Origin of the sequence: Bacillus sp. T17B1 (genome assembly GCF_026796395.1) — a bacterium.
GTDB classification, from domain to species: domain Bacteria; phylum Bacillota; class Bacilli; order Bacillales; family Bacillaceae; genus Bacillus; species Bacillus spizizenii_A.
On the sequence record NZ_JALAYA010000018.1, the window covers coordinates 1 to 57671 of the forward strand.

Here is a 57671-nt window from a genome sequence, read left to right on the forward strand (position 1 = left end):
CAAGTCTAATGTCGGATAACAATCATCCTTTTTCAAACTTGAAGGTGTTTTTTATTTGTCTCATCTTATGGGGTCAGTCCCAACCACACTGTTCTTCGGTTAAATCCCTTCAGAAAAAAGGTAACCGCAACCGGGCTGAGCAATGTGATATATAAACCTGTACCCGGAAACATGAAACCGAACGAAAAGCCAACTGCAATATCAATCAGGCAAAACAAGATGCCATATTTCTCTACTCTTAATAAAAGATGATTTGCTAAGAACACACCCGTAGCGCCAACGATGAATAAATACTCAAACCAACGGTCATCTTTTACAAGAAAAAAGTAAACTGAACAGCTTACCATTAAGGTGAAAATCCTGGTAAATATAAGAGCCTTCACGCTCATCACTCCCGTTACCCAATTCCCTTCTTATCATACCTGCCTCAGGGCATTTTTGACAGGAGTTTCTGGAAATTAAAAAATCCCTCTGCCGTTTTTTCGGCAAAGGGAGTACAGTCAAATCACAAATAGAATATGGGCCCCGGAAACAGGATCTTTCACACGGAAGCTGTTTTCCGTTTCTTCAATCGAATATCCGGCATGTTTGACTCGGTCTGCCACTCGAACCAGTTCCTCTTGATGAGGCAGGGCAACCGTGTAATAGTCTAGTCCGCTGGCATTTGTCGGTTTTGGCGGCGCGTATCTTCCCGCCCAAATGTTTAAGCCGATATGATGGTGGTATCCCCCGGCTGAAACGAAGAGAGCGGACATGCCCGCATAGTTTCCGACAATGTCAAAGCCCAGCACATCTGTATAAAACGCTTTTGCTTCGTTCAAATCACTGACATGCAGATGAATGTGCCCGATAATTGTATCGTTCGGAAGTGCTGTTTTCCGCTCATCTCCGGCTTCTTCCATAAGGCCCTCGATGTCCACCGCAGTTGTCGTCATGGCGTAGTTTCCTTCTTGATCACGCTGCCACGTGCTGCGGGGGCGGTCAGCGTACATTTCAATGCCGTTTCCATCAGGATCAGACAGATAGAGCGCTTCACTCACAGCATGATCCCCATGTCCGATGGCAATGCCGTGTTCAATCAGACGGGCCAGCGCGATACCAAGTTCCTTTCTGTTCGGAAGAAGAATCGCAAAGTGATATAAACCCGACACAGACCGTTCAGGCAAGACAACGGCGCTTGGATTCTCTTCAAGAATAAGAAGTACACGTTTCCCGTCAGCGGTTAATTCAGCTTGGCGATCCGTCTTTTGTACGACTTGTAAGCCGATGACGTTACAGTAGAACTGAAGGGAACGCTCCAGACTGCGGATTGTGAGTTTAACATAGCCAATTCTTGTATCCTCATGAATGCTGGTCATGCTGTATGCCTCTTTTCTTATGCTGATACGTTTTCGCTCTTTTTTGCTTTAAACACAAGTGGGTCCAGCGCCAAGAAACGGCTTCCGGAAAGTGCCAGGTGGATTGATGTTAAAAGCAAAAGGTAATCAAATTCTGCATTGCCCATGAAAGGTGCTTTCAGCTTGACTGTAATGATGGCCCCGATCAGCGTGAGAGCAAACAGAACACTGACAATACGTGTAGCCAATCCGAAGAAGACAAGCACTCCGCCTACCAATTCAATCGTTGCGATGACATATGCCATAAAACTTGGAAGGCCTAGGCTGCCAAAAAATTGGATGGTGCCCTCCATTCCCTGAAACTTTGATAAACCATGAACAAAAAAGATAATACCTGTCATAACTCTTAAAAGTAATGTGCCAATTTCAAATGATTTATTCATTTTATCCTCCTTGAAAATATTATTACTTACTTAATGTAAGTTAGTATATATACATAACTTGTTTACGTCAAGTAATTTTGTTACATTTTACGAAAATGAAATAAAATTACTATAAAACTGTAACAAAAAAGACCTTTGTGCGGGACAAAGGTCTATTTCTCAAATTGGCTTTCATATAAGTCACTGTAAAATCCTTTTTGCCGGATCAGCTCGTCATGGCTGCCTTTTTCAATCATTTCGCCGTCTTTTAGCACCACAATTTGGTCCGCTCTTTGAATGGTGTTCAGCCTGTGGGCAATGATGACGCTTGTTCTTCCCTCCATTAAACGGGCAAGCGCTTCTTGAATGTTAACTTCTGTGACGGTATCGATGTTGCTTGTCGCTTCATCCAAGATGAGAAGAACCGGATCAGCAAGCACAGCCCGCGCTATGGAAATCAATTGTTTCTGCCCTTGGCTGATACCTGATCCGTTTTGCGTGAGCACTGTGTCGTACCCTTTTGGCAGCCTTTCAATAAAGCTGTGGGCATTCGCTGTTTTTGCCGCGGCTTCGACTTCCTGATCAGAAGCATCAAGCCTGCCGTAGCGAATATTTTCTCTGATTGTTCCCTGAAATAAGAAAGAATCTTGAAGGACAAACCCCATGTTTTTTCTCAGGCTGGCTCTGGTAAGGGTTTTAATATCTGTACCGTCGATTAAAATCGTTCCCTCATCAGGCTCATAAAAACGGGCAAGCAGGTTAGTGACAGTTGTTTTCCCCGCTCCCGTCGGTCCGACAAACGCGATGGACTGCCCGGCAGGCACGGTAAACTGTAAATGTTTTAATGTCGGCTGACCCTCGTCGTAACCGAAGGACACATCCCGGAATTCAATACTGCCTGTTTGGATCGGCTGATGTACGGCGTTCTTCTCATCCTCGCGCTCCTCTTTTTCATCAAGCACGTTAAACACCCGTTCAGCACCGGCAATCGCAGACAGCATCGTATTAAACTGGTTGGCCAGATCGTTTAAAGGGCGTGTGAATTGTCTTGAATACTCGGCAAAGACAACGATGGAGCCAATGGAGATCCAGCCTTTCAGCGCGAAAAAACCGCCGATTGCGGCAATCATCGTAAAGCTTAAGTTATTCAAAGCATTCATGACTTTCGGGATAAAACCAGAAATCGTCTGTGCCCAAAAGCCCGAGGTCTTGAGCGCAGCGTTTTTTTCTAGAAATTCGGCAGTAATCTGATTCTCTCGCGAATATGCTTTGATGACCTTTGCACCGGAAACTGATTCCTCAATATATCCATTCAGTTCACCAAGGTTTTTCTGCTGTTCTTTAAACAGCTTTCCCGTCCGGTTGGTGATCCATTTCAGGCTCGCTGCCATCACCGGAATAATGGTCAGCGTAATCAATGTAAGGAGAGGGCTCATGTACAGCATGACCGCAATCGTCCCGACAAAGGTGATGACACTTGACAAAATTTGAATAACTGACGTGTTTAAGGTAGAACTTACATTTTCGATGTCATTCGTCACCCGGCTCATCAGCTCACCGTGCCGCTGTTTATCAAAAAACGGAATCGGCAGCTCGTGCAGATGGGTGAACAACTCGCTTCTCATTCTGAAAACAGTGCCTTGAGAGATCGTAATCATCCAATAGTTTTGAAACCAGAGCGACAGGGACTGAATGATATAGATAGCGAGCAGAAGAAGCAAAACGGGAATCAGGCCGCTGACCGTTTTCCCAACAATAAAATGGTCGATGGCCTTTCCGATCACAAATGGGCCAAGAAGCCCGAATATCGCGCTGATGACAACCATCATCATGACAAGGATAAGAAGTCCTTTTCGTTCAGCCAAGTACGACCAGATTCGCTTCAGTGTGCCTTTTGCATCCTTTGCTTTCGCCCGCTTTTTCGCGCCTTTCTTTTTGTCGATTGGCAGTTTGGGATATTGGAAAGGCTTGCGGATGTCCTTTAACATGACTCGCTCCCCTCCCTTCCGAATTGCGATTCGTAAATGCGCTTGTATAAGTGAGATTCAGAAAGCAGTTCACTGTGCGTGCCTTTTTCAATCAGTTTGCCATCCTCAAGCAGCAAAATCTCATCAGCTTTCATTGCCGTCGTAACTTTTTGCGTAATAATCAAAGTTGTGCACTCATATGTGCTGATCGCATTAAGCAGCTTCGCCTCCGTTTGCAGGTCGAGTGCGCTTGTGCTGTCATCCAAAAGAAGGATCGCCGGCTTTCGGATCAGTGCCCGCGCTATGGAGATCCGCTGCTTCTGGCCGCCGGACAGGTTGACGCCTCTTTGTCCCAACACGGTATCATACCCATTTGGGAGCTTCATAATCGTTTCATGAATTTGCGCATGTTTGGCCGCTTCCATTATTTCATCAAGTGAAGCATTTTCTTTGCCCCAAGCGATATTATCTTTAATTGTGCCAGAAAACAGGAGCACTTCCTGCGGTACATATCCAATTTGCTTGCGAAGCCCCTCTGCCGGAAAATCATGAATCGGCTTTTCATCTATGTAAATGCTTCCTGAATCTGGCTGATAAAGCCGCGGAATGAGCTGAAAGAGCGTGGACTTGCCCGATCCTGTCGCACCGAGAATCGCGATCGTTTCCCTCGGCTTTGCGGAAAATGAAACATTCCGCAGCGCTTCTCTGTCCATTTCAGGATATCGGAAGGATACATGCTGAAACTCAATCCTTCCCGACAAACGATCAGATATGATCCCTTCCTCCCGCTCATCGCCTTCCGTTTCAAACACCTCGCCGATTCTATCACCTGAAGCCTTTGCCCGGGTGAAAATCATAATCAAAAACGGAAACATCGAAAGTGCCCCCGTTATTCGTGTTGCGTAGTTAATAATCGCAACAACATCACCGACTTGAGTGCTTCCGTTCGTGATACTGTAGGCCCCTGACCACAAAATCAAAAGGATGCAGAGGTTCATCATCAGCATCAGCACAGGCATCGTGAATTCTACAAGCTGAAAGGCTGAAACTGTTTTGTCCATCAGTCTCGTATTGGCTTTAATAAATCTTTTGACCTCGTGGCTGCCGCGAAGCAGCGCTTTAATCAGCTTGATCGCGGTTAAGTTTTCCTGCATGACGGTGTTCACCTGATCCAGCCGTTTCTGCACTGAGCGGAACAGCGCCCCGCCTTTCTTTAATACCCAAAGTAAAAACAAGATGAGGATCGGAATGGTCACAAGCAGAAAAAAGCCGAGCTTCACGTTAACGGCAAGCGACAGCACAATGCCGCCTACAATCATTAACGGAGCCCGCAGCATGAACCGCAAACTCATAAAAATCATGTTTTGAACCTGAGTGACATCGTTTGTCAGCCTTGTGATATACGAAGAGGACGAAAACTGTCCAAATGTAGAATAGGAGAAGGACTGGATTTTTTGAAAAAGCCCTTTTCTCGTATCGTAGGAAAAGCTTTGGCTGACATGGGCGGCATAAAAGGAATTCAGCATTCCCGCCGCAAACGATAACACGGTCAGTCCGACCATGACCGCGCCCCATGTCCACACATGCCGCAGGTCTTGTTTTAAAATCCCATCGTCAATGATTTTCGCGATTAATAAAGGCTGAATCAGCTCAACCGCAAGCTCCGTCAACATGAGAATCAGCGCAATTCCCACCAGCAATGAGTATGGTTTTAAAAACGATAAAGCCTTTTGCATGTAAAAGCCTCCAAACCCCTTTTTACTCGATTATCTCTTTCTTTACTTTACTATGACGGTCTTTTTGACGGCAAACGAAAACCCTCCCGAAAAGGAGGGCCGGCATTATTGATTTAATATTTTCTCCACACGCTCCCGCATCTGCGGCACGCTCAATCCGATAATCACCTGAAACGCTTTTCCGTTCCTGACGACGCCGTGGACGCCAAGAGCACGGAATACGCTGTCGGGTTCAACCTTTGTTTCATCCTTGACACTGACTCTGAGGCGGGTGGCGCAGTTTGTCACTTCTGTGATGTTGTCTTTTCCGCCCAGTGCTTCAATATACAAAACGGCGGTGTCATCTGCCGTTTCAGCGGCGGCGGCCGTTTCGTCCCTCTTGTTTTTTCTGTCTCTGTATTCCTGTTTCGAATACAGCTTTGTTTCCTGCTGATCATCCTTTTCCCGTCCCGGTGTAGCGATATTGAATTTGAGGATTAAAAATCGGAAGACGAAAAAATAAATAGCTGTAAAAGAGAGCCCAATCAGAACTTGATACACATAGATCATACCGTGGCTGCCAAAGAGCGGAATCCAGTTCAAGGTCACTGCTTCGATCAACCCGCCTCCCATATTTCCGACGACACCGGCCATATACATGACTGTCGACATTGTTGCGGCAAGCACGGCGTGAACCGCAAATAGAAAAGGAGAAATAAATAAGAAAGTGAACTCAATTGGCTCAGTAATACCCGCGACAATCGCCGTCAGCGTGACAGGAATCAGCAGCCCGGCGACCAGTTTTTTCTTTTCCTTTTTGGCTGTGACATAAAACGCCAGGGCGATCCCCGGAATGCCGAAGATTTTCGAGTTCCCATGAAGTGCGAATCCGCCTTGCGGGAAAAGCTCCTTCAGCGGCTTGGCGCTTTGCGAATATTCTCCGAGATGCTGTGCCCAATACGTGACGATCCCGCCTTCTGCTACTGCAGGCCCATAAATAAACGGCGTGTAAATAAAGTGATGAAGGCCGGTCGGAATCAAAATCCGTTCCAAAAATGTGTAAATCCAGACGCCCACCGCCCCGGAAGCAACCAAGAAGCTTTGAAGTGAGCCGATTCCCGTCTGAACCATCGGCCAAATGTAAGAGACGGCCAAGGCGATCGGGATCATAATGAAGAAGGAAATCATCACGATATACGTTGAGCCTTGAAAGATGCCGAGAAAATCGGGCAGTTTTTTATCAAAATAGCGGTTATGCAAAAAGACGACAATTGAGGAAATAAAGATGGCTCCGATAATGTTGGTATCAAGTGTTTTGATGCCCGCGATCATCGTTAACCCGCTCGTTCCGCCCACCTCTTGGTTCATGTCGACGCCGAATGCGCCACCCCAAACCGTCAAGATCGAGCTGACAAAGTAATTGAACGTCAGATAAACCGTAAGCGCTTCCAAACAGGCGCGCGCCTGAGCTTTCTTCGCCAAAGCAACCGGGATGCCAATGGCGAATAAGAGCGGCATTTGATTAAATACAGTCCAGCCGCCCTGTTCAATGATATACCAGCACTGATACCAAAACCCATCAGGGTCGGCAAGCGGGCCCATGAGGGTTTTATTTTTAAAAAGCGTACTGACACCGACGATAATGCCGGCAAACGCGAATAAAAGAACAGGTACAAACATCGCGCTTCCAAAGCGCTGAATTTTTTGCATCATACCATAACCCCCTGCTACTCAATGTCATTTTTTTCTGCCTCTTTGTAATCAACATATGCGCGGAACAATGCTTCGCCAACGAGAAAAAATGGTGCAAAAGCGACAATTTCCGTTTTATCGCTTAATGTCACAGGTTTGCTTGCCGCATAAAGATTATGCGGCGTCAGTTGGGCGAGGACATTGTTTTTTAAATTTGTAATGGAAATAAAGGGAATACCCTTTGCAGAAAGCATTCTTGCCTGAGGAATCAGCTCCGGTGTTTCTCCGGAAAGAGAAATGATGATAAACAGATCGTTTACTTTAAAATCATCGCGCATCAGGTTAAATTCATTTCTGTCTTCAATCAAAATGAGATATCGATGGCGAGGAATAAACATTCTTTGCAAATCACGGGCGCATATCTTTTGCGCATTTCCTGATCCATACACGAAAATGCGGTCCGCTTCATCAATCAGCTGGCACATCTCCGTCATATCCTTTGACCTTAAGAATTTCAGATTTGATTCAATATCGTCAAGCAGCTTTTGAAAACTCATACTCTCGCCTTCTTCCGGCTGATCTTCCCACTTTAAAAAGACGCGAAACTCACTGTATCCGCTGAAGCCTAGCTTTTGGGCGAGCCGCAAGATCGAGGAACGCGAGACACTGCAAGCTTTGGCCAGCGCGTCAATTCCAAGATGATAGCACGTGTGCTTGTGATTCAATATATATTTTAAAATATGAAAATCGTTGTCATTTAATTTGCCGTAGTACTGATTAATCAATTCATCGAGCTTCATATCAGATCCCCCCATTTTCTTTCTATTATATACAATAACAGATTCGAAAACGGGGGGTATTTCAGTTACGAAATGCGGGTTGGGCTTTGATCAAGCTCAGGCCAGAAGTCTTTGTTGGCCTCAATCAAATCCTCAAGAATGAGCCTTGCCACACGCGCGTTCGGTACTGTTTTTGACAGGATCAGCGCCTGCCAGAGCTTTTGAAACGATTTCTCCGCCCACGCTTCAACAGTCAGTTTCTCAACGGATACCTGCTGCTCCATCAGTCCTTTTTGGAATTGCGGAATGGTGCCAACGGTGATCGGTTCAGGCCCATTTGAGCCGACGATACACGGCACTTCGACCATCGCAGTCGGGTCAAAGTTCGCAATCGCGCCGTTATTTTCAACAATCAACAGCATTCGTTCACCAGTGTTGTAAGCAATCGCCCGGGCCAGATCTACGATATATGAAGCATGATCATCGATTTTAATTTCGCTGTTTTTTGAAGACTGCTCGCGTGTGATCATGTCACATTGGCTGAAAATAAAGGCTTCTCGCCCTTCCATCACTTCATTTGCACGCGTATGATTCGGATTTGATTTTTTCACCATGTCATCCGGAAACAAATAATATTGCAAATACGTATTCGGCAGTGTGTCAGGATCTGCTGTCTGCACGTCACGCGCCTTGGCGAACGTGTCATTCCAGCTCGCCTCCACTGCTTCAGCCTCCGTCTTCGGAATGTACCCGTATTGAGATACATGCTCCTTCAGCTTCGGCATCAAATCGTTGCCCTCTTGATCCTGAATCGATGTCCACCAGCCGAAATGATTTAATCCGTAATAACGGACCTTCATTTCTTTTCTTGAAGACAGGCCGAGAATTTGCGCCATCCGGTCTTCGATTCCAACCGGCATATCACAGATATTGAGAATTTTTGAATTCGGTCTGAGTCGTCTCGTTGCTTCGGCTACGATCGCCGCCGGGTTGGAATAATTGAGCATCCACGCATCTGGCGAATATTTTTCCATGTAATCTAATATTTCAAGCACACCGCCAATTGAACGCATGCCATATGCGATTCCGCCCGGCCCGCACGTCTCCTGGCCGACAACTCCGTACTTTAACGGAATTTGTTCATCCAGCGCACGCATGGCGTACTTCCCTACCCTGATGTGCGCCATGACAAAGTCGACATCTGTAAAAGCTTCTTCTGGGTCAGTCGTCGCGGTAAATTCAATGTCCGGCGCTTTCTCTCTGATAAAAACGTCACAAGCGCCTGCTATGCGATCCTGTCTTTCCTTATCATTATCATACAGCTTCAGCTTTCTGATTGGAAACTCCTCCAAATGGTCCAAGAGCATCAGAACGATCCCTGGAGTGAAAGTGCTCCCTCCGCCCGCTATTACGATTGAGAATGATTTTTCCTTCATATGACGACCTCCTTGATAACGTTTACATTTCATTTATATCATGGAAGAGCCCGTCCTGTAACACGTTTGGCGCACTTAGGGCATTTGATCAACTTTAGTGTTTTTTCCCAAAGAGCGGGAAATTTCTCGAACTACAGCGAATCCGCAAAATAGATAAAAACAACCATTAAAATAGACCTACATACACTTAACATTCCTTTTAATCAAAAGGCCAAAATAGCAAAGAGATTATTATATAATCTCTTTGCTATTTATCCACTACATTCCATCATGTAACATTAAGAAAGTCTCCCTTCTTATGGTTCCTAGCAGTTCAAAAGAATTACATATTATATGACAATGAGGTGTTTACAGTTGTTTGGTGAAATGTTGGGATTATCCTTTGTAAAAACACAACTAAGTTTAAAAAAGGATAATTTAGAAGATCTCAAAACTTGCAAAACCAACTTGACAAATATCCAGCAAGAATTCTTGGAATCAAAAGATAAAATAACTGAGCCATCTCTGTCTTCGGCCACATGGCAGGGAAGTTTGGCAGATAAATTCGAACTTATTCGAGACGAGATAATCACAGATTATAAAGATTTAAAAGACAAACAATTAGATGAAATTATAAGTAAAATCGAAGACGAAATTAATACGTTAAATAATGATATAGATGGGTTAAAAAATCAGATTATTTCTATTGAAAAAGAAATAGAAAAACAAAAAAATAAAAATTCACACTGATAAAGGGAGAGTTTGTATGGGCAATGAGATAAAATTTGATTTTCCTGAAATTGAAAGAGCAATTTCAAAATTAAAAAATACCACTGAGGTTCTTAAAGTATCTACTCCAACTAATTTAACGGACCACAATAGTCTTGATGTCACAAAGAAACTAAATACGTTGAATAACAAGTTAAATAAACTGGCTGAGAAGTATGCTTCTTCCTTAAACAAACAAATCTTACAAACAGAACAATTAGTTAAGTCTATGCAAGAAAAAGATGAAGAACTTTCCAAATCAATAACTAATAAATAATGTAAAGAAGGAAGGAACGTTGCGTGAAAACTCTTGATGTACAATCATTTCTCAACTCTGTAGACAAGACCTTAAAACAATTAGATAAGCAAGCTGAGAAATTAACAGATGTAATTAAAAGTACACAAGGTATTGCATCGTCTAGAAAATGAACTTTATGCTGCAGAAGGTATTGGTTTAGGGATAAAATTTGGAGCAGAAAAAGATGACTAGGAGGTATATAAATGAGTGAAAAAAATGGGTTTTTACCAAAAAAAATTAATGAAGCACTATTAATAGGTTCTATTTTTCCAGTTCCTTTCGGTATCTTTAGTTTATTCATGCTATATTGGTTAATTGATAGTGAAACCCCTCAGGAAGTAATATATTTAATTACTTTTATTATTGCAGTATTCACTTTTCTTATACCTTTATGCTTACATATTTTCAGAAAAAAATTCTGGTTAAAAAAACATCCACACCTGCTTAAGAAAAAAAATTAATAAAGAAAGAGTGAGAAATTAATGTCTAATACATTGCTGCCTATCGGTAGTGTGGTGAAAATTTTAAATGTACGAAAAACTGTAATGATTTATGGGAGAAATCAGCTTCAAACTTCTTCACAAAAAAAGTACGATTATGTTTCAGTTCCTTATCCAGAAGGTAATATCAATGAAAATTATAATTTGTTCTTCAATCACGATATGATAGAAGAAGTTCTTTTTGAGGGATATCAAACACAAGAAGAAAAAGCTTTTCAAGAAACTTTTAAAGGCTAATAAAAGGGACTATTTAATAGTACGATTTTGGAAAAAGTATAAAAAACCATTCATTTTACTATTTTATCTGTTTTTCATGATTTGTATGACATTAATTACTTTTATGCTTCCTGGCATCCAAATCGGTATAAGGATCGTTTTACTTTTTTTATTGTATTTGATCACTACTGTAACAATCTATACAGGTTATAAAGTTACCAATAAGATGCTTTTAAAAGAACAAGGAGATAGACAATGAAAAACACTTGGAATACATATAAGAAAAAAATCTTTTTAATTCTCTATTTGCTTCCTATGATTGGCATGACACTCGGGATCTCAGCAGTCCCCGACATGACATTAAAACAAAAATTGATTTTACTGGTAATTATGTATGTGATGAGTGGCTTGTTTATATTCTTTGTTTATTTAGCAATAAATAAGATTATAAAATCTATTTATAAAGATTAGTAAAAAACGCCACTTCATTTTGCAACTTGTTTAGAGCCTATTTTAGGCTCTTTTTTTATATACGGTTACCTCATAACACCAGTCTTTCCCGTGTAGTAATTCCTAATGTTAAGTTAGATCTCCCTCCTACAGATTCATTTTTTTACCTTTTTTGTAATCATAAAGTCTCACTAGCTATGAAAATCAAGTGAATATACGTCCTTCCAATTATTATGAAAAGGTTCTTTTGTACGATTCGGATACATGCCGAATTATTTATAATCATTTATATAAAACATCCATTTGTGCGTGAAATTAGAAAAGGCAGGGGACAAAAGTTGGACTCATATAAAGTTATTGAGCTGGCAAACAAGTACAGTGCGGTCGCGGAACAGGTCAGAAGCTCCAAAATGCTGCTTGAATTCCGAATATCTGCACTGGGGGATGCTTGGCAGGGAGAAGCAAGAAATTCGTTCAACCAGGATTTCGAGGAAACGAAAGCCTCCTACGATCGATTCGAACAGGAGCTGCTTGAAACTAGCCTGGAGCTGAAGGCAGCCGCCGTCAAAATAGAAGAACGAAAAGCTGAAATTGCCAGAATGGAAGAACTGGAACGGAAAGCAAGAGAGGAAAGACATAAACGCGGGAGGTGAACGGTGTGTCAGGAAACATTGCAGTTGATCCGGATAAGCTCGAACAGCTGGCAAATGATGTAGTCACAGAATTAACTGATATGGAAAATAAATACAAGGAACTACATGTGGAGCTGGGGCAGATGATTTTACAGTGCGATCCCCGCTACAGCAGCTGTTTTTCCGGAGTCGGCGATGCGTGGAGTTCAGGAAAAGCGCTCGTCACCAAGCTGAGTGACAATGAGATCTTTATCAGAAAAACGAGCGACAAATTTGTGGAACAAGATGATATTTTACGAAAGCTTTATCATGCTTACGACAAATACGGAACGATGACAAGCTTGACCGCTCTTATGCTGACACAGGGGAAATACTATGGATTAGGGCTTACGAAATTCGTGAAGCAGCCCAGCGGTTTGCATACCGCCCAGCACTCAAAACTTCTATTAGGTATTTCCAGAGCCGTTGACAGCTCACGTTATCAAAAAGCGGCCAGCGTGCTTTTGAATCCTAAATATTTGTTTAAAAAGACAAACCGGCCATTTTCAGATTTGGTCCATAAAAAGTTTACAAAGTACTTCCCTCAGGATACAGTGGATTTTTCAAATAGCGTCAGAAGCTACACAAGAGGATTTCTTAATGAAGCCGGCGTACGTTCAACTTTGAAGGATGTCGGAAAAACGGGATTAAAATTCGCTAAAGGAAATGCCATTACCGCCACACTGATCACCGGTGCGACCGAAACGTTCGGAGCGGGCTTGAAAATTGCTGAAAATTACGCGAAATACCAAGACAAACCCGAAGTTCTCAAGCGTGAAAACGCCAAGGCCGTCGGGAATGCTGTGAATAACACTATTTTCATCGCAGGAGGAGCTACGGCAGGCGCTGTCGTCGGCGGTGCCCTTGGAAGTGTGTTAGGCCCTGTTGGTACAGTAGTCGGAGGCACAATCGGATCAGCCGTAGGAGGTTTTGTTGGGGAAAAAATCGCAAAATTCACATCAGGCTTTGCTGAAAAAGCGGCGATAAAGCTGAAAGAACCGATTCACGCTGTCGTCGATACAGCCAAGAAAGGGCTGGAATCAGCCGGCAAAGTCGTCAAATCAGTGAATGATGGCATAGATGCGGCGAATAAAACGATACATAAAGGGATAGACAGCGCGAAAAAAGGAATGGAAAAAGCAAAGAAAACAGCAGACTCGCTGATACACGGCGCAACCCATTTCCTCAAAGGGAAACTTTCATTTGGATAGGAGAATAAACAATGAAGCAGTTTACGATCAGCATAGAAGAACTCTTATTTTGTTTTTATAGCGAAGGGTTTTTTGAACAGGGAATGGCCTTGAAGCAAGCCTATTTTCCGGAAATAGAAGATGAACAGCTCGGTGCTTTGTTCGAAGCGGCATGCCGCTCGCTTTTAGCCAAAGATGCGGCGGAATACCGTAATCATCAATACCGATTAAAGGACGAGTACTGCCCGTTTATCCATGTATTAAACGACGCGGATTATACAGTGAAACTGTCCAAATTTGATGAACAAGGCCAAGAACAGAATGTGTCCTGCCACGTTTCTAAGTTCGGCACTTACTCTCATGAGCTGCTGTTTGATGAACAGGTGCACAGCATCAAAAAAATGGATTCAAGTGACGGATTACTTTCTAAAACATCCGAGTTTTTAAATATAATAGATGCTGAGGATAACATAGAATCAATTATTACTCTGACATCAACTGAATTTGAATTGCTTCTGGAAGGTGCTTCAGACACTCCCACACATCTGAAAGAGTTTCTCGTTAAGCATGAACATCAAGAGGATATTACCCGATTCGTAAATGATCTGGCTTCACGAAAAGGGAAAATGGATACGCTGATGCGCCTTGTTTATGACAAAGACAACTCGCCGGAAGTGGCTGACATGGCTTTCGTCTTGCCTGGCAGCCGTCATACTTGGCTGGTAACAGGTATCACTCAAAATGAATTTTCTATCGTACCAGCAAATAAAGATGTGGTAAAAGGAATACTTTTTTGCTAAAGAGCGATAAAGGAGAATAGCAATTGAAAAACAATGAAGTAATTAAGGTCAAGAGTAGAATGTTTTTTAGAATATGGCTGTTCCTCGCCACAGGGGGCGCTTTTATTGCAGGAGTATGGCTGGTTTCTGAAGCTCTCACATTTGAATCTAAGTATGCCCTGCTTTATTTGGGCGGAGGATTAATGGCGATTGTTTATGGATTAATCACATTTTTTATGGCTTTTCCGGCGTTCACAAGCCGGGGAAATGTCATTTTCAGCGTAAAGACTGGGCCTGATGGCGAGATCTTCTCGAGAAAGCGCAGCGTGCTGTTTTCTGAGGTAAAACGGATTTATATGGGACGGCATCATTACAGTTTGAAAGGGATCTTTTTTGAGGATATTATCATCGAGAAAACAAACGGCAAAGTCGTTCGCATCCCTACCTGGAACATTATCGCGAATCCGTTGTTTTTTGAAGCGGTTGAACGCTATATCCTCCCCCATCTGAATGAAGAGGCGAAAAGCAACTGGATCAGCCAATTTACGGAGATTCAGCGCAGCGCGTATTTAAAGGAATTTGAGAATCATCCAAAGCTTTAACAGCACTCCTCTTTTATAATGAAAGAGAAAAGCAAGTTGAGGAGTGCGCGTGATGCTGATTACCATTCTTTTATTTCTCGCGGCGGGGCTTGCTGAAATTGGCGGCGGGTATTTGGTTTGGCTGTGGCTGAGAGAGGCAAAGCCAGTCGGCTATGGCATCGCCGGAGCGCTGATCCTGATTGTCTACGGCATTCTTCCGACGTTTCAGTCCTTCCCTTCCTTCGGCCGTGTATACGCCGCTTATGGCGGGGTATTCATCGCGCTTGCGGTCCTGTGGGGATGGCTTGTTGACCGGAAAACACCTGATCTGTATGACTGGATCGGCGCATTCATTTGTCTCATCGGTGTCTGTGTCATTTTATTTGCGCCCCGCGGATAACAAAATGGCCTGCTTACGAAGCGGGCCATTTTTGTTTAATCCTCTTTTAAGTTGGTCAGCTGTACTTCATGCTCCTGCTCAGGTTCGTCCAGCGGATAAATTCTCGCTGTTCCGTTTTCTTCATTCACGTGCTGAATATAAATAGGAACTCCATTATATGTTACTTTCTTCATGTCGGGAGATTCTACAATTTCTTTCGCCCTTTGACTATTCATGCTAACACCCTCCTTCATCCATAACGTTTCCATTTCTTGAAAGAAGTATGCTTTATGATTCAGCGGACAGGTTGAATTTTTTCAGCCTTTTGTAAAAAGTGCTCCGGGGTATCCCACTGATTTTGGCGGCTTGAGAGACGTTTCCTTTAGCGGATTCAAGCGCTTTGATGATGACATCTCTTTGGATTTGCTCACGAAGGGGCAGCGCGCCGGCATCAGCCGGCTTTTTTTCTGCCGGACTCATCGGAAGTCCTGCGGCTTCCAGTAAAGCCGTAAGCGGCTCATCTCTCAGCCGGCCGTCCGGAAATCTGATGCAAAGACGTTCAAACACATTGAACAGCTCGCGAATATTACCCGGCCACCTCCATTGCTTCAGCACCTCCAAAAAAGCAGGGGGAAGTTCGCCAGGCCAATGATTTTTCTGTTTGTAGTACTGAAAAAGATCCGGAATATCTTCGGGGCGTTCTCGTAAAGGAGGAAGCTCAATTGGATAGACATGAAGGCGGTAAAACAAGTCCTCTCTGATTTTTCCGCTTTCAGCAAGCTCGCGCAAATCACAATGCGTGGCGGCAATGACTCTGATATCAACCGGAATTTCTTTCGTCCCTCCGACCGGCGTAATCTTCCGTTCCTGAAGCACCCGTAAAAGCGCAACCTGCATCGAGTGGGAAATTTCTCCGATCTCATCTAAAAATAAAGTGCCTTGATTCGCTTTTTGAAAGGCGCCTTTATAGCCGTTTCGTTTCGCTCCCGTAAAAGCGCCCTCCGCATAGCCAAACAGCTCGCTTTCAATTAAATCAGACGGGATCGCTCCGCAATTGACAGCAACAAACGGGCCGTGCCGCCGCTCGCTGTTCTCATGAAGCGCGCGGGCTGCGACTTCCTTCCCCGTGCCAGTTTCCCCCGACAGACAGACCGTTGCATCCACCGCAGCCGCTCGTTCTAGGCTCTTCAGCATTGCTTGCGATCGGCTGCTCTGCCCGATGACTCCATTGAATTGAAACGCCGCCTTTTTCTTTTGTTCCGACAGATAAAAACAAGTGCCGCCATCCCCCATGGTGACGGCTTTTTCGATTGAGAAGCCTCGTGCCTTCAACTCATACAGGTGCCTGCCCTGCCAATCCGGCATTGAGGTTCGAACCGCTTCACTCGCGCTGATGATATGCTGTTTGGTATTGCAGAGCACCATTGGCACACGGGATGCAGACCTATCTCCAAAACGGCTGATCAGCTCCAGCTCTTTCTCACGGCTTTTAGCTGCCAGTTCCCGTTCCGCGGCATAGGCAATCGCCGTAGCAATACCGAGCATATGAGGATGCGCGCCTGCTGCTGGACACGATATGTCAATCACACCTGCAAGACTGCCATCCTCATGGTGAATCGGAGCGGCTGAACAGTTCCATTGATGGGAAGCGATAGAGTAATGTTCTGATCCTTGTATCGCAACCGGCTCGCTAATGTGAAGCGCCGTGCCAATCGCATTTGTTCCGACAGCCGTTTCCGTCCAGCATGCGCCCTCAACAAAGTTGATGCTTTTGGCTTCATAAAGTGCACGGGGATGTCCGTCCAATGCCAAAACAACGCCGTCTGAATCAATTAACAGCGCCATCATTTCCATCTCTTTTATGGCAGGCAGCAGTTTTTCAAGGTAAGGCTTTGCGGTCGTCAGGAAAAATGAATGCTTTTTTGACTGCTGATCCAGCTCAGTTTGCTGTAACACCTTTGGGCCTTTTTCTAAATAGGGATTGACCTCGGCTTTTTTGCAGCGATGCCATGACTCGGCGATCCGTTTTCTTAATCGGGCTTCGTCAAGCACACCGTCCTTCACAAAACGTTTCCAGGTTTGCAAATCGTTTGGGATCGAATTCATTTCCTTGATCGCTCCTCCCTTACACGCTGTTTTCATCTATTGTAGGGGAAAAATAAAGCGCTTTCAACAATAAAAAAGCAGACGCCCTGTATTCCGTGCGCCTGCTTTTTTCCGTGTTATGCATGCACTGCAAGCCCGATCGTGCTTAACAGCGCCTCGTGCAATGTTTCCGACAGTGTCGGATGGGCGGCGATGAAGTGCTCCGCCATATCAGCCGTCATCTCGCCATTCATAATCGCCGCCGCTTGGCCGATGAGCTCGGTCACATCCGGACCAATCATCGAGACACCGACGATTTCACCGAATTCCGGTTCAGCCACGATTTTGACCTTACCTTCTGCTTGCTGTTTAATGAGCGCCTTGCCGTTTGCTGAAAAAGGAAATTCGCCAATCTTCACATCCCCGTATATGCTTCTTGCCTGTTGTTCTGTCATTCCGATACACGCAATCTCCGGTGATGTATAGATGCAGCGCGGTACATGTTTCTCATTGATTTTGACATCCCTTCCAGAAGCGTGAGAAGCAGCGATGATACCCTCATGGAAAGCCGCATGCGCCAGCTGAATGCCTCCAATTGCGTCACCGCACGCATAAATATGAGGCACGTTCGTCTGCATATGCCCGTTTACCCAAATGCCTTTTGGAGAAAAGTCAACTCCAGCCTGCTCCAGCTGTAATCCATCAAGACGGGGTTTTCTGCCGATCGCTACCAATACATAATCGGCCTTCGTTTTAAACACCCGCTGGCCGCTTTTCCAAATGGCTGTTTTGTCCGTTTGATCCACCCGCTCTAACCTGGAGGAAGTATGCACTTCAACACCGTCTTCCTCGAGCTTCTCCTGAAAGAGACGGGCAATATCTTCATCTTCAGCCGGGATCAGCTGGCCGGCTGTTTCGATGATGGTCACCTTCGATCCCAGTCTGGCAAACAACCCGGCATACTCACAGCCGATGACACCACCGCCGACAATGACAAGTGAAGACGGAATATCAGAAAGAGAAAGCGCGTCCTTGCTATCGATGATCCATTCGCCGTCATATGGGGCGAATGGCAGCTCGATCGGCTCTGATCCGGAGGCAATCAATACTTGGTCCGCCTCTCTGATTTCTTTTCCGTTTTCTCCTTCGATCAAGAGCTTTCTGTCAGAAAGAAAGGAAGCCTTCCCCTTCACAACCTGTATTTGATTTTTTTTCATTAAGTATTGAACACCTTGGACAAGCTGTCTGACAACCTGTTGTTTTCGGTTCTGCATTTTGCTCCAATCAACCGATATCGCACCTGCTGGTAGTTCGATTCCAAAGCGGTCGGCATGCTTGATTTTATCGAGAACGTTCGCGCTTTCTAACAAAGACTTCGTCGGGATGCAGCCTTCATTCAGGCAGGTTCCCCCAAGGTGGCCTTTGTCAATGAGCAGCACGTTTCTGCCCTGTTGTGCCGCGGAGACCGCAGCCGCATAGCCTGCAGGTCCGCCGCCAATAATGGCTAGTGTCATGTCGTTTCACCTGCTTTTTCTATAAAATTAATGCTGCGGGTTCTTCCAAATATGTTTTTATCGCATTCAAGAATGCAGCGGCAGGGGCGCCGTCACACGCTCTGTGATCAAATGTCAGGCTGAGCGGAAGAATCGTGCTTCTGACAATCTCCTCTCCTTGATACACCGGTGTTTCATAGCTTGCTCCGATGCCAAGAATGCCTGTTTCCGGCGGATTTAATATTGGCGTAAAATGCTCCACTCCAAAAGCGCCAAGGTTTGTAATGGAGAAGGTTGAGCCTTGCAGTTCTTCGCTACCCGCACGCCCCTCGCGTGCTTTTTTTGCATTTTCTGAGATGGATTGAGCCAGCTCAATCAGCGATTTCTTTTCAGCATGGCGGATCACAGGTACAACTAATCCATTTTCCAAGGCCACAGCCATTCCGAGGTGCACATGAGGATGTGTGATGATGCGCTCATCTTGATAATAGCTATTCAGCGCAGGATGAGCTTGCAGAGCGAGAACGGCAGCTCTTGAGACCAAATGAGTCATCGTCAGCTTTGTGCCGTACCTCTCTTCGGCTGTTGGAGAGAGCTGTTTTTGAAGGGCTGCCAGCTTGGTGATATCAGCCTTCATCGTAATCGTCAGCTGCGCGCTGTTTGCCAGGCTTTCCTGCATTCTGGCCGCGATGACTTTTCTCATGCCTGTCACCGGCGTTTCTTGTGCCTTCTGCTCAGAAACCGGCTCTGTCCGATCATTTTTCTGTCCAGCAAGCGCTTTTGTAACATCTTCCTTTACGATTCGCCCGCCTGGCCCACTGCCTTTCAGCTGTTTCAAGTCTAATCCCGCTTTTTCCGCTATTTTTTTGGCGACTGGAGAGATTTTGATTCGTTCTTTTTTAGAGGCTGCGGGTTTGTTTTCTTGTTTGACGGGCTGGACGGCTTGCGGCACACTGTCTTTAGCAGCAGGCGCGCTCGCCTCTTCCTGCACCGATTCATTGGCGTCCCCGATGTAGCAGATCGCTGTGCCGGGCGGAACCTCTTCTCCTTCTTTCACTTTGATATCGATTAGCGTTCCATTTTCGGGCGCCTCGATGTCCATTTCAATTTTCTCCGATTGAATGCTGGCAATGCTTTCTCCCTTTTCAACCGGGTCGCCCACTTTCTTATTCCATATCGATACTTCCCCTTGTTTCATGGCCATTCCCAATTTTGGCATCACTACTTTTACCGCCATTTGTGTCCCCCCTTTAATTCATTGCCGGCTCGCCAAGCAATTCAAGCGTGACGCTGACTATTTGATCTGGTGTCGGCAAATATTGATCTTCAAGCACTGGTGAAAACGGCACTGGTGTATGCGGCGCTGTAATTCGTTTAATCGGCGCATCAAGCAAATCAAAGCCCTTGTCGGCAACAATCGCAGCAATATCCGTGGCAATGCTGCAGCGCGGATTGGCTTCATCAATGATGATCAGCCTATTTGTTTTTTCCAACGATGTAAAAATCGCTTCCTCATCCAGAGGAGATAGACTGCGGGGGTCAAGCACCTCGGCTTCGATGCCTTTTTCTGAAAGCTGAGCAGCCGCTTCAAGTGCGGTATTGACCTGCTTACCGACCGCAAACAGCGTAATGTCGCTCCCTTCACGTTTGATGTCCGCCTTTCCAAGCGGGATTGTATAATAATCTTCCGGCACCTCGCCTTTCATGTTGTAGGACGTTTTGTCTTCAAAAAAGAACACCGGATCATTGTCTTCTATTGCCGCCAGCAGCAGGCCTTTGGCGTCATACGGGTTGGACGGAACCACCGTCTTCAAACCCGGGATGCTCGTGAAAAGGCCGTACAGCGCCTGTGAGTGCTGGGCAGCAGCCCGGAACCCCGCTCCGTATGTGGTGCGGACGGTAATCGGCACTTGCGCTTTTCCGCCGAACATATAGCGAAATTTCGCCCCTTGGTTGATCACCTGGTCAAAGCATGTGCCGATAAAATCATTAAACATCAGCTCGGCAATCGGTCTTAGTCCGGTTGATGCCGCAGCCATTGCCGCCCCCATATAGCCCGCCTCAGAAATCGGGGTGTCCAGCACTCTTGTACGCCCGAATTCCTGTACAAGCCCCTTTGTAACCCCTAATACGCCGCCCCAAGCTTCATCATCCTGCAAATGATCGACCGCCGCTCCCCCGGCGACATCCTCGCCGATCAAAAGCACATTCTCGTCTCTTCTCATCGCGAGCTTCATCGCTTCATTGATCGCGTCTGACATGCTTATGACTCTCGCCATCTCACATTCCCCCTTTTTCATATGACACGTAGACGTCTGTCAGCAGCTCTGATTCCTTTGGATATGGACTGTCTTCACTAAACGAAACAGCTTTTTCAATCGATTCGCTGACACGCTGTTCAATGTCTGACAGCTTATTAGCATCTGTTTCTTTTAACAGGTAGTTTTTAAAGCTTCGAATAGCATCCTTTCCTTCAAGGTGCTCAACTCTTTCATCCTTCGTTTTATAGGTCTGGGCATCTCCTTCGAAATGTCCGTAGTTTCTGTAGGTCATACATTCAATCAAAGACGGGCCTCCGCCGTTTCTTGCTCTTTCTATCGCTTCCTCGGCTGCCTGGTAAACTGCCAAAATATCTTTTCCGTCCACCGTGACCCCCGGCATGTTATAGGCAGCTGCCCGATCAGCGATTGAATCACAGGCTGACGCGTATTCAAATGGCGTGGCTTCCCCGTAGCCGTTGTTTTCGGCAACAAAAACGACAGGAAGGTTCCACACTGCCGCTAAGTTCAGCCCTTCATGGAAGGTGCCTTGGTTATTTGCTCCGTCTCCGAAAAAGCAAACGCTTACATTTTTAGTCTGTTTATATTTAGCGGTGAGCGCTGATCCACATGCGAGCGTAAATCCGCCCCCCACGATTCCATTTGCACCTAACATGCCTTTATTGAGATCGGCAATGTGCATAGAACCACCCTTGCCTTTACACAGTCCGGTCGCTTTCCCGAATATTTCCGCCATCATGCCATCCAGATCACAGCCTTTGGCGATACAATGGCCATGTCCCCTGTGCGTGCTTGTAATGCTGTCGCCATCATGTAAATGAGCGCACACTCCTACAGCCACAGCTTCCTCACCGGCATATAAATGGACGAATCCGGGAAGCACTCCTTGTGCAAACAACTCATGCACTTTGTCTTCAAATCCCCTGATTTCCAGCATCTTTTGGTACATCCACAGCGCTTTCTCCTCAGTTAATGACAAGTCTTCTCGTTTTAACAATTCCATTTTGTGTGCCTCCTTCTATTTAGGATTCACATTTATAAATGCAAGAAGTGTGCCAGTCTTTGGCGCCCGTAAAATCAGTCTTTTTTATTTTTACACTGGAGACAGTTTGAGACAGGTGTCTCATTTTGTCTCGATCTGATCCATTTGTCTCGTTTTATGGCATCAAAAAGACCGGGCATCACCCGGTCTTTGACAATGATCGACGTATTTATTTCCTCGGAAATCAACTGCCTAACTCCTCTGCATCGTTTGACTGAATGGCTGTTCCCGGAAGAAAATCAATTGAATATCTGACATAACCGAAACCGCCGTCCGCGTCCTTCTGCATACAGTCTATCGTGCTGTTTGAGTAGGTATATTTCGTTTCATTAAGTGTGTTTTTCTGACCGTTTCCGCCATCTTTGCGGCATCTGTTTTTGATAACCCGCTGGCGTCTAACTGAATCGTCATGCCCATCGGCGTGATTTCAGCAAGCTGTTTGTTCCATTTTGTATCTGACTTGAACTGGCCGTTCGATACTCCAAGCAACGTCAGCTTCTATAATTTGCGGAACCGCTTTTTTCAGATCTGCTTTGATTTCCTTCGATGCTTCTTCACTTACATGTCCTGCTATTGATTCGGTATACGCTTCTTCAATTCCATCGCACGTGACTTTCGGATGGAAAAATCCCTTTGTACACATTGGATAACGATGAGATTGGGTGTTTGCTTGGAACACATATTCAGAGGTTTTAGCGCTATATACTCCATCCGTGATCTTGATTTCTTTTTTGGGATAGGTTTGTTTCACATAAGAAATAAGCTTCTGCTCTGCGGCATTTTTCGTAAATGGATCACCAAACCATACATGATAGGTATATAAGCCGCATCCGAATACCGTAATGGCAAGCAAGCCAACCACAAGTTTTTTCCTATTCACACTCTTTCCTTGATATGTTGTGTTACAATTCTTGTTTATCTTCAACAGCCCGATTCAGCGCTTGCAGCATGTAGCCAATGCCTTTATACGATGACAGAGGCCAACTGATTCGTTGATGCTTGCCGATGACGGCGTTTAGCGCGCTTCGATATTTTTTTCCGCCAAGCATGACAAGCTCTTCGATATCAGATAAGCCCTTTTCATAAAATTGGCGGCGCAGCTCCTCCGCTGTCATGATTTCCGGATGACCGGCGCCAAAAGTCACATCGTAATTTTCCGATACGATATCATCAGGGCGAAGAAAGCCGTGCTTCGCAGACAAAATCACCCACTCATCGAAAAATGCTTTCGCATATTGCTCGCACGCCTGATGAAACGGGCTGAGATAAGCGTCCTCTGCTCTTACCGGCCCGGTATCGGGCTGGACGTCCCATATTTTTTTCTTGCCGCAGGGGATGATGCATAGTCGTTTCATTTTTCTCTCCCTATTTCTTTTTTATATAATACCCAAAATAACAAGTGCCCTGTTTAATTTCTCTTGGCACTTCGCAGGTCATAGAATCTGTTTTTCAGATCGCAGTTAGTTTCTCACAATAGAGACATTAGTTAAAGTTCATATTTATCTTTTCACAAACCAGATGTAAAATCTTCTTTGATCATTGAATACATATATAAATCTTCAAATGTACCACAAGTAAATTCATAATGTCTCAGCAAGCCCTCTCTGCTAAAACCTTGTTTTTCTATTAGTTTTATCGATGGGATATTAGAAGGTTCAATAAGAGCTTCAATTCTTTCCAGCTGCAAGTGGTTATATCCATATTTAACGACAGCCTCTAATGCTTCACTGACGATTCCTTTTCTCCAATGTTCTTTGCTTAATTCATACCCAACTTCAGCTCGATAATGTTTTGCAAGTCTATTAAGAAACCCACAACTTCCTATGACGATGCCAGAATCTTTAAGTGTGATTCCCCACCTAATTCCTGTACCTTTTTCATATATGGATTTATACCACCTAATCTCTTTAAGAACATCACTAGTCGTTTCAAAGGGTTCTAGCCCCATAGGCTTAACAACATCTTGATCTGAAAGATATGTTAGCATATCTTTGGCATCTTCAAAGTCTACTTCTCTTAAACATAATCTTTTTGTTTCTATTATAGGAAATACTTTCATCAAATTCCCCCTTCAATGTATCCGCACCATCTCCTATTATTACCATGTATTTTATCTTATCCTTTTAGATAAAAAAAGATAGCAAGGAAAATTGTCCCTGCTATCTTGATTCTTACTATTTATAATCCCTCTACTTCAACAGCTTCTCGGAGAATGTCTCTCCGAATATCGATATTCTTGTGATGAAAATTTGCAGGAAGAATTCGGTTCAATACCGCCTTCACACCAGTTTTGTTCCACTTTGCTGTTACCTTGAATTGTAACACTTTCTACCGTGGCTCCACCCCATCAAGATACTTTCTCTCAAATTCATCGAGCAATGCACGCACTTCATCTGTTGACTTTGTGTTCATGCATTGGTTTCTTAATTCACTTGCGCCTCGGAATCCACGGAGATAAATCTTGAAAAAGCGAGGAAGAGGCTTGTACGGACGGGCTTCTAATGTTGAATATTGATCATGAAGATCCAGGTGCAGCCTTAAGAGATCAAGCAATTCCTTGCTGCTATGCTCTTTTGGCTCCTTTTCAAAAGCAAATGGGTTTGTAAAAATACCGCGCCCAATCATAATCCCATCAACACCGTATTGTTCAGCAAGCTTTAAGCCAGTTTGGCGGTCAGGGATATCCCCGTTGATTGTCAACAGTGTATCTGGCGCAATCTCGTCACGAAGTTTCTTAATCTCAGGGATGAGTTCCCAATGCGCATCCACTTTACTCATTTCCGCTCTTGTACGCAGATGAATGGAAAGATTCGCAATGTCCTGTTTCAATATGTGTGTCAGCCAGTCACGCCATTCGTCCACATCTGTGTAACCGAGCCTTGTCTTTACACTTACAGGCAATCCCCCTGCTTTTGCAGCTTGTATTAATTCTGCGGCAACTTCAGGACGGCAAATAAGGCCGCTTCCCTTCCCATTGCCCGCTACATTTGGCACAGGACAGCCCATATTAATATCTAGACCTTTAAATCCTAGCTCCGCCATACCAATACTCATTTGGCGGAAGTTTTCAGGCTTATCTCCCCATATATGTGCAACCATTGGCTGTTCATCCTCCGTGAAAGTCAAACGGCCGCGTACGCTATCCTTTCCATCCGGATGACAGTAACTTTCTGAGTTTGTAAACTCCGTAAAGAACACATCGGGTCTGCCAGCTTCACTCACGACATGGCGGAACACGACATCCGTCACATCTTCCATTGGTGCCAGTACAAAAAATGGCCGTGGTAAATCACGCCAGAAATTATTTATCATAACGAATTCAAATCCTTTCATAATGGGATATTGCAAACCCTTTATCCCAAAAATTAAAAAGCTGACTATATTTCTTTTACACTTTTAGCATGCTTCAGCAGTTCTTATCAAACGATAGTAAATTTTGAACATGTAAATCTTTTTGCTAAAGGTGTTGGACTCACCACATACTTGTTTCCTGAGTCCCTACCCAAACAAATCGCAAGGAAAAGACCCGAAAATCGGAATTGTTTAGTTTACCGAGGTCCAGGTCTGATTAGGAATTGTTTATTTTAATGAGACGATTTCAATACAAGCTTCGCCACCGCTTCAACATGAGCTGTCTGCGGAAACATATCCACAGGCTGAATATAGTCCACGCGATAATCTTTCGACAGCGCCTGTAAATCCTTCGCAAGTGTGGATGGATTGCAGGAAACGTAGACAAAACGTTTCGGTTTGACTTTTTTGATCGTATCCAGGAACGTGCTGTCACAGCCGGTTCTTGGCGGGTCAACGATGACGACGTCTGGGCGGAAGCCTTCTTTCGTCCACTTAGGGAGCCAGTGCTCGGCTGTTCCTGTCACGTACGTGGCGTTTGTCATGCCGTGTTTTTTGGCGTTTTTCTTGGCGTCATCAATTGATTCCTTAATGACGTCCATGCCGCGGACTTCCTTCGCTCCGTCCGCTACCCACATGCCGATGGTGCCGACGCCGCAATACGCGTCAACGACTTTTTCTTTCCCGGTCAGCTGCGCCGCTTTTTTCACTTCATCATACAGCTTGACGGTTTGCTCCGGGTTGAGCTGGAAGAAAGCGCGGGCGCTTAATTCAAATGATACGTCGCCAAGCACCTCTTGGATCACGGTATGTCCGGCGAGTGGTTTTGATTTCTCACCGAAAATCACTGAGGTTTTCGCTCCATTTACATTTTGGATAATGGATTTGACCTCTGGCAGGCGCTTTTGGATCGCTTTGACGATTTCTTCCTTGTGCGGTAGCGTTTCTTTTGCTGTCACAAGCACGACCTGCACCTCTCCTGTTTCAAAGCCGACTCGCGTCACAATGGTGCGAACGTCGCCTTTTCGTTTCCGTTCATTATAAACAGATACATTGAAGTCCTCTAAAATGCGGCGGACGATGCCTGTTGTTTTGTTAGTGGCCGGATGCTGAACGATACAGTCTTTAATTGGCACGATGTCATGAGAATCAAGCCCGTATAAGCCCGCGATGATGCTGCCGCTTTGGGAACGCCCGATCTGGAATTGGCTTTTGTTGCGGTAATTCCACGGGTTGTCCATGCCGATCGTTTCTTTGATGTCCATGTTTTCTACTTTAAACTTCGTATGGCGTTCAAGAGACTGTATGACGATGTCACGTTTTTCCCGAAGCTGCTGGCTGTAAGCAAGGTGCTGAAGCTGACAGCCGCCGCACTGTTCGTATACAGGACAAGGCGGTGTCACGCGGTGCTCTGACGCCTTGCGGATCTTCTTAATGCGGCCCTCCGAAAACTTAGGCTGAACCTTTGTCGCCTGCACGACAACCTCTTCGCCGGGAAGCGCGCCTGGCACAAAGACGACTTTTTTCTTAAAATAGCCGACACCTTCTCCGTTAATGCCGAGACGCTTAATCGTCAAGGGAAAGGTTTGTCCGGCTTTCAGTTCGACGGGCGCCTGTTTTTTTTGTTGGTTCACGTTGTTCTCTCCGTTTCTATATGAAGCTTTCTGCAGATGACAGAAAGTGAAATGTTTTTTCACATCTTTCTAGTATAACACGTTTGCATGATTTCCTTCATTGTCAGACGAATTATTCTATACTCCTCCACAAATACAAAGATGCATAGCTTAAATAAGGCTCCCATTCCTTACTCATCGTCAGCATGACATCCTTTGCCGGCTTATCGTCCAGCTCAAAATGGCGTTTAATTGCATTTTGGAGGCCGATATCGGCAAGCGGAAATAAATTAGGGCGACCAAGTCCGAACATGAGGACGTTTTGTACGGTCCATGGGCCGATGCCTCTGATTTTGATTAGTTTCTTCATAATGTCTTCATCCGTCATATTCGGAAGCTCTGACAAGTCGAGTTTGCCTTCTGCGATCATCCTTGACGTATCAATGGCGTATTCCGCTTTTCTCATGCTGAATTGCAAATCGCGCAGGTCCTGATAATCGAGTTCCGCAATCGTTTCCGGCTTTGGATAGCACCACACGCCGTCCTTCTGTTCGCCAAATGCATGGACAAACCGTTCTGTTAGCGTGTAAGCGAAGGAAAGATTCAGCTGCTGGTGGATGATGCATTTCATGATGCAGTTGTACACGCTGTAGTCCAGGACAAGCGGCGTGCCTGCATGCGTTTCAAAAATAGCGGACAGACTCGTTTTCGAAAAATGATCGAGAACGTGCTGCAGATCATGTTCCCATTGAAAAATCCGCTTGATTTCCTTCATCATCCCGTCCTGATCCGTTTCTCCGCTGACAAGAAACTCAGGCTCATCCGCATGTCCTAACGCCTTTATCTTCACAATGCACACGTCTCCCGCTTGGTTTCTGATCGGCACGCGGATTTCCCGCGCTTCTTTATCTGCCGCATTAAGAGGGTCTAAAGACAGTCTGTCCAGCACGCGGTCAAAGTGGTACGGAGGCGTGACAGATACGTTTTCTTTCCACATGGCATCCACCCTATTTCCGTTTTGTGTCCAGTATAACACGCCGCTGGAAATAGGCAGAACAACGTATACTTTTCTCATAAAGGCCGCATGATATAATGGCAGGTGGAGGGTTGTTTATGATCAACATTACGGCAATTACAACAGAGCATCAGCTGCTGAAAAATATACCGATCGAACGAGTGAAACAGCCTGATATTACGTGGTACTGGGTTGATTTATACGGCCCGGAGGATACGGAAACGGCATTATTGAGAAATTTTTTTCATTTTCATCCGCTTGCCATTGAGGATTGCTTCCAGCATATGCAGCGGCCTAAGCTCGACCATTATGACGGGTATCACTTTTACGTGATTCATGCGCTGAATAAGGAAACACTTGAGACGGAGGAAGTCGATATTTTTCAAGGCGAACGATTTGTCGTCACCTTTCATTTACACGAGACACCCGGAATCGCCAAAGTCCGAGAGCGATTGTATGCTTCACCGGACATATTTAAAAAAGGGCCTGGGCATATCTCTTACATGATCATGGACCAGCTTGTTGATGAATATTTTCCTCTCGTGTACAAAATTGAAGACCGGCTGAACGAAATTGAAGAAAGCCGGCACCACAAAACGTACGGAACACTGATGAACGAGGTGTTTGATCTTAGGACAGACCTTTTGCATCTAAGACGGACCATTATTCCGATGCGTGATTTACTCTATCGGATTTTAAGCCTTGACCATGTGAAAGAGCAGCTGGAAACAAAGGCATACTTCAGCGATATTTACGATCATTTATTAAAGCTTTCAGAAATTGTGGAATCCAACCGTGACATGACGTCCGATTTGCGTGACAGCTACGTGACACTGAATTCAAACCGGATGAACGCGATTATGATGACATTGACCATCGTGTCTACAATTTTTATCCCGCTCACCTTTATTGCCGGCGTATACGGCATGAACTTCGACAACATGCCGGAGCTGCATTGGAAATACGGATATTTTGCTGTACTAGGACTGATGGCTGCGCTTGTGATCGGGATGCTAATATGGTTTTTACATAAAGGATGGTTCAAAATTTTTAAATGAGGACAGCGCGAAGCTGTTCTTTTTATATTGGCAAGCAGATTGCCATGCATAGGATGTTCATTTTGTTTATAATGGAAAAAATGTTCAGGGAGTGATCAGATTGAAAATTGCTGTTATCGGACTTGGCAATATGGGACAGCCCATTGCCCGAAATGTGCTTCAGGCAGGCTATGAATTGACTGTTTATAATCGGACAAAACAAAAGACCCAAGCATTTGTAACAGAAGGCGCACAGGCAGCTGACACGCCGCGACAAGCCGCAGAATCAGCTGATATTGTCATCACGATGCTTTCAGATGACGATTCTGTCAGCGACGTGACATTCGGAAAAGATGGGCTGATTGAAGGGTTAGCCAAGAACGGCATTCACATTTCGATGAGCACGATCAGTGTTGAGTTCTCCGAAAAGCTCGCAGCTGCTCATGCGGAGAAAGAACAATACTTCCTCGCCGCTCCTGTACTCGGAAGACCGGATGCCGCCGCTAAAGCCGCGCTCCGCATCATAACAGCCGGAGCGGCGGAAGCGAAGCAAACCGCCAAGCCACTGCTCGACAGCCTAAGCCAGCAGGTATTTGACGTCGGCGAAGACAGCAAGACGGCAAATGCGGCCAAAATCAGCATCAATTTCTTGCTCGTGTCCATGCTGGAGGCGTTATCTGAATCATTCTTAATGATGGAGAAGTATGGCTTAGAACAAAAACAATTTTTAGAAATCGCCAGCGCACTCTTTGGCTCTCCTGTCTACCAAAATTACGGTACCATCATGGCCGAGCAGAAATTTGAGCCGGCCGGTTTCAAAATGTCTTTAGGGCTGAAGGATACCAATCTGGCACTCGCCGCCGCAGAACAGGTCTCTGCACACCTCCCTCTTGCCGAGCTGGCCAAGGGCCATTTTGAAAGCGGAATTGAACAAGGCTTCGGAGACTTGGATTGGGCTGCGCTAATCAAATGTATAAAATAAATTGAGAGCCTCTCCGTTTAAGGAGAGGCTCTTCCCGTTACAAAGACGGAAGCTTCATTTCTTTCTCAAACATTAAATCATCAAGGCTTTTAAATGTGTAGCCTTGTTTTTTCAGATCTGTGATTGCATCATCCAATGCTTCGGCATTGTCCCTTGATACGGTGTGAAGCAGGTAAATGGCTCCTGGATGCGCCTGTTTGATCATATGATCATAGGCATATTTCTTCCCTTTTTGGTTGTTGATTTTCCAATCAACAAAAGCAACCGACCAGAAAACGGTTTGATAGCCTAAGCGTTTCGTTTCTTTCAGCACGTATTCACTGAATACGCCGCGGGGCGGACGCAGATACAGGTTGTCCTGCTCTCCTGTAATTTTATAGACCTCTTCGTTGACTGAATCAAGTTCGTCCTGAATTTGGTCAGCCGTTTTTGTGGTTAGGTCCGGATGGTGAAAGGAATGATTGCCGATAATATGGCCTTCATCTGACATTCGTTTAATCAGCTCGGGCTGATCCTTTACGAAATGACCTGTGACAAAAAATGTTCCGGTTACGCGATGTTTTTTTAAGACATCAAGCACTTTTGGCGTATAGCCATTTTCATAGCCGTTATCAAACGTCAAGTAAATCGTCTTTTCCTTTGTATGACCTAAATAAAACGCATCATATTTTTCAATTAACCGGTTCAGCTGCTTCCCGGCATCGGGCGGCTGATGGTTGACACTTCGTTTAAAGCCCCAATTGATCGGCTCATTCGCCACCGCTCCCGCCTGTGCTGCGCCCCCGGCAAGCAAGACGGCTGCACAGCATATTGAACACATCCATTTCATGGCCAGCGCTCCTTCTGCATTTTTTCTTATTTTACAGAAAGGCGCTTCGTTTTATACTGACGCTTTATGCCAAACAAAAAACCGCGGCGTGTGCGCGGTTTTATTCCCAGTCTTTTTTAAAGCGTTCATATTTGGCTTCAAGGTCATCAAGCATGCTGATGAGCCTATCTATATCTTCAACGTCGGTTGCTTCAGGGTCTAATGAATCGATGACGTTCATAAACATGTCAAGTCTGTTCTTTAAATAATCAATCTGCTGATCCTTATTGTTTACGGCGTTCCCCATTCTGTTCCTCCATTCATTTTTTACTATGGTAGCTCATTTTTTGCTGTTTTTCAATCACTGCGCTACTTGCGATCTTGACAAATCAGGTCTAAAATTAACTGGTGGCAGCGTTAGTATGCCCCATTTATAAAGGAGTTAGATAGTCATGACACAAAACACGAAGCTGCGTCCAATTACACCTGAGTTTGATCCTTGGGAAGCCTATATGGATGTTGACCAGTATGGAGACATGCAGCTGACAAACGTTGAATTCACAACGACGACACTGTGCAATATGAGATGCGAGCATTGTGCTGTAGGCTATACATTGCAGCCTAAAGACCCGAATGCTCTGCCAATAGATCTTCTATTAAAACGGTTGGAGGAAATCCCGCGCCTGAGATCCATCAGTATTACAGGCGGAGAGCCGATGCTTTCGTTAAAATCAGTAAAAGAATATGTCGTTCCGTTATTGAAATATGCCCACGAACGGGGTGTGCGGACGCAAATCAATTCCAACCTGACCCTTGATATTGATCGATACGAATGGATTATTCCGTATCTTGATGTCCTGCATATTTCTCATAACTGGGGTACAGTTGAGGATTTTGCGGAGATCGGCTTTGCGATGATGGACAGAAAACCGACATTCGAACAGCGCGCGCGTTATTTTGATAAAATGATCGAAAACAGCCGCACACTCGTGGATGCCGGGGTGATGGTATCTGCGGAAACGATGCTCAATAAACGCACACTTCCGCATATTGAGCATATTCACCGCCAAATCACAGAAGATATGAAATGTCAGCGTCACGAAGTCCATCCGATGTATCCGAGCGATTTCGCAAGCGCTCTTGAATCTCTCAGCCTGAAAGAAATGAGACAGGCCATTCACCGCTTGTTGGACATTCGTGATGAAAACACGTGGATGCTGTTCGGGACACTGCCGTTTTATGCCTGCAGTGCGGACGAAGAAGATCAAAAGCTGCTTCGCCGGCTTCGCGCGGCGAAAAACGTTACTGTGCGAAACGACCCTGACGGCCGTTCCCGGCTGAATGTGAACATTTTCGACGGGAACATCATCGTGACTGATTTCGGCGACACACCGCCGCTCGGCAATATTCAGACGGACAGCCTCCCTTCCGCCTATGAAAAATGGAGAGAGACGAAGCTTGCGAAAGAGCTGAATTGCCACTGCCCGAATGTTCGATGCCTCGGGCCGAATGTTCTCGTCAAAAATAGTTATTATCAAGATGTGGATTTTACAAAACGTCAAGCCAGGAGTTAGATGCGAATGGAAGAAACACTCACGGAGATTTTTCAGAATAAAATCGTCGATATTCTCCTCGTTGCTGTTATCCTTTGGATCGGCGTTTTTATCATTAACCGGCTAGTCCAGCTATTCTTTAAACGGACGGACTTTATTGAAGAAAGAAAAGAAAAAACAATCGAAAGCCTTATCCGTTCTGTCACCCAGTACACAGCGACGATTGGTTTTATCTTTTACGTGATATCTTTATTTGTGCATGATTTTGGCAAAATATTAGCTGGGGCTGGAGTAGCTGGTATCGTCATCGGTTTTGGCGCCCAATCGCTGATCAAGGACGTGCTGGCGGGTGTGTTCTTAATTTATGAACGACAGCTGCACAAAGGCGATTATGTCACCGTCAACAATTTGTTTAACGGGACTGTGGAGGAAATCGGCCTTCGCTCGCTGCAAATCCGGGAATGGAGCGGGAAGCTGCTCACCATCAGCAACGGTGAGGTCAGACAGATAGAGAACTATAATATCGATTTTATGAGGATTACCGAATCCTTTCTCATCAGCTTTAAAGAAGATCCGGACCGCGTGTACAACGTATTGGAAGAAGCATGTGACATGCTGAATGAAGAGCTTCAGGATTCATTGAAGCGAGATGAATTCGGTAATCCAACAGAACCGTTTCAAATCCACGGGATCACCGCGTTGAATAAAATCAATCGCGGCGTCGAATTCACGGTAAAAGGCATGGTGAAAGATGATGATTATTTCAGCGCCAGCCTTGCAGTAAGACGGGTTCTCGTTCGCCAGCTGTACCAAAACAATGTGCAAATGCTTGAGGAAGCGGTCAGAATTGAGAGAACGCAATAAATAAAAAACTGATTCCAAGTTGGAATCAGTTTTTTGTTTATCTTGGCTGCGAGGAAAGCTGAAAGCTAAACGTGACGTGGTCTTGAACCGGAATCCAAGCGCCGATTCCCTGTGAGGTGACATTTTTTACGACAAGTTTTCGTTTATTCCCTTTCAGGACTAAGTATACTTCTCCGTAAGTCACTTTTCCTTTTTCATTCACAGCCGGTGCATATGCATGAAGATAACCGAGTTTTTTAGGAGCGACTTTATAAATTTGATCCCGCTTTGTACCCGCTCCGACAACCGTATCAAATGCAAGCGGAAGGTTCGTTTTCTTCATCGCCTTCAGCATCATCATGCTTTTGACATCTTCAGCATTTGGAACCTTAGCTGTCAGTCCGCCCTTCACTTTGTATTGCTGTTCCTGGGCATAATGCATTTCAGCCGTTTCTTTTCCGCCACGGTTATCTGCACGGTTTGTGTTGATTTTTTTATATTCCCAGTTCGCGACTGTTTCATTTGAGTCATAGCCAAGCGCCCATTTCCCGAGAAATATCGTCGCCCGGTAGCCGACTGCGAGCGGTGTACCGGATATGTTGGACTCATTCAGCATTTTGATAAGGTGCGGGTTTTCAATCTTCACCTCAGAATGATCAAGCAATTCCTTTGCCAGCTTGCTCGGCTGAAGCATCGGCTGATCCTGAGAAGCATTCGGGTATGTGTTTTCCTTTGAAATGCTAGCGACAGAATTAGGAACCTTAAACTGCTTTTTCGCGTGGATGGGCTGAACACCGAAAAAACTAAAGAATAACAGCACAATAAGTGTGGAATGAAATAGCTTTTTCATCATATCACTCTTTCTATGGCATTTTCCCTTAGTCTTTTCATCCCGGTTTGTTGTTATCCATCATTTTTTTAGATTATAGAAGGAAAAAGCCGATCGCCATAATGACATATGCGGCAAGCAATGTCGCCCCTTCAAACCAGTTGGAATCCCCGTCATTTGAAATGGCGATCATCAAGAGAACCGAGGATACCATCGCAACGAGCTCCGGCAGTGTAAAGACTAGCGGCATGCTTACCGGGAAAAAGATAGAACAGATCACAAGAACCGGTGCGACAAACATAGCAATCTGCAGCGTCGAGCCGACTGCGATTTCAACTGCAATATCCATTTTATTTTTATAGGCCATAATGATGGCTGACGCATGCTCCGCGGCATTACCGACAATCGCGACGATGATAACCCCGATAAACAGCTCGCTCCAGCCGAACTGTTCAGCCACCGAATGGAATGTGTGCACTAGGTTTTCGGAAATGTATGCCACGGCAATCGTTGCCGCAAACAAAACAATCGTAGCAACCTTGCCTGACCATTCCGGCTCCTCTTCTTCCACATGCTGGGTAGCATTGTTCGGCTGATAAACACCGCGGTGTGTAACGAGTTTAAAGTACAGAGCAGCCACATACAACAGAATTAAAATAACGCTGATGCCGATGCTTAAATTAAGCTTGCTCACGTCACCCATACCAACTGAGAATACCTCCGGAATCACGAAAGCGACAATGATGGCAAAAATCAAAAGCCCGGAATTATGGCGTGCATCATGGATATTAAACTCCTGCCGTTTATATTTTAAACCACCGACAAAAAACGATAAGCCTGCCACCAGCAGCAGGTTCCCCAGCACTGAACCGGTTAAAGAAGCAAGCACGATTCCAGTTAACCCTTCCTTTAATGCAAAAATAGAAATGATCAGCTCAACCGCATTTCCGAAGGTGGCATTCAACAAACCGCCGATCCGCGGTCCTGCAATAATGGCCAGCGATTCTGTCGCTCTACCCATGTAGCTTGCCAGTGCGATAATCGTTACGCAATATACTGCAAAGAGAATGGCAGAAGGCCAATGCATGAAACTGCCGATTACAGAAAGCGGAATTCCCGCCGCTACTAAAATAAAAAAGATACGACTCATGGTGAAATGCTCCTTTTATATGACTTGTTTTATTTTTATTCTTCACAAAAATCATCATGATTACACGAGTTCAAATGATTACTTGTGATATAGGCTTTTTTTATGTTGCCCGCTTTTGGAAATCATTGTACGATCAACTTAGCTTCCACATAAGGAGAAAAATACGATGTCACGATTTCATTTCTTTATCCTTGTTTTGCTCGTTTCCATTTCCGGGTTTTCACAAGGCATGCTGCTGCCTGTCATCTCAATTATTTTTGAAACAAATGGGGAATCGGCCGCCATCAATGGCCTGCACGCGACCGGATTGTATATCGGCGTGCTTTTGGCTTCGCCGTTTATGGAAGCGCCGCTCAGAAAGCTCGGATTCAAGCCGCTAATCGTCATTGGCGGAAGCATTGTCATTTTAAGCTTGTTCGGATTTATTTGGCTTCATTCGGTTTGGATCTGGTTCCTGCTTCGCCTGTTTATCGGAATCGGCGACCACATGCTACACTTTTCTACGCAAACGTGGGTGACTTCCATGTCATCGAAACAAAATCGCGGAAGAAACCTGTCAATTTATGGGCTTTCCTTCGGCCTTGGCTTTGCCGCGGGCCCGTTCATGGTTCCGCTTGTCAAGCTGAGCCCGGCGCTGCCTTTTATCGTGTCCGGCTGCTTCAGTCTGTTTGCGTGGCTTTTTGTTTTCTTTCTACAAAATGCATACCCGGAAACCAGTCCTCAAGAAACCAAATCAGACAATAGTTTCAGGCGGTTTTATCAAGCCATGGTGTTTGGATGGGTTGCTTTTATGCCTACATTTGGCTATGGCTTTCTGGAGACGGCGCTAAACGGAAGCTTTCCGGTGTATGCGCTCCGTTTGGGGATATCTGTAGACGCAGTGGCACTGATCCTTCCCGCATTTGCGATTGGAAGCATTATCTTTCAGTTTCCGCTCGGCATCCTCAGTGATAAATACGGGCGGCGGAATGTGCTGCTTGTGATTTTGCTGACAGGGGCGCTCTGCTTTCTCATCGCCGGCGTGTTTCCTTTGCCTTACGTAATCGGCTGCTGTTTTTTTATTGCGGGAATGGCAGTCGGATCAACCTTTACCCTTGGCATCAGCTATATGACAGACCTGCTTCCGCCCCACCTGCTGCCTGCGGGGAACCTGCTTTGCGGCATTACATTCAGTCTCGGCAGCATCCTCGGTCCAATTGCCGGCGGCTGGTATATGCAGACATTTGATAGCGCAAACTTGTTTTATTTCATTACCCTCACGCTAAGTGGTGTGTGGCTGGCCCTTATGCTGGGCAAACCAAAAAGCTGGTCACCAGCCGAAACCTATTCTTCATCTTCTTAATCCAAACAGCCTCCTGACATGATGTCAGGAGGCTGTTGTGCTAATGATAGCCGTTTTGTCCGTTGGCGCTTCCGCTTGTTTTATGGCTCGATTTGCTTTTCGAATTTTGTTTGTTATGGCTTCCGCCTTTTTTTGTATGCTTGCTCATCACGATAGCCCCCCGACTTCTTTTTGAACCGAAGTTCCCTTATAGGGTGCGCTAATGATAGGGATTTTCATCAGGAAGCTTTTTACGTTTATGTAAAAGAGCGTTGATTTCTCCCCCTAGAATAATTAAAATGCCGCTCAGGTAAAACCAAATCATCAGGACAATGATTCCCCCGATGCTTCCATATGTGGCGCTATAGTTGGCAAACGTGCTGACGTAAAATGAAAATAAGGTGCTGACAACGATCCAGCCGATGGTCGCAAACACCGCACCCGGCATGACAAACCGAAGGGACAGTTTTTTGTTCGGCGCAATCACATACAGGGCGGAAAAAACGATTAGCAGCACAAGCGGGCTGACACCCCAGCGAATTGCGGCCCATATAGATAAAAATAGATCCGATGCGCCGACAAAATCTGACGCGAGCATTCCAAGCTCCCGGCCGAATACCGGCAGTAGCAAGGCCACTAAAATCGTAAATACCATGGCGATCGTCAGAAAAATTGAGGTTAGACGAACAATGATGAAAGAGCGGTTTTCCTCCACTTCATACGCGTGGTTTAATGATCGGACGATGGCGTTCATTCCATTAGACGCAGACCATAAAGCCGCGATAATCCCGAATGACAGCAAACCGCCATTTCGATTATTTAAGGTTTGATGTGTAATGGATTCAACGAGAGACATCGCACTGTCGGGAGCATATTGTCTTACAACTCCCAGAACATCATTAGTAGAAATAGGCAGATACGCGGTGAGGTTCAGCATAAAAATCAAAAACGGAAACAATGACAAAAGAAAGAAATACGCCAGCTCCGCTGATTTGCTTTGCCCTTCATGAAGGGTGTATCTGCTGAAAAGCTCTTTCAAAAAATTCATGTCGTCTCACCTCGCATGTTTGATCATTGCTTTGAAAAATGCTCTTTCGTTTCTTGTACGAGCTCCATCACTTGCGGAGTTGTTTTCTTCAGCTCTTTCACCTGCTGATTCACAAAGCCGACTTCATCTGAAAGCGTTTGGGCCAGTTTCTTGGCCTCATCCACTTTTGTGATGACGGTGTTTTTCAACAGCTCTGGATTGCTTTTGTACAATGAAAGTTTATGCTTGCATGTCAGCCATCTCATGCCGCATGCCTGTCTTGTCGGCTTATGGAGCAGTGATAACGCCGCACCTGCCGCAGCTCCGAGAAATATCCCTTTCAACATCAAACGTTCGTTGTTCATACAAATTCTCCTTTCACTCACAATTGTTTTTCTTTTTGAATGGATGCAAGCAAATGCTCACAGCCCGATTTAATTAATTGGCAGACCTCTTCAAAATTCCCTGTGTAGTAAGGATCGGGAACGTCAGCCAAATCTGAATCTTCAACATAGTCCAACAGCCTTTTGATATGCGATGTGTTCTTGAAGCCCGCCATGCTTCTGAGGCTCCCGATATTTTCTGCATCCATCGCAATGATGTAATCAAAGTCGGCCAGATCCTGTTCGCGGACTTGACGGGCCAGCATGCCCTCAAAGCTGATACCTTCTCTCTGCAAGATCTCCCGCGTTCCTTCATGTGGCGGATTGCCGATGTGCCAGCCGCCGATACCGGCTGAGTCCGTCTTGATTTTCCCCTCTAATCCTTTTTTGGCTGCCAAGTCGCGAAAAATCGCTTCCGCCATCGGAGACCGGCATATGTTTCCTAAACAAACAAATAACACGCTTATCATGCTGTGTAACCTCCCTATTCTTTGCCCATATTTCTCTAAAAAGAAACCTTCATCAATATCTTAGTAGGATGTACATTTCCTTTTCAACTGATGTCTCCACTTTTTTGAAATCAACAGCGAGCTCTAAGAATAGGGTTTTTTTCTGATCGAATTCTGTTAGAATAAAACATACCGAATATCGTGCAAAGAAAGGATGGAACCATTTGTCCAGCCCAAATACAGAAACGTTAACTCAAATGATTGAAGAGATTTCCCAAAAACTGAACATGCTGAATGTCGGCGTGATTAAGGCGGAGGATTTCAGTGATGGAAAGATTGAAGACCTCACATACCTTCACAGCATGGTGATGAAAAAACAATCATTCAGCCCTAGTGAAATGCAGGCGATTGCTCAAGAACTAGCCTCACTTCGTAAATAAATGAGACTGGCCGGAAACTCGGCGAGTCTTTTTTATCATTGCCACAAAACCAGTTTTCCTTAAAACAGACGTCATGAATTTTATTTTTGCATACTGTGGCAGGATGCCCTCGCTTTCCGTTATTTGACCGGTAAAGAAATGCCGTTGATGACAATATTTGAATAAGATTTGAAGGAGTACACAAGCATGAAAACGACACCTATCAAAACAGCATCCGGAATGTATATCAACTACTTCTTTCTGGGGATGGTCAACATCATTCTGGCATCCAATATGTCCTCTTTAACGAAACAGTGGAATACCGATCCGACTGGCATCAGTTATGTCATTGCTGCTATCGGCTTCGGCAAACTTCTGACATACGGAATTTCCGGTGTTTTATCAGATAAAATTGGCAGAAAGCCGCTTGTTGTCGCTTCTGCAGGAATTATGGCCGTCTTTTTAGTCGGTATTCCTTTGTCACCGAGCTATGAACTGGCGTTTGTGTTCGCCTTATTAGCCGGTGCCGCAAATTCAGCGATGGACGCTGGTACATATCCGGCCTTAACCGAGCTCTTCCCGGCTGCTTCCGGATCGGCGAATGTCCTGGTCAAAGCCTTTATGTCTGTTGGAGCCGCTCTATTGCCGCTTTTGATCACATTTTTGTCAAACCACAGCCTGTTTTACGGATTTGCCTTTTATCTGCCGGCAGCAGTCTATGCGCTGAATATCGTTTATCTATCAACGCTTTCGTTTCCTAAGAAACAGAGACCAACTAACAGCAGCCAACAGGAATCTCCAGCTTTCTTGTCTGAACCTGTTTTTCAGAAAGAAGGTACCGCACTGATCATTATCGGTTTTACATCCACGGCTTTATTTACAGTTTCTCAAATCTGGCTTCCGAGCTATGCGCAAAAGGCTGCCGGTTTAGCTGAATCAGCATCCGTGCAATTGCTGAGTTATTACAGCATAGGATCTCTGACATCTGTATTATTATTAGCCGTTTTGCTGAACAGATGGGTCAAGCCCGTCATGATTACACTCTTATATCCTGTTATGACTTTATGTACGCTCGCTGTCATGCTGACGGTTCATGTCCCGGTTGTGCTGGACATCACCGCCTTTTTCTTAGGCTTTTCTACCGCAGGTGTGTTTCAAATTACCATTACATTAATGACAGAGTTTTTTTGGAAGCGAAAAGGAACCGTTACCGGAATTGTAGCAACTGCTTCAAGCATCGCGTCGATTGTGCTGCCGATTGCCACCGGGCTTATCGCAAAAGCGGGAGGCATCGCACATATCTTTATGTTCGACTTTTGCATTGCGGTTATCGGAACAGCTGCAGCAGCCTTCTTGTATTACAGGTACAAGAAACTGACAAGTGCTCCTGCAGATGCCAGGCTGTAATCAACAAAAAACGGACGCCCCTGGGCGTCCGTTTTTCTTACTTCTCAAGCAATGCCAACGATTCACGATTAAACGCCGGAATATCATCCGGTGTGCGGCTTGTGACCAATTGACCTTGGCAAACAACCACTTCCTTGTCCACAACGTCGGCACCCGCGTTTTCCATATCAACACGAATAGACGTATAGCCTGTCGCTTTTCGGCCATCGAGCGCTTTCGCATTGATTAAAAGCTGCGGGCCGTGGCAAATGGCAAATACCGGTTTTTTGTCAGTCATAAACGCTTTTGTAAATTGGACGAAACGGTCGTCAGCGCGAAGCTGGTCTGGTGAAAATCCTCCGGGAATCAAAAGCGCATCAAAATCAGAAGGGTTTATGTCGTCAATGGACGCATCAACCGTCACTTCCGCGTTCCCCTGCTTGCCTTTTACTGTTTTTCCTTTTTCATTTTCGATAACAGTCAGTTCATGTCCCGCCTCCTTAAAGGCTTTCGCAGGTTCAGTGTACTCGCTGTCCTCAAAATAATCTGTCAAAACAACTGCAATTTTTTTCGCCATGATTCATGACCTCCCGCTTTAATATGTCTACATAAAACACTCTACCCCAGCCACACTAAAATAAACATTCCGCGAATCTGACAAACGATATGCATAAATACCCAGTATTTGTCGTTTGATGCCGCTACATAATACTCATTTTTCTCCCTTTTACAATAATCATAAAGAAACACCTACAAATAGTTACAAATTATTCTTACAATAGGAGCTGTAACACGAATTTCGTTGAAAGGTGGAGAACTGGTGAGAATACAGAAAAGACGAACACATGTCGGTAACATTCTCCGTATTCTTTTGCCCCTGATTATGATATTTAGCCTAATCCTCCCAACACCACCCATTCATGCAGAAGAAAGCGCGGCACCAAAGGTACAACTGAGTATTTTAGCCACGACTGATATTCATGCCAACATGATGGATTACGATTACTACAGCGATAAAGAAACGACGGATTTCGGGCTGGCAAGAACGGCACAGCTGATCCAAAAGCACCGCGAACAAAACCCAAACACCCTGCTTGTCGATAACGGCGACTTGATTCAAGGGAATCCGCTGGGCGAATACGCGGTCAAATATGAAAAAGAAGACATTATCTCCGGCGCGAAAACCCACCCGATCATCAGCGTCATGAATGCGCTGAAATACGATGCCGGCACATTGGGGAATCATGAATTCAATTACGGGCTCGACTTTCTCGACGGAACGATCAAGGGCGCCGATTTCCCGATTGTAAATGCCAACGTCAAAACAACAAGCGGCAACAACCGTTATACGCCGTATGTCATTAAAGAAAAAAACATCACTGACGAAAGCGGCAAAGAGCAGAAAGTGAAGGTTGGCTACATAGGTTTTGTCCCGCCGCAAATCATGACATGGGACAAAAAGAATCTTGAGGGCCAGGTTCAGGTGCAAGATATTGTAGAATCCGCCAATGAAACGATCCCGAAAATGAAGGCGGAAGGCGCAGATATCATAATTGCACTTGCCCACAGCGGTATTGAAAAGCAGGCACAATCGCCAGGCGCAGAAAACGTCGTGTTTGATCTTGCCACCAAAACGAAAGGCATTGACGCGATTATTTCGGGCCATCAGCACGGGCTCTTCCCTTCCGCCGAGTATGCGGGTGTTTCTCAATTCGATGCTGAAAAAGGAACGATTAACGGCATTCCTGTCGTCATGCCAAGCAGCTGGGGCAAATCCTTAGGCGTGATTGACCTCAAACTCGAAAAGACAGACGGCTCATGGAAGGTGGCAGATTCCAAAGGCAGGATTGAATCCATAGCCGGCAGTGTCACATCCAAAAATGAAACCGTCACAAACACCATTCAGCAAACACACCAAAATACATTGGAGTATGTCCGAAAACCTGTCGGCAAAACAGAAGCAGATATTAACAGCTTCTTTGCTCAGGTCAAAGATGACCCTTCCATTCAGATCGTGACTGACGCGCAAAAATGGTACGCCGAAAAGGAAATGAAGGATACCAAGTACAAGGACCTCCCAATTTTGTCCGCTGGAGCGCCGTTTAAAGCAGGCGGCAGAAACGGAGCCAATTACTATACGAACATTCCGGCCGGAGATCTTGCCATTAAAAACGTCGGTGACTTATATCTTTACGATAATACTGTTCAGATCGTCAAGCTGACAGGCAGTGAGGTCAAGGACTGGCTGGACATGTCAGCAGGCCAATTCAATCAAATTGACCCATCAAAAGGCGGCGATCAAGCCTTGCTGAATGAGGATTTCCGCTCCTATAATTTTGACGTGATTGACGGTGTCACATATCAGGTCGATGTGACAAAACCTGCGAAGTACGATGAGAACGGAAAAGTGATCAACGCGGACTCGTCCCGGATCATCAATCTTTCCTATGAAGGCAAGCCAATCAGCCTGAACCAGGAATTTCTCGTTGTCACCAATAATTATCGTGCATCCGGAGGCGGCGGTTTCCCTCACCTGACGAGCGATAAGATTGTCCACGGCTCCGCGGTTGAAAACAGACAGGTGCTGATGGATTACATTATTGAACAAAAAACAGTTAATCCAAAAGCGGACAACAATTGGTCAATCGCGCCTGTTTCCGGTACGAATTTGACGTTTGAATCTTCACTTTTGGCCAAGCCATTTGCCGATAAAGCAGACGATGTCGCTTTTGTAGGCGAGTCTACGAATGAGGGCTCTGGTTTGTACAAGCTGCAATTCAACGATGATTCAAATCCTGAGCCTCCTAAAGACGGACTGTGGGATCTGACTGTCATGCATACCAATGATACGCATGCTCACCTCGATGACGCAGCTAGACGAATGACGAAAATTAACGAAGTCCGAAGCGAAACAGACCACAACATTCTCCTTGATGCAGGAGATGTGTTTTCCGGTGACCTATATTTCACAAAATGGAACGGTTTAGCTGATTTGAAATTGATGAACATGATGGGCTATGACGCCATGACCTTCGGAAACCATGAATTTGATAAAGGACCGAAAGTGCTTTCTGATTTTCTAAGTGGAAACAGCACAACCGTTGATCCTGCCAACTGCTATCACTTTGAAGCACCTGTATTTCCGATCGTCAGCGCAAACGTCGATGTGTCAAACGAGCCTAATCTTACATCATTTGTCAAAAAGCCACAAACCTTTGCGGCAGGAGAAAAGAAAGATCCTGGCATCCACCCTTACATTCTGTTAGATGTTGACGGTGAGAAAGTCGCCGTATTCGGGCTGACAACGGAAGATACGGCGACCACATCAAGCCCGGGCAAAAGCATTGTATTTATCGACGCGTTTGAAACAGCGCAAAACACTGTCAAAACGATTCAGGAAGAAGAAAAAGTAAACAAAATTATCGCTTTAACCCATCTCGGACATAACCGCGATCTTGAGCTGGCGAAAAAAGTAAAAGGCATTGACTTGATTATCGGCGGACATACGCACACCCTCGTTGACAAAATGGAGGTCGTGGACAACGAAGAACCGACGATCGTGGCGCAGGCAAAAGAATATGGCCAATTCTTAGGGCGTGTCGATGTCGTGTTTGATGAAAACGGCGTTGTACAAACAGACAAATCAAATCTGAGCGTGCTGCCAATTGATGAACATACAGAAGAAAACGCAGAAGCAAAAAAAGAGCTTGATCGGTTCAAAAATGAATTAGAGGACGTTAAAAATGAAAAAGTCGGCTACACGGATGTGGCGCTTGACGGCCAGCGTGAGCATGTGCGAACGAAGGAAACGAACCTCGGAAACTTCATTGCGGACGGCATGCTGGCAAAAGCGAAAGCATCAGCAGGAGCCGACATTGCGATCACAAATGGCGGCGGCATCAGAGCCGGCATTGACAAGGGCGATATCACTCTCGGCGAAGTGCTGAACGTGATGCCGTTCGGCAACACGCTTTACGTGGCCGATTTGACCGGAAAACAAATCAAAGAAGCCCTTGAACAAGGCTTAAGCAATGTGGAAAATGGAGGCGGCGCCTTCCCTCAGGTGGCTGGAATTGAATATACCTTTACATTAAATAACGAACCCGGACACCGTGTTTTAGACGTGAAAATTGAATCGCCTAACGGAGACAAAGTTGAACTGAATACAGATGATACCTACCGCGTCGCAACAAATAATTTTGTCGGCGCCGGAGGAGACGGATACTCTGTCTTTACAGAAGCATCCCATGGTGAAGACCTTGGTTACGTAGATTATGAGATTTTCACGGAACAGCTGAAAAAACTAGGAGACAAGGTATCTCCTAAAATTGAAGGACGCATTAAAGAAGTATTCCTGCCGACAAAGCAGAAGGACGGCAGCTGGACACTCGACGAAGACAAATTTGCGGTTTATGCTAAAAATGCCAACACGCCGTATGTCTATTATGAAACAGCTGAAGGTTCTCAAGAGAAGCCTATCAATCTTCAAGTAAAAGAGGATCAGGTCAAACTGTTGAAAGAAAGAAAGTCAGATCCTTCATTGACGGTATTCAACTACTGGTACAGCATGAAGCTGCCAATGGCGAACCTCAAAACCGCAGACACTGTCATTGGAATCAAGTCTACCGGTGAATTGGATGTTTCGCTGGCAGATGTATATGACTTTACAGTGAAGCAACAAGGAAAAGAAATAAAATCATTCAAGGAACCCGTTCAGCTTTCGCTTCGCATGTTTAATATTGAAGAAGCTCATAACCCTGCCATTTACCACGTCGATCGGAAAAAGAAAGCTTTCACAAAGACAGAAAACGGATCAATTGACGATGATATCGTGACAGGATATACAAACCACTTCAGCGAGTACACGATCTTAAATTCCGGTGAGAACAACAAACCGCCGGCATTCCCGTCCGACCAGCCGATCAGCGGTGATGACGGCAGCAACGGCGGAGGCTCCGACAAACCAGGCGGAAAACAGCCGACTGATGGGAACGGAGGAAAGGATACACCTCCCGGCACTGAGCCGACAAACGGCTCTGGAGGAAACGGATCAGGAACGGACAGTCCTTCTGGCGGCCTGCTTCCAGACACAGCTACGTCCATGTATTCGATCCTGTTGGCCGGATTTCTGATCAGCGCGCTCGGAACGGCATTGTACTTGCATCAGAGAAGAAAACAGAATAAAGCGAATCAGGCATAAAAAAAGAGCTGCTCGATAATCGAGCAGCTTTCTTTTATTAGACCCACTTCACAACATCTTCAACAGCAGATCTTGTTTTCGGACGAGGATCTCGTACACGGTAGCCGAATGCCACCATCACAGAAATGTCGAAGCTTCCGTTTTCCAGAAGGCCTTCTTCTTCAAGAATGCGGTGAATCTGATCATACTGGAAGCCTTCCACAGGGCAGGAATCCACGCCAATTTGCGCAGCCGCAGTCATCATGTTGCCAAGCGCAATATAGGTTTGTTTTGATGCCCAATCAAACAATGTTCTGTCACTTTCAAGCAAGTGCAGATCGTTTTTCTGGAAATCTTCTGTTTTGCTGAGATAGCCTTCGTATACGTCCTGAGGCATTTGTTTTACTTCTTTTAAATGACGTTTGATGTAGTCCGCATCGTATTTAATATCCTTCGCTGTACGCGCAAGAATCAGAACGAAATGGCTTGCTGTTGGAAGCTGCTTTTGCGCGCCCCATGTGTATTCGCGAAGTTTTTCGCGGAATTCCGGATTTTGGACGACGACAAATTTCCAAGGCTCAAGGCCGAGGGAGCTCGGAGACAGTCTTCCTGTCTCTAAAATAAATTCAAAATCACTGTCTGATACTTTTTTATTTGGGTCAAATTCCTTTGTCGCATGTCTGAAATGGTATGCATCGAGAATTTGTTTCTTTACATCTGCCATGTTGAACACCTCTCCTTATGGTTACTCTCATCTTTATTGTAGCCATTATCATAAAAAGTAAAAGTACGCACATTTTTGTTGGTTAGTATCAATTTTGATACCAAACAAAAATAGCGCGCTGCCGCAGGCAGGCGCCTTTCTCATTTTCTCCGCCGCGCAAAATCGACAAACCGGAATTTGTCATGACGGTGTCTGCTTTCCATATATTGAAACAGACTCGTATGATGTGAGGGAGGGGCTGCAGAACATGAGCTCCGTCCGTATGAGTCCATTGTTTTATCGTATAACGAAACCCCTCTGTCACAATGTTATACTTTGTCGAATCTGAATCAGTATTTGATAATGGAGAACACCGATGACCGTTATAGGCTGTGTTATTATCTTTGTAGCGATCTATATTGCTCAAAAGAGGGCAAAGCTTCTCAAGCCGGAGCGTCCCACTGAAACATACCATTTTTGCGATACTGCTGGGCGCTATATTGCTAGCTGTGATTTATTTCCTTCAATTTTCGGCGCGAAAACAAAACACTAAGAATTTTTGGCTTCTTTTGTTTGGTAAACAGGGTTCTGTTTCGTTTTCCCTCTATCTTTCAGGTAATACTGCTCAGATGTAAAAAATTCGGTATATAGCGCTTTTACCTTTCTGCTCAATAACAGCAGCGCAATCACATTCGGAACAACAATAAAAACTAATGCCAAGTCCAATATGCCCCAGATGGCTTTTGCTCCGCCTGCGGCACCTATGATAATAGCCGCTAAATAAACGAATTTGATCACATGTCCTGCCAGCCGTCCGAACAGAAATTCAGCTTGCTTTACGCCGTAAAAAATGACAACCATGATGGTCGATACAACAAAGAAAACGAGAGAAACCGAGACGAAATACCCTCCGCCAGAACCAAAATAGTGCTGAAATGCAGCAGTCGTCAGTGCGGCCGGATCATTTGATGCCTTCCCTGTCCAGACTCCGGATGAAAGGACGATAAAAGCGGTGGTGGTGCAGATGATCAAGGTGTCAATGACAATGCCGATCACAGACCAGAAGCCTTGCCTTACAGGGTGATCAGTCTTGGCCGCCGCATGTGCAATCGGGGCTGTTCCCATTCCGGCTTCATTAGAATACAGCCCGCGGGCAAATCCCCAGCGAACGGTTTCAGCCAGAGCAGCACCAGCAAATCCTCCAACTGCTGAAGAAGAGGTAAACGCATTTGAAAAGATAAGAGAGAAAAACGCCGGCACTGATGAAAGATTCATCAGAACAATGAGGAGCCCGGCTCCCACGTATGCACCTGCCATAAGAGGCACGACAAACTCTGTTACTTTTCCAATCCTCTTGACCCCTCCTATTACCACCAACCCAATCAAAAACGCAATGCCGATTCCCGCGTATATTTTATTGAAAGAAAACGTTTCGGCAAGAGAGACTGAAACTGAATTCCCCTGAACCATAATGCTCGGAATCAGCTCCACGATCAGCGCAACAGAGAAAAATATGCCGAGCCATTTCATGCGCAGCCCTTTTGTTATGTAATACATCGGTCCCCCGACAAATTCCCCCTGCTCATTTTTTTCTCTGTAATGAACAGCAAGCACACTTTCAGAAAACTTAATCGCCATGGCAAATAAGGCAATAAGCCACATCCAAAAAACCGCTCCGGGTCCGCCAAACATAATAGCGGCAGGCACTCCGACAATGTTCGCCGCACCGATCGTCGAGCTGAGAGCTGACGTCAATGCCTGGAGCGGAGTGACTGTGCCCTCTCCCTTCGGCTTTTTTCCTACACTCCCGATCGTCTGCTTCAAAATGTATAAAGGATAGCGAAATTGAAAACATTTCAGCAAAATGGTGAAGTATAAGCCCGTCCCCGTCAGCAAAATGATTAGCGGCGGACCCCACAGCCAATCAGAAATACGCTCTATCCATTCCAATAGTTGTTCCATCCCATCACCCTTTTTTCGTTTATGAGTCATTTCCCCACAGACCGTTAAACATAAACCTTTTAGACAGAGGCCACTGGAACATAAAGAGGATGGCTTCTATCAATCGCCATCCTTCAGACAAGACAAATCAGCTGGAAGAAGGTCTGTTTCGTCCAAGCCGGTCATATACTTTATTCTTATAAAAGGCGGGGGCTGGCTTTGAAAACATGCCTTTTTTGTCGACAAGCTTATCAAGCAGCACCTGCTTTTCGGTTTTTTTTCTGATTAACAGCTCACGTTCTTTTTCGTCATAGCACTTTGCGATTAAATGGTCGATGGTCATGAGCTCTTTTTTGAGCGCGCCCTCGTCCTCTGCCATTCCTGCATTTTTTAACATACGGTAGCTCATGCGAAGCGATTCCGGCAAGTGTGCCGCGTCATCCTTTGGCAGCAGTTTTCCCATTCCCGGAAGGTTTTCAAATTCTCCATCTTTGATGGCATGCTTAATTTTATCTTCAGACACAATATGGGAAAAATCCATCATTCCACCTCTTTTCATTTATTCCTATAGTTTATCATACATCTCCCAAAGTACCATTTTATTCCTTAATTTCTAGAAAAAATCCTTATTTTACATTTGCAATATGTCAACGAAACGTTGATTCGACGGCATTTTTCGCCTCTTTCTTCAACCGACGATTTTCACTTTTCTAATCAGCTGATTCGTGTTATATTGGATACGTTCGTTTTTTCTATCGTTTCGCTCGAACTGTGATCGGAAAAAAGGAGTGTAACAATGAAAACATTTATAAAAGAAAGAGGACTGGCCTTCTTCTTAATTGCGGTCGTCCTGTTATGGATCAAGACGTATGTCGGTTATGTCCTGAACTTCAACTTAGGAATAGACAACACGATACAAAAAATATTGCTTTTTGTGAATCCTTTAAGCTCAAGCTTATTCTTTCTTGGCTTTGGACTCTTGTTCAAGAAAAAATTACAGCAGACAGCCATTATAGTGATTCATTTTTTAATGTCTTTTTTACTGTACGCAAACATTGTGTACTACAGATTTTTCAATGATTTTATTACAATTCCAGTCATTATGCAGGCTAAAACAAACGGCGGCCAACTCGGTGACAGCGCATTTTCGCTGATGAGACCGACTGACGCCTTTTACTTTATCGACACGATCATTCTGATCATCTTGGCGATCAAAGTGAACAAGCCTGCTGAAACGTCCAGCAAAAAATCGTTTCGAATTGTTCTTGCGTCTTCGATTCTTGTGTTCTTAATCAACTTGGCAGTTGCGGAATCAGACCGGCCTGAATTGCTGACAAGATCATTCGACCGAAACTATCTTGTAAAATACTTGGGAACGTACAATTTTACGATTTATGACGCTGTGCAGAATATCAAATCCAACAGCCAGCGTGCGCTTGCCGATTCCAGCGACGTGACGGAAGTGGAAAACTACATGAAAGCCAATTACGACGTGCCCAATAACGTGTATTTCGGCAAAGCCGAAGGCAAAAACGTCATTTACGTTTCACTTGAATCTCTGCAGTCATTTATCATCGACTATAAAATTGACGGCAAAGAAGTCACACCGTTCTTAAATAAACTGGCACACGATAATGAAACGTTCTACTTTGATAACTTTTTCCACCAGACGGGACAAGGTAAAACATCTGATGCCGAATTTATGATGGAAAACTCTCTTTACCCGCTGGCTCAAGGTTCAGTTTTCGTAAACAAAGCGCAAAACACGCTTCAATCCGTTCCGGCAATTCTGAAGTCTAAGGATTACACATCTGCTGCATTCCACGGAAACACGCAGACGTTCTGGAACCGTAACGAAATGTACAAAGCGGAAGGCATCGATAAATTCTTCGATTCTGCCTACTATGACATGAACGAAGAAAACACGAAAAACTACGGCATGAAGGACAAACCGTTCTTCAAAGAATCAATGCCGCTGTTAGAAAGGCTGCCACAGCCGTTCTATACGAAGTTCATTACCCTATCTAACCACTTCCCATTCGGAATGGATGAGGGGGATACAGACTTCCCGGCTGGAGACTTTGGCGACTCTGTCGTCAACAACTACTTCCAGTCAGCCCATTACCTTGATCAGTCCATTGAACAATTCTTCAATGATCTGAAAAAAGACGGGTTATATGATAAATCGGTTATCGTGATGTACGGAGACCACTACGGCATCTCTGAAAACCACAATAAGGCGATGGCCAAGGTTCTTGGCAAGGATGAAATCACTGATTATGACAACGCCCAGCTTCAACGGGTGCCGCTCTTTATCCACGCTGCCGGCGTGAAGGGCGAGAAAGTTCATAAATATGCCGGAGACGTCGATGTGGCTCCTACCATTCTACATTTGCTCGGGGTGGATACCAAAGACTACCTGATGTCCGGTTCTGATATTTTATCTAAAGAACACCGTGAAGTGATTCCGTTCCGTAACGGAGACTTTATTTCACCGAAGTACACGAAAGTATCCGGCAAGTATTACGATACGAAAACCGGAAAAGAGCTTGATGAATCCGAAATCGACAAGTCAGAAGACTCACTCGTCAAGAAGGAACTTGAAATGTCCGATAAAATCATAAATGGAGACCTGTTGCGGTTCTATGAGCCGAAAGGTTTTACGAAGGTGAACCCTTCCGATTATGATTACAAAAAAGATGACGAAGATTCTACCGAAACGTCAACGGATGATGAAGATCAATAAGAAAAAGCAGAGAGGCTAGCCTCTCTGCTTTTTTATTTTACCGCTGCTCTCAATTCCTCCGCAGCAAATTCGACATTCGGGCCAATGATCACTTGAACCGATTGCCCCCCTGATTTGACGACCCCTTTTACGCCTGCTTTCTTTAGCAGCGTTTCATCCACTAAAGCGGTATCCTTCACAGTCAGCCGCAGTCTTGTGGCGCAATGATCAATGGTTTGAATGTTTTCTTTTCCGCCGAGCCCTTTCAGCATAATGTTTTCATTGACATCCTGAACAGTATTTTCATCCAGCACTTCATCCACATCATCCTCTTCGCGTCCCGGCGTTTTTAAATTCAATGCCTTAATCAGTACATAAAATACTATAAAATAGACTGCCGCATAGCATATACCTACCAGAAGCAGCAGCAGCGGTTTTTCTGCAATTCCGTAGCTCAGCACATAATCAATGGCTCCGGCAGAAAAAGAGAAGCCTGAGCGGATGCCGAGCCAGTTGACGATAAATAGAGACAGCCCGGTTAAGACCGCGTGAACAGCGTATAATAGCGGAGATAAAAACATAAATGCAAACTCAATCGGCTCCGTAATCCCTGTGATAAACGCAGTCAAGGCAAAACCAATCATCATTCCCGCCGTTGCTTTCCGTTTTGACGGCTTGGCAGTCACAACCATAGCCAGACACGCCGCTGGAAGACCGAACATCATGATTGGGAAGAAGCCGGTCATATAGGTCCCTGCTGTCGGATCTTTCGCGAAAAAGCGAGCCAGATCTCCGGCCACTCCGTTATATTCTCCGAATTGGAACCAGAAAATATTATTCAGCACGTGGTGAAGGCCAAGCGGAATTAACAGCCTGTTGAACAGGCCAAATATGCCAGCCCCGATGCCGCCTAGCCCAAGCATCCATTCTCCAAACTCGTTAATGCCCGATTGAATCGGCGGCCATACAACTCCGAATATGCCTGCTAAAATGATCGTAATAATGGCTGTTACAATCGGCACAAGCCGTCTGCCGCTGAAGAATCCGAGATATTCAGGCAGCTTTGTATCCTTAAAGCGGTTATAGGTGTAGCCGGCAATTAAACCGGCAATAATTCCCCCAAACACCGCCATGTTGTTTGTTTTATCAATTGTCTTTGTCGCCGCGTCAAGCATCAGATATGATATTGCTCCTGACAACCCTGCGGCCCCATTGCTGTCCTTTGAAATGCCGATTGCAATCCCAATCGCAAAAATAAGCGGCAGGTGATCAAAAACAGCCGTCCCCGCTTGATAGACAAACGGGATATTCAATACATCCTCTCTGCCAAGCGCAAGGATAATTCCGACTGCAGGCAAAACCGCAATCGGCAGCATAAATGATTTCCCGAGTTTTTGTAAAAATGAAAGCATACCCATCCCCCTCATACCCCTTTTTTTTCAAATATACCATATAAGATATCTAGTGATCTATACCAATATTCCCAGGGTATTTCTTTTTTCCCAGGGCCGTGTGTTTCCTATTTTTAAGACAGTTGTGGTAAGCTTAAGCTAGATTATTTAAAAAGAAAGCGGGAATGACAGATGATTGTAACAAACGATCAAGAATTAGAAGGCCTGAAAAAAATCGGAAGAATCGTTGCACTGGCGCGTGAAGAAATGAAACGGAAAGCAGAGCCCGGTATGAGCACAAAAGACCTTGACCTTATCGGAAAAGCAGTGCTTGATGAGCATGGCGCCGTTTCAGCTCCTGAGAAAGAATACGACTTTCCGGGAGTGACATGCATCAGCGTAAATGATGAGGTGGCCCACGGCATACCAAGCACTTCCAAAATTTTAAAAGCGGGAGATCTTGTGAACATTGACATCTCCGCTGAATTTGGCGGCTTCTACTCCGACACAGGCATCTCATTTGTGCTCGGTGAAGGAGAAGAACGCCTTCATAAGCTATGCCAATGCGCGGAAGATGCCTTCCAAAAAGGGCTGCAGCAGGCAAAAGCCGGCAAGCGCCAAAATCAGATTGGGAGAGCCGTTTATCATGAAGCACGTTCTCAAGGATTTACCGTTATTAAAACCCTGACCGGCCATGGAATCGGCAGAAGCCTTCACGAAGCGCCGAACCACATCATGAACTATTATGATCCGTTTGATAACGCGCTTTTCAAAAACGGCACAGTCATCGCCCTTGAACCGTTTATTTCAACGAAAGCGGAAACGATTGTTGAAGCTGGAGACGGCTGGACGTTCAAGACACCGGATAAAAGCTTGGTTGCCCAAGTTGAACACACCATCGTCATCACAAAAGATGAACCCATTATCCTGACTAAACTGTAAAACACATTCCGGACTGTCAGATGGTTTAACCTCCTCCAATTGCAGGGTAAACATCACTATTCGCAGGAGGAGGTATTGCAATGAACAGAGATCAAGAAAAAATCCAAATTGAAAACGAAATGAATGCCATGCATGGCACAACAAAAGAAGATATTTTAAAAGACTTTGAGGAATTTAAAGATTATCTGAGTAAACAAGTAAACCGAGGCAAGAAGATGGGCTTGGACGACGGCAAGCTTGTGAAAAGCGCCGCGATCCTGGGAGATTACCTCGCAAAGCATGAAGAGCCGCACAACAGTGAAGAAATGCTGCTGCAAGAGCTGTGGAGCGTTGCGGACGAAGATGAGAAAAAACATTTGGCACAGCTGCTGGTCAAATTGGTTGATAAGCAATAAAAACACGAGCCGGGCGCATATGCTGCCCGGCTCTCTTGATATGCCACAGCAGGGCTCTTCCAGATATGCTACACTACTATTATGTCTGCGAAAGGAGCCTTTATCTGCATGTGGTTTATTATTTTTGGCATCATTTTTTTCATTGAAGGCATCATGTTGACCGTTTACGGCGTGAAGAAAAAAAACGGGATGCTCACATATATCGGCATTGTTTTCAGCATTATGACATTTGGCGTTGTCATCATGAAACTGACCGGCCATTAAATCCTATTCAGCCTTTGCTCCGGATATACATACAGAAGAACGTACAACTAGTACGAAAGGCTCAGTTTTTCCCGCACCTCTTTTCAGCATCTTTCCATAGATGTTACAATGCCAATCGCTTGGTAAAATCCTCTCCATTGGGAGAGATAGGGAAAGGAGTTTTCTGACATGCATTACGGCAGTAAAGGCTGGTATGTGGCAGAATTAAAAAAGCAGGGGATCACGCACCATGAAGGAAGAAAGCTTCAAAGCTATAAAACCCATTTTCTTGCCAACCTGCTTGAAACAAAGAAACATTAATCTTAAGAATAGTAAAGCCGCGCACGTTGATATGCGCGGCTTTTTTCTATTCAGCCGGCTGCAGCCTGTCCCTTATTTTCATAAAGGACGCTCTCCAGCTTTCCGACAGTGCGTCTTCACTTAAAACCCGTTCAATGGCGGCGAGATTTTTTGCATCATGGTATTTGATACGGTTTGCGAATTGAACTGATATGTCTTTCTCGCCTCTGGACAGCAACTCCAGTTTAGCGCCGGGAGATACCCTGCCCTCTTCCAGCACGCGAAAATAAAATCCGGTATAGCCGGTTTGCTGTACCTTTAGCACCATTTCCTTTACGCCAAACTTTTTCGCCAGCTTTACACACGGCTGGCGCGGCTGGCTGACCTGAACAACAGCTTCATCAAGCTTGAACACATCACCGATGCAAACGTTCTCCTCGGTCAGGCCCGCGACCGTCAGATTTTCACCAAATGCGGCGCTTGGCAGCGTTCTTGAGAGAACCTCTTCCCAAAACGGATAGTGCTCGGCCGGGTAGACACAGACAGCCTTGTCAGGTCCTCCGTGATTGACGAGATCCGCCTGTCCGTCACCTTCAAAATTCTCCCGATACAGCATTACAGCGGAATCAGCGGGCTGCTTCATAATGCCCGTTTCGATTTTTTTGCCGTCATACTCAAGCGTCTGCGGCTTTCCGAGATTAAGAGAAAGAACTTTATAGTGCAGTGACTTCATACGAACACATCCCCTTTACAGGTTGTAAAATGATTGATTATCATAAAAAGAAAAGGTGGTTTTTACATGCTTCAATACCGAATCGTTGCAGACGGCCGGGTTCAAGGTGTGGGTTTTCGCTATTTTGTTCAAATGGAAGCCGATAAGCGAAAACTGGCCGGGTGGGTCAAAAACCGTGATGACGGCCGAGTCGAGATTTTGGCAGAAGGCCCGGAAAACGACTTACAATCATTTCTTGAGGCTGTAAAGAAAGGCAGCCCTTTCTCAAATGTTACCGACGTCTCTGTCACAGAATCCCGCAGCCTTGAAGGCCATCACCGATTTTCCGTTGTTTACTCGTAAGGCTTATCCTGATAAAAGTAATTCGGCTTAACGATTGAGTTGTCATAGGAACGGTGGAAGATATGAGTGGCAGCGGGTGAAATCGGCGGGATCAGCCACGTCCAGTCCCCCGTCAGCCTTCTGCCCGCTTCTTCCTCCTGTTCTTCAAACCGTTTAAACTGGCTTGCGGCCGTATGATGGTCAACGATGCTGACACCTTGCTTTTTATACGAGTGCAGTACAGCTTTATTCAATTCAACAAGCGCTTGATCTTTCCATAAATCCGTATTGTAATCAGTAGAAATACCGATAACGGACGCCACTTTTTTGAGCTTGTCGTACCGCTTTTCATCTGCCAGATTTCTCACTCCGATCTCCGTGCCCATATACCAGCCGTTAAATGGCGCGGCATTATAATGGATACCCCCGACCTCAAGCTTCATATCGGAAATAATTGGCACACCGTACCATTTCAGCTCCAAATCAGAAAACGCTTCAATTTCAGGATGTGTGATTGGAACCTCGAGCACAAGTGAACGCGGCAGCTCATACCAGACCGGCTGTTCTTCACCTCTCATGCGAAAAATGAGCGGCAGCAAATCAAAGTCCGTTCGCTCTCCGCGCCAGCCAAGCTGCTCGCAGGCTGCCGTCAGGGAACGTGAAGCCGGGTCACCTATTTTTCCCCCGTCAGATTCATATCCAGCGTATCGAATCAGCTGATGATTCCATATTTCGACTTGCTTTTCACCCTTCTCTTCCGGAGGGAAAATCGTAATGCTCGGCCTGATTCTCCCGTTATTGGTGGCGGTTTCAATGTGATGAAAGAGGGCGTCCCGCACATCCTCCTTCGTCCGGACGTCACGTCTGTCGATGACATTCAGCGAATTCCAAAACAATCTGCCGATGCAGCGGTTGCTGTTTCTCCATGCCATTTTCGCACCATGCTCGATTTCTTCCTTTGTATGTACATAGCTTCCGGTCCGGTCAATTTCACTTTTAATGCTATCCAGACGGTCTTTCACTTCCTCCTCCTTCCCCAATTCCTGATAGCATGCGGCAATAAACACTTTCGCTTCGTTCCATAGTATTTCTTTTTCTTCCAACAAACTCTCCCCTTCAAATCGCATTCATGCTTTTCATTGTATCGTTTTTAAGCCGGAAGACAAATGATTTTTCTGTATCCTCTTAGAAAACAATTAAAAAACACCCGCATGTCCGGGTGTCAAAGAGACGATAAACGATTTGCCAATTCAATTAAGTCACTGCGAAAGTTTTTGCCGGTCATCGGTATGCCATGCCCCGTCAGCAGTGCTTCCGGTTCAAGACCGGCAAGCTTCTGAATGGATTCCGCAGCAGTCCCTGTGTCAGGCGTGAAATAAGCCGGCGGTCCATGAAGCTCCTGTTTTTGAATCAAGACGTCTGCCATTTTCTCCTGTTCCACTGTAATAACAGCATCACCTGCCACAAGCACACGCCCGTCCTCACGGAATAACGAAATATGGCCGGGGGTGTGTCCTGGAGTCGCAATCCACATCCACTCGTCAAGAAACGGCACAGAGCCGTCTTCCGGCAGTGCCTGCACATGTGAGGAAATATCGATGGAGTGCCGTGGAAACAGCGGCGATAGTTTGGCGACCAGCCCGCTCTTACTGTCAGGACGAGCCGGAGGATAATCCTCTTTCCCCGTTACATAAGGCATTTCCCGAGAATGCACATAAACAGGAACATCCCAGTCCTCAAGGATTTCTTCTATCGCACCAATATGATCAAAGTGCCCGTGTGTAAGGATAATCGCCTTCAGCTGAAAATCATCGCCGAATCTTTGTTTGGCTTCATTTATAATCATGCCGGCTGATTGAGGCATGCCGGCATCAATTAAAACAAATGAGCGAGGTTCAGACGGGAGCTGAATAAAATAGACATTCGCAATTTGCACGGTTAGGCCGTGCACCCCTATTGCCGCTTCGAACCCCGTTCCGCTTCTGACTGAAGTCATTGGCATATAAGGATCACTCATGATGACACCTCCGGTATGTTGTTGCCGTTAGTGTGCGTCATTACGTCTGAATTATCATACGGAAATAGAAATCGTACCGATCAATAGAGCGATAGCCGTCATCACGATTACTGCGAGAACAGCCCATTTCATGGCGAATTTTTGATGGTCGTCAATAGATACTCCGACAAGTCCGACAAGCAAATGAGTGGATGGCACAAGCGGACTCAGCATATGAATCGGCTGGCCGATAATAGAGGCTCTGGCAATTTCCACTTTATCCACACCGTATGCGACAGCCGTTTCTGATAAAATCGGCAGCACCCCGTAGAAATACGCGTCATTCGGCATCAGGAATGTGAAAATGCCGCTTGTTAAGGCCACTATCGCCGGGATCAATCCGCCCATTTGTTCAGGAATCATAGACACAAGCGAAATCGCCATTTCATCAACCATTTTGGTGCCTGTCAAAATTCCCGTAAAAACCCCCGCAGCAAAAATCATGGAGCCAATAGCCAGTACGTTGCTGGAGTGCGCCGCGATGCGCTGTCTTTGATGCTCAAGGTTTGGATAATTCA

58 protein-coding genes and 4 pseudogenes (1 of these 62 running past the window's edge) are annotated in these 57671 nt (G+C 45.3%); 25 read left to right on the top strand and 37 right to left on the bottom strand.

Features of this window, described 5'->3' with window-relative positions:
• Window positions 1-83: 83 nt before the first annotated feature.
• From MOF34_RS09330 to glvA, 8 genes and pseudogenes are all read right to left on the bottom strand, one after another.
• Window positions 84-347 (bottom strand): annotated as a pseudogene (locus MOF34_RS09330) (sensor histidine kinase); the annotation flags it as partial.
• 153 nt (window positions 348-500) lie between these two features.
• A complete protein-coding gene (locus MOF34_RS09335; protein ID WP_268399954.1) occupies window positions 501-1358 on the bottom strand; it encodes a VOC family protein in 858 nt (285 codons plus the stop codon).
• A 17-nt stretch (window positions 1359-1375) separates the two neighbouring features.
• Window positions 1376-1780, bottom strand: a complete 405-nt coding sequence (locus MOF34_RS09340; RefSeq protein ID WP_268399955.1) for a DoxX family protein — start codon at window positions 1778-1780, stop codon at window positions 1376-1378.
• 152 nt (window positions 1781-1932) lie between these two features.
• Window positions 1933-3747 (bottom strand): ABC transporter ATP-binding protein, encoded by a 1815-nt coding sequence (locus MOF34_RS09345; protein WP_268399957.1) that lies wholly within the window; start codon window positions 3745-3747, stop codon window positions 1933-1935.
• Complete coding sequence (locus MOF34_RS09350) at window positions 3741-5462, bottom strand: ABC transporter ATP-binding protein (RefSeq protein WP_268399958.1); 1722 nt, start codon at window positions 5460-5462, stop codon at window positions 3741-3743. Before MOF34_RS09350 ends, MOF34_RS09345 begins: the two co-directional genes overlap by 7 nt.
• 105 nt (window positions 5463-5567) lie before the next feature.
• On the bottom strand, window positions 5568-7154 hold the full coding sequence (gene malP / locus MOF34_RS09355; RefSeq protein ID WP_268399960.1) for a PTS maltose transporter subunit IIBC: 1587 nt from the start codon (window positions 7152-7154) through the stop codon (window positions 5568-5570).
• Window positions 7155-7168: 14 nt separating this feature from the next.
• Window positions 7169-7933: a MurR/RpiR family transcriptional regulator GlvR gene (glvR, locus tag MOF34_RS09360; protein WP_019713651.1), complete on the bottom strand. Its 765-nt coding sequence runs from the start codon at window positions 7931-7933 to the stop codon at window positions 7169-7171.
• A 65-nt stretch (window positions 7934-7998) separates the two neighbouring features.
• Entirely contained in the window at window positions 7999-9348 is a 1350-nt protein-coding gene (gene glvA, locus MOF34_RS09365) for a maltose-6'-phosphate glucosidase (RefSeq protein ID WP_268399961.1), read from the bottom strand.
• A 354-nt stretch (window positions 9349-9702) separates the two neighbouring features.
• Between glvA and MOF34_RS09370 the strand changes: the two genes are divergently transcribed.
• From MOF34_RS09370 to MOF34_RS09415, 10 genes are all read left to right on the top strand, one after another.
• Complete coding sequence (locus tag MOF34_RS09370; RefSeq protein ID WP_268399962.1) at window positions 9703-10077, top strand: YwqH-like family protein; 375 nt, start codon at window positions 9703-9705, stop codon at window positions 10075-10077.
• 16 nt (window positions 10078-10093) lie between these two features.
• On the top strand, window positions 10094-10372 hold the full coding sequence (locus MOF34_RS09375; RefSeq protein WP_268399963.1) for a DUF5344 family protein: 279 nt from the start codon (window positions 10094-10096) through the stop codon (window positions 10370-10372).
• A gap of 224 nt (window positions 10373-10596) precedes the next feature.
• Window positions 10597-10854 carry a hypothetical protein gene (locus MOF34_RS09380; protein WP_268399964.1) on the top strand — a complete coding sequence of 86 codons (258 nt, stop codon included), beginning with the start codon at window positions 10597-10599 and terminating at the stop codon, window positions 10852-10854.
• 21 nt (window positions 10855-10875) lie between these two features.
• Complete coding sequence (locus MOF34_RS09385) at window positions 10876-11130, top strand: DUF4176 domain-containing protein (RefSeq protein WP_014476176.1); 255 nt, start codon at window positions 10876-10878, stop codon at window positions 11128-11130.
• A gap of 234 nt (window positions 11131-11364) precedes the next feature.
• Window positions 11365-11580 carry a hypothetical protein gene (locus tag MOF34_RS09390; protein ID WP_268399965.1) on the top strand — a complete coding sequence of 72 codons (216 nt, stop codon included), beginning with the start codon at window positions 11365-11367 and terminating at the stop codon, window positions 11578-11580.
• 317 nt (window positions 11581-11897) lie between these two features.
• Window positions 11898-12212 (top strand): WXG100 family type VII secretion target, encoded by a 315-nt coding sequence (locus tag MOF34_RS09395; RefSeq protein ID WP_268399967.1) that lies wholly within the window; start codon window positions 11898-11900, stop codon window positions 12210-12212.
• Between the two features lie 5 nt (window positions 12213-12217).
• Complete coding sequence (locus MOF34_RS09400) at window positions 12218-13441, top strand: hypothetical protein (protein WP_268399968.1); 1224 nt, start codon at window positions 12218-12220, stop codon at window positions 13439-13441.
• An 11-nt stretch (window positions 13442-13452) separates the two neighbouring features.
• The gene (locus MOF34_RS09405) at window positions 13453-14220 is read left to right on the top strand and encodes a hypothetical protein (protein ID WP_268399970.1); all 768 of its coding nucleotides are present in this window, start codon (window positions 13453-13455) and stop codon (window positions 14218-14220) included.
• A gap of 23 nt (window positions 14221-14243) precedes the next feature.
• Window positions 14244-14801, top strand: a complete 558-nt coding sequence (locus tag MOF34_RS09410; RefSeq protein ID WP_003239791.1) for a YfjD family protein — start codon at window positions 14244-14246, stop codon at window positions 14799-14801.
• Window positions 14802-14850: 49 nt separating this feature from the next.
• Window positions 14851-15180, top strand: a complete 330-nt coding sequence (locus MOF34_RS09415; protein ID WP_268399971.1) for a YnfA family protein — start codon at window positions 14851-14853, stop codon at window positions 15178-15180.
• A gap of 35 nt (window positions 15181-15215) precedes the next feature.
• On the opposite strand, the gene MOF34_RS09420 is transcribed toward MOF34_RS09415, so the two are convergent.
• From MOF34_RS09420 to MOF34_RS09475, 12 genes and pseudogenes are all read right to left on the bottom strand, one after another.
• Complete coding sequence (locus MOF34_RS09420; RefSeq protein WP_003239795.1) at window positions 15216-15395, bottom strand: small acid-soluble spore protein H; 180 nt, start codon at window positions 15393-15395, stop codon at window positions 15216-15218.
• A 52-nt stretch (window positions 15396-15447) separates the two neighbouring features.
• Complete coding sequence (locus MOF34_RS09425) at window positions 15448-17265, bottom strand: sigma-54-dependent Fis family transcriptional regulator (RefSeq protein ID WP_268399973.1); 1818 nt, start codon at window positions 17263-17265, stop codon at window positions 15448-15450.
• A gap of 116 nt (window positions 17266-17381) precedes the next feature.
• Window positions 17382-18758 (bottom strand): acetoin dehydrogenase complex dihydrolipoyl dehydrogenase, encoded by a 1377-nt coding sequence (gene acoL / locus MOF34_RS09430; protein WP_268399974.1) that lies wholly within the window; start codon window positions 18756-18758, stop codon window positions 17382-17384.
• 19 nt (window positions 18759-18777) lie between these two features.
• Window positions 18778-19974 carry a dihydrolipoamide acetyltransferase family protein gene (locus MOF34_RS09435; RefSeq protein ID WP_268399976.1) on the bottom strand — a complete coding sequence of 399 codons (1197 nt, stop codon included), beginning with the start codon at window positions 19972-19974 and terminating at the stop codon, window positions 18778-18780.
• A gap of 13 nt (window positions 19975-19987) precedes the next feature.
• Window positions 19988-21016 (bottom strand): acetoin:2,6-dichlorophenolindophenol oxidoreductase subunit beta, encoded by a 1029-nt coding sequence (gene acoB, locus MOF34_RS09440; protein WP_268399977.1) that lies wholly within the window; start codon window positions 21014-21016, stop codon window positions 19988-19990.
• Window position 21017: 1 nt separating this feature from the next.
• Window positions 21018-22019 carry an acetoin:2,6-dichlorophenolindophenol oxidoreductase subunit alpha gene (acoA, locus tag MOF34_RS09445; RefSeq protein ID WP_268399978.1) on the bottom strand — a complete coding sequence of 334 codons (1002 nt, stop codon included), beginning with the start codon at window positions 22017-22019 and terminating at the stop codon, window positions 21018-21020.
• Window positions 22020-22242: 223 nt separating this feature from the next.
• Window positions 22243-22938, bottom strand: a pseudogene (locus MOF34_RS09450) (hypothetical protein).
• Between the two features lie 22 nt (window positions 22939-22960).
• Window positions 22961-23413 carry a DUF6884 domain-containing protein gene (locus MOF34_RS09455; RefSeq protein WP_268399979.1) on the bottom strand — a complete coding sequence of 151 codons (453 nt, stop codon included), beginning with the start codon at window positions 23411-23413 and terminating at the stop codon, window positions 22961-22963.
• A gap of 152 nt (window positions 23414-23565) precedes the next feature.
• Window positions 23566-24117, bottom strand: coding sequence for a GNAT family N-acetyltransferase (locus MOF34_RS09460; RefSeq protein WP_268399980.1), 552 nt, complete (start codon window positions 24115-24117; stop codon window positions 23566-23568).
• Between the two features lie 269 nt (window positions 24118-24386).
• Complete coding sequence (locus MOF34_RS09465; RefSeq protein WP_029317005.1) at window positions 24387-25370, bottom strand: tRNA dihydrouridine synthase; 984 nt, start codon at window positions 25368-25370, stop codon at window positions 24387-24389.
• 272 nt (window positions 25371-25642) lie between these two features.
• On the bottom strand, window positions 25643-27043 hold the full coding sequence (gene rlmD, locus MOF34_RS09470) for a 23S rRNA (uracil(1939)-C(5))-methyltransferase RlmD (protein ID WP_268399981.1): 1401 nt from the start codon (window positions 27041-27043) through the stop codon (window positions 25643-25645).
• Between the two features lie 112 nt (window positions 27044-27155).
• Window positions 27156-28019: a DNA-3-methyladenine glycosylase family protein gene (locus tag MOF34_RS09475; RefSeq protein WP_268400006.1), complete on the bottom strand. Its 864-nt coding sequence runs from the start codon at window positions 28017-28019 to the stop codon at window positions 27156-27158.
• A gap of 116 nt (window positions 28020-28135) precedes the next feature.
• Between MOF34_RS09475 and corA the strand changes: the two genes are divergently transcribed.
• On the top strand, window positions 28136-29095 hold the full coding sequence (corA, locus tag MOF34_RS09480) for a magnesium/cobalt transporter CorA (protein WP_268399982.1): 960 nt from the start codon (window positions 28136-28138) through the stop codon (window positions 29093-29095).
• Window positions 29096-29195: 100 nt separating this feature from the next.
• Window positions 29196-30056 (top strand): NAD(P)-dependent oxidoreductase, encoded by an 861-nt coding sequence (locus MOF34_RS09485; RefSeq protein WP_268399983.1) that lies wholly within the window; start codon window positions 29196-29198, stop codon window positions 30054-30056.
• Window positions 30057-30093: 37 nt separating this feature from the next.
• Here the strand turns inward: MOF34_RS09485 and pdaA are convergent, their stop codons facing one another.
• Together pdaA and MOF34_RS09495 are read right to left on the bottom strand one after the other, a co-directional pair.
• Window positions 30094-30885 carry a delta-lactam-biosynthetic de-N-acetylase gene (pdaA, locus tag MOF34_RS09490; RefSeq protein WP_019713628.1) on the bottom strand — a complete coding sequence of 264 codons (792 nt, stop codon included), beginning with the start codon at window positions 30883-30885 and terminating at the stop codon, window positions 30094-30096.
• Between the two features lie 100 nt (window positions 30886-30985).
• Window positions 30986-31171: an SE1561 family protein gene (locus tag MOF34_RS09495; protein ID WP_003223132.1), complete on the bottom strand. Its 186-nt coding sequence runs from the start codon at window positions 31169-31171 to the stop codon at window positions 30986-30988.
• A 145-nt stretch (window positions 31172-31316) separates the two neighbouring features.
• Between MOF34_RS09495 and yfkAB the strand changes: the two genes are divergently transcribed.
• Complete coding sequence (gene yfkAB, locus MOF34_RS09500) at window positions 31317-32438, top strand: radical SAM/CxCxxxxC motif protein YfkAB (protein WP_019713627.1); 1122 nt, start codon at window positions 31317-31319, stop codon at window positions 32436-32438.
• Complete coding sequence (mscC, locus tag MOF34_RS09505) at window positions 32439-33281, top strand: mechanosensitive ion channel protein MscC (protein WP_080010250.1); 843 nt, start codon at window positions 32439-32441, stop codon at window positions 33279-33281.
• Window positions 33282-33318: 37 nt separating this feature from the next.
• Here the strand turns inward: mscC and MOF34_RS09510 are convergent, their stop codons facing one another.
• Window positions 33319-34113: a YfkD famly protein gene (locus tag MOF34_RS09510; protein ID WP_080010249.1), complete on the bottom strand. Its 795-nt coding sequence runs from the start codon at window positions 34111-34113 to the stop codon at window positions 33319-33321.
• Window positions 34114-34183: 70 nt separating this feature from the next.
• On the bottom strand, window positions 34184-35239 hold the full coding sequence (gene cax / locus MOF34_RS09515; protein ID WP_019713624.1) for a calcium/proton exchanger: 1056 nt from the start codon (window positions 35237-35239) through the stop codon (window positions 34184-34186).
• A gap of 166 nt (window positions 35240-35405) precedes the next feature.
• Between cax and MOF34_RS09520 the strand changes: the two genes are divergently transcribed.
• Window positions 35406-36581 carry an MFS transporter gene (locus tag MOF34_RS09520; protein ID WP_019713623.1) on the top strand — a complete coding sequence of 392 codons (1176 nt, stop codon included), beginning with the start codon at window positions 35406-35408 and terminating at the stop codon, window positions 36579-36581.
• A 199-nt stretch (window positions 36582-36780) separates the two neighbouring features.
• On the opposite strand, the gene MOF34_RS09525 is transcribed toward MOF34_RS09520, so the two are convergent.
• The 3 genes from MOF34_RS09525 to yfkJ are packed head-to-tail and all read right to left on the bottom strand — an operon-like array spanning window position 36781 to window position 38440.
• Window positions 36781-37608 carry a YihY family inner membrane protein gene (locus MOF34_RS09525; protein WP_019713621.1) on the bottom strand — a complete coding sequence of 276 codons (828 nt, stop codon included), beginning with the start codon at window positions 37606-37608 and terminating at the stop codon, window positions 36781-36783.
• A 23-nt stretch (window positions 37609-37631) separates the two neighbouring features.
• Window positions 37632-37952, bottom strand: a complete 321-nt coding sequence (locus tag MOF34_RS09530) for a hypothetical protein (RefSeq protein ID WP_019713620.1) — start codon at window positions 37950-37952, stop codon at window positions 37632-37634.
• Window positions 37953-37969: 17 nt separating this feature from the next.
• Window positions 37970-38440, bottom strand: a complete 471-nt coding sequence (yfkJ, locus tag MOF34_RS09535) for a protein-tyrosine-phosphatase (RefSeq protein ID WP_268399986.1) — start codon at window positions 38438-38440, stop codon at window positions 37970-37972.
• A 203-nt stretch (window positions 38441-38643) separates the two neighbouring features.
• Between yfkJ and MOF34_RS09540 the strand changes: the two genes are divergently transcribed.
• Window positions 38644-38859 (top strand): DUF1128 domain-containing protein, encoded by a 216-nt coding sequence (locus MOF34_RS09540; RefSeq protein ID WP_268399988.1) that lies wholly within the window; start codon window positions 38644-38646, stop codon window positions 38857-38859.
• A gap of 186 nt (window positions 38860-39045) precedes the next feature.
• Window positions 39046-40245 (top strand): MFS transporter, encoded by a 1200-nt coding sequence (locus MOF34_RS09545; protein ID WP_268399989.1) that lies wholly within the window; start codon window positions 39046-39048, stop codon window positions 40243-40245.
• Window positions 40246-40282: 37 nt separating this feature from the next.
• On the opposite strand, the gene yfkM is transcribed toward MOF34_RS09545, so the two are convergent.
• A complete protein-coding gene (gene yfkM / locus MOF34_RS09550; RefSeq protein ID WP_268399990.1) occupies window positions 40283-40801 on the bottom strand; it encodes a general stress protein 18 in 519 nt (172 codons plus the stop codon).
• Between the two features lie 243 nt (window positions 40802-41044).
• Between yfkM and MOF34_RS09555 the strand changes: the two genes are divergently transcribed.
• Window positions 41045-45424 carry a multifunctional 2',3'-cyclic-nucleotide 2'-phosphodiesterase/3'-nucleotidase/5'-nucleotidase gene (locus MOF34_RS09555; protein ID WP_268399991.1) on the top strand — a complete coding sequence of 1460 codons (4380 nt, stop codon included), beginning with the start codon at window positions 41045-41047 and terminating at the stop codon, window positions 45422-45424.
• Between the two features lie 37 nt (window positions 45425-45461).
• On the opposite strand, the gene MOF34_RS09560 is transcribed toward MOF34_RS09555, so the two are convergent.
• Both MOF34_RS09560 and MOF34_RS09565 read right to left on the bottom strand, forming a co-directional pair.
• Window positions 45462-46127, bottom strand: a complete 666-nt coding sequence (locus MOF34_RS09560) for an NAD(P)H-dependent oxidoreductase (protein ID WP_019713614.1) — start codon at window positions 46125-46127, stop codon at window positions 45462-45464.
• Between the two features lie 140 nt (window positions 46128-46267).
• Window positions 46268-46348: pseudogene (locus MOF34_RS09565) on the bottom strand (trehalose operon repressor); the annotation flags it as partial.
• Window positions 46349-46546: 198 nt separating this feature from the next.
• Between MOF34_RS09565 and MOF34_RS09570 the strand changes: the two are divergent.
• Window positions 46547-46639 (top strand): annotated as a pseudogene (locus tag MOF34_RS09570) (hypothetical protein); the annotation flags it as partial.
• A gap of 16 nt (window positions 46640-46655) precedes the next feature.
• Here MOF34_RS09570 and MOF34_RS09575 read toward each other — a convergent pair.
• Both MOF34_RS09575 and MOF34_RS09580 read right to left on the bottom strand, forming a co-directional pair.
• Window positions 46656-48068, bottom strand: coding sequence for an alanine/glycine:cation symporter family protein (locus MOF34_RS09575; protein ID WP_268399992.1), 1413 nt, complete (start codon window positions 48066-48068; stop codon window positions 46656-46658).
• Window positions 48069-48195: 127 nt separating this feature from the next.
• Window positions 48196-48588, bottom strand: a complete 393-nt coding sequence (locus MOF34_RS09580; protein WP_268399993.1) for a DUF1992 domain-containing protein — start codon at window positions 48586-48588, stop codon at window positions 48196-48198.
• A 255-nt stretch (window positions 48589-48843) separates the two neighbouring features.
• Here MOF34_RS09580 and ltaS point away from each other — a divergent pair, with 255 nt between their 5' ends.
• Complete coding sequence (gene ltaS / locus MOF34_RS09585) at window positions 48844-50793, top strand: lipoteichoic acid synthase (protein ID WP_268399994.1); 1950 nt, start codon at window positions 48844-48846, stop codon at window positions 50791-50793.
• 32 nt (window positions 50794-50825) lie between these two features.
• Here the strand turns inward: ltaS and nagE are convergent, their stop codons facing one another.
• A complete protein-coding gene (gene nagE / locus MOF34_RS09590) occupies window positions 50826-52184 on the bottom strand; it encodes an N-acetylglucosamine-specific PTS transporter subunit IIBC (protein ID WP_268399995.1) in 1359 nt (452 codons plus the stop codon).
• 171 nt (window positions 52185-52355) lie between these two features.
• Between nagE and map the strand changes: the two genes are divergently transcribed.
• The 4 genes from map (at window position 52356) to MOF34_RS09610 (ending at window position 54064) form a co-directional block, all read left to right on the top strand.
• Window positions 52356-53105 carry a type I methionyl aminopeptidase gene (gene map / locus MOF34_RS09595; protein ID WP_019713609.1) on the top strand — a complete coding sequence of 250 codons (750 nt, stop codon included), beginning with the start codon at window positions 52356-52358 and terminating at the stop codon, window positions 53103-53105.
• A gap of 80 nt (window positions 53106-53185) precedes the next feature.
• Window positions 53186-53500 (top strand): DUF3243 domain-containing protein, encoded by a 315-nt coding sequence (locus MOF34_RS09600; RefSeq protein WP_268399996.1) that lies wholly within the window; start codon window positions 53186-53188, stop codon window positions 53498-53500.
• A 108-nt stretch (window positions 53501-53608) separates the two neighbouring features.
• Window positions 53609-53764: a hypothetical protein gene (locus MOF34_RS09605; RefSeq protein WP_268399997.1), complete on the top strand. Its 156-nt coding sequence runs from the start codon at window positions 53609-53611 to the stop codon at window positions 53762-53764.
• Window positions 53765-53932: 168 nt separating this feature from the next.
• A complete protein-coding gene (locus MOF34_RS09610; RefSeq protein ID WP_019713607.1) occupies window positions 53933-54064 on the top strand; it encodes a YflJ family protein in 132 nt (43 codons plus the stop codon).
• Window positions 54065-54110: 46 nt separating this feature from the next.
• On the opposite strand, the gene MOF34_RS09615 is transcribed toward MOF34_RS09610, so the two are convergent.
• A complete protein-coding gene (locus MOF34_RS09615; RefSeq protein ID WP_268399999.1) occupies window positions 54111-54776 on the bottom strand; it encodes an MOSC domain-containing protein in 666 nt (221 codons plus the stop codon).
• Between the two features lie 66 nt (window positions 54777-54842).
• Between MOF34_RS09615 and MOF34_RS09620 the strand changes: the two genes are divergently transcribed.
• A complete protein-coding gene (locus MOF34_RS09620) occupies window positions 54843-55118 on the top strand; it encodes an acylphosphatase (RefSeq protein ID WP_019713605.1) in 276 nt (91 codons plus the stop codon).
• On the opposite strand, the gene nosA is transcribed toward MOF34_RS09620, so the two are convergent.
• The 3 genes from nosA to citM all read right to left on the bottom strand — a co-directional run.
• Entirely contained in the window at window positions 55109-56200 is a 1092-nt protein-coding gene (nosA, locus tag MOF34_RS09625; RefSeq protein WP_268400000.1) for a nitric oxide synthase, read from the bottom strand. The two genes, MOF34_RS09620 and nosA, sit on opposite strands and share 10 nt — an antisense overlap.
• Window positions 56201-56319: 119 nt before the next feature.
• The gene (locus MOF34_RS09630; RefSeq protein ID WP_019713603.1) at window positions 56320-57114 is read right to left on the bottom strand and encodes an MBL fold metallo-hydrolase; all 795 of its coding nucleotides are present in this window, start codon (window positions 57112-57114) and stop codon (window positions 56320-56322) included.
• A 54-nt stretch (window positions 57115-57168) separates the two neighbouring features.
• A protein-coding gene (citM, locus tag MOF34_RS09635; protein WP_268400001.1) for a citrate transporter CitM crosses the window boundary here: on the bottom strand, window positions 57169-57671 show its final stretch. It continues 799 nt past the right edge of the window; the window shows 503 of its 1302 coding nt (coding positions 800-1302); its start codon lies off the right edge, out of view; the stop codon is at window positions 57169-57171.

Excerpts from the sequence above, each read along its gene's own strand:
- MOF34_RS09460 (WP_268399980.1), bottom strand. The coding sequence starts at position 24,117 with ATGAAAGTATTTCCTATAATAGAAACAAAAAGATTATGTTTAAGAGAA.
- map (WP_019713609.1), top strand. The coding sequence starts at position 52,356 with ATGATTGTAACAAACGATCAAGAATTAGAAGGCCTGAAAAAAATCGGA.
- yfkM (WP_268399990.1), bottom strand. The coding sequence starts at position 40,801 with ATGGCGAAAAAAATTGCAGTTGTTTTGACAGATTATTTTGAGGACAGC.
- acoL (WP_268399974.1), bottom strand. The coding sequence starts at position 18,758 with ATGACACTAGCCATTATTGGCGGCGGACCTGCAGGCTATGCGGCTGCG.
- MOF34_RS09495 (WP_003223132.1), bottom strand. The coding sequence starts at position 31,171 with ATGGGGAACGCCGTAAACAATAAGGATCAGCAGATTGATTATTTAAAG.
- MOF34_RS09425 (WP_268399973.1), bottom strand. The coding sequence starts at position 17,265 with ATGAATTCGATCCCAAACGATTTGCAAACCTGGAAACGTTTTGTGAAG.
- MOF34_RS09405 (WP_268399970.1), top strand. The coding sequence starts at position 13,453 with ATGAAGCAGTTTACGATCAGCATAGAAGAACTCTTATTTTGTTTTTAT.
- corA (WP_268399982.1), top strand. The coding sequence starts at position 28,136 with ATGATCAACATTACGGCAATTACAACAGAGCATCAGCTGCTGAAAAAT.
- MOF34_RS09530 (WP_019713620.1), bottom strand. The coding sequence starts at position 37,952 with ATGAACAACGAACGTTTGATGTTGAAAGGGATATTTCTCGGAGCTGCG.
- acoA (WP_268399978.1), bottom strand. The coding sequence starts at position 22,019 with ATGGAATTGTTAAAACGAGAAGACTTGTCATTAACTGAGGAGAAAGCG.
- MOF34_RS09545 (WP_268399989.1), top strand. The coding sequence starts at position 39,046 with ATGAAAACGACACCTATCAAAACAGCATCCGGAATGTATATCAACTAC.
- MOF34_RS09615 (WP_268399999.1), bottom strand. The coding sequence starts at position 54,776 with ATGAAGTCACTGCACTATAAAGTTCTTTCTCTTAATCTCGGAAAGCCG.
- MOF34_RS09380 (WP_268399964.1), top strand. The coding sequence starts at position 10,597 with ATGAGTGAAAAAAATGGGTTTTTACCAAAAAAAATTAATGAAGCACTA.
- pdaA (WP_019713628.1), bottom strand. The coding sequence starts at position 30,885 with ATGAAATGGATGTGTTCAATATGCTGTGCAGCCGTCTTGCTTGCCGGG.
- MOF34_RS09630 (WP_019713603.1), bottom strand. The coding sequence starts at position 57,114 with ATGAGTGATCCTTATATGCCAATGACTTCAGTCAGAAGCGGAACGGGG.
- cax (WP_019713624.1), bottom strand. The coding sequence starts at position 35,239 with ATGAGTCGTATCTTTTTTATTTTAGTAGCGGCGGGAATTCCGCTTTCT.
- MOF34_RS09375 (WP_268399963.1), top strand. The coding sequence starts at position 10,094 with ATGGGCAATGAGATAAAATTTGATTTTCCTGAAATTGAAAGAGCAATT.
- yfkJ (WP_268399986.1), bottom strand. The coding sequence starts at position 38,440 with ATGATAAGCGTGTTATTTGTTTGTTTAGGAAACATATGCCGGTCTCCG.
- MOF34_RS09600 (WP_268399996.1), top strand. The coding sequence starts at position 53,186 with ATGAACAGAGATCAAGAAAAAATCCAAATTGAAAACGAAATGAATGCC.
- MOF34_RS09435 (WP_268399976.1), bottom strand. The coding sequence starts at position 19,974 with ATGGCGGTAAAAGTAGTGATGCCAAAATTGGGAATGGCCATGAAACAA.
- MOF34_RS09390 (WP_268399965.1), top strand. The coding sequence starts at position 11,365 with ATGAAAAACACTTGGAATACATATAAGAAAAAAATCTTTTTAATTCTC.
- MOF34_RS09475 (WP_268400006.1), bottom strand. The coding sequence starts at position 28,019 with ATGTGGAAAGAAAACGTATCTGTCACGCCTCCGTACCACTTTGACCGC.
- MOF34_RS09340 (WP_268399955.1), bottom strand. The coding sequence starts at position 1,780 with ATGAATAAATCATTTGAAATTGGCACATTACTTTTAAGAGTTATGACA.
- MOF34_RS09520 (WP_019713623.1), top strand. The coding sequence starts at position 35,406 with ATGTCACGATTTCATTTCTTTATCCTTGTTTTGCTCGTTTCCATTTCC.
- MOF34_RS09620 (WP_019713605.1), top strand. The coding sequence starts at position 54,843 with ATGCTTCAATACCGAATCGTTGCAGACGGCCGGGTTCAAGGTGTGGGT.
- yfkAB (WP_019713627.1), top strand. The coding sequence starts at position 31,317 with ATGACACAAAACACGAAGCTGCGTCCAATTACACCTGAGTTTGATCCT.
- MOF34_RS09580 (WP_268399993.1), bottom strand. The coding sequence starts at position 48,588 with ATGGATTTTTCCCATATTGTGTCTGAAGATAAAATTAAGCATGCCATC.
- glvA (WP_268399961.1), bottom strand. The coding sequence starts at position 9,348 with ATGAAGGAAAAATCATTCTCAATCGTAATAGCGGGCGGAGGGAGCACT.
- MOF34_RS09605 (WP_268399997.1), top strand. The coding sequence starts at position 53,609 with ATGTGGTTTATTATTTTTGGCATCATTTTTTTCATTGAAGGCATCATG.
- MOF34_RS09335 (WP_268399954.1), bottom strand. The coding sequence starts at position 1,358 with ATGACCAGCATTCATGAGGATACAAGAATTGGCTATGTTAAACTCACA.
- MOF34_RS09465 (WP_029317005.1), bottom strand. The coding sequence starts at position 25,370 with ATGATAAATAATTTCTGGCGTGATTTACCACGGCCATTTTTTGTACTG.
- MOF34_RS09385 (WP_014476176.1), top strand. The coding sequence starts at position 10,876 with ATGTCTAATACATTGCTGCCTATCGGTAGTGTGGTGAAAATTTTAAAT.
- nagE (WP_268399995.1), bottom strand. The coding sequence starts at position 52,184 with ATGCTTTCATTTTTACAAAAACTCGGGAAATCATTTATGCTGCCGATT.
- MOF34_RS09525 (WP_019713621.1), bottom strand. The coding sequence starts at position 37,608 with ATGAATTTTTTGAAAGAGCTTTTCAGCAGATACACCCTTCATGAAGGG.
- MOF34_RS09350 (WP_268399958.1), bottom strand. The coding sequence starts at position 5,462 with ATGCAAAAGGCTTTATCGTTTTTAAAACCATACTCATTGCTGGTGGGA.
- MOF34_RS09455 (WP_268399979.1), bottom strand. The coding sequence starts at position 23,413 with ATGAAACGACTATGCATCATCCCCTGCGGCAAGAAAAAAATATGGGAC.
- MOF34_RS09610 (WP_019713607.1), top strand. The coding sequence starts at position 53,933 with ATGCATTACGGCAGTAAAGGCTGGTATGTGGCAGAATTAAAAAAGCAG.
- MOF34_RS09345 (WP_268399957.1), bottom strand. The coding sequence starts at position 3,747 with ATGTTAAAGGACATCCGCAAGCCTTTCCAATATCCCAAACTGCCAATC.
- MOF34_RS09575 (WP_268399992.1), bottom strand. The coding sequence starts at position 48,068 with ATGGAACAACTATTGGAATGGATAGAGCGTATTTCTGATTGGCTGTGG.
- acoB (WP_268399977.1), bottom strand. The coding sequence starts at position 21,016 with ATGGCGAGAGTCATAAGCATGTCAGACGCGATCAATGAAGCGATGAAG.
- mscC (WP_080010250.1), top strand. The coding sequence starts at position 32,439 with ATGCGAATGGAAGAAACACTCACGGAGATTTTTCAGAATAAAATCGTC.
- malP (WP_268399960.1), bottom strand. The coding sequence starts at position 7,154 with ATGATGCAAAAAATTCAGCGCTTTGGAAGCGCGATGTTTGTACCTGTT.
- glvR (WP_019713651.1), bottom strand. The coding sequence starts at position 7,933 with ATGAAGCTCGATGAATTGATTAATCAGTACTACGGCAAATTAAATGAC.
- ltaS (WP_268399994.1), top strand. The coding sequence starts at position 48,844 with ATGAAAACATTTATAAAAGAAAGAGGACTGGCCTTCTTCTTAATTGCG.
- MOF34_RS09420 (WP_003239795.1), bottom strand. The coding sequence starts at position 15,395 with ATGAATAGTCAAAGGGCGAAAGAAATTGTAGAATCTCCCGACATGAAG.
- MOF34_RS09510 (WP_080010249.1), bottom strand. The coding sequence starts at position 34,113 with ATGATGAAAAAGCTATTTCATTCCACACTTATTGTGCTGTTATTCTTT.
- MOF34_RS09560 (WP_019713614.1), bottom strand. The coding sequence starts at position 46,127 with ATGGCAGATGTAAAGAAACAAATTCTCGATGCATACCATTTCAGACAT.